The organism is Thiomicrorhabdus sp. zzn3, assembly GCF_029767755.1.
Lineage (GTDB): Bacteria > Pseudomonadota > Gammaproteobacteria > Thiomicrospirales > Thiomicrospiraceae > Thiomicrorhabdus.
In genome coordinates this window covers 57,672-115,342 of sequence record NZ_JARUQS010000003.1, presented here as the reverse complement: position 1 = coordinate 115,342, position 57,671 = coordinate 57,672, and the positions used below count along the sequence as shown (strand labels likewise).

Sequence of the window (57,671 nt, the reverse complement as noted above, 5' to 3'; positions counted from 1 at the left end):
ATGGGGTTAATACCAATGTGGTTAATGTGGCCGATATTGGAGATTCGACGGATTCTGCCAGTTATTTTGGTAATCAGAGTCCCCCCGTGTTTACGCTGCAAACTCCGCCGACAACGGATAACCCTTTGGTTCCCGAAAGTTATACGGTATGTAAGAAAGACACAAATGCCTGTGATGCGGCCACAGCCAGTCATGTTGAAGTCAGTGCTATTCCTGCCGTGATAGTGGCGTTTAATGAGAATGGCAGCGCTACAAGTCTGCTGGGGTGTAACGGTGGTGACCGCGGGGTGCGCGAGACCGAAAACTGTAACGCCGATCTGCTGTTGTGGAAAGGCCGATTTGATAATGATGAATATGATGATCAAATGGTCACCATTTCCGGTTATGAAATCAAGCAGCAAATTACGTGGGGAGACTATTCGTTAGGGCCACCACCTCCGAGTGAATACGAGGATTATGAAGTGATTATCCGCCGCGATGTGGATTCTGCCAATGATTTAAACGTGGGGACTGGAGAAGATAACTCGTTCTATATCGATACCAATGATGCCGGTGAGGGTGGGAACCTTAATGCCAATGTTCAACTGAAAGACGGTGATGACCGCTTGAAAATCGTTGGTAATATCAAAGCCGATGGTAATGCCGATATGGGCGCTGATAATGATGAGTTGATTGTATTAGGTTCTATTTTATTGCGCGGTCAGGCGACCTTGGGCGACGGTGATGACACCAGTATTATTGGCGGGGGTGTTAATGGTGAGATTGATGCCGGATTTGGTGGAGATACCGTGATTATCAAAGGGGACGTCACTTCGACTGGCCAGGTGCTTATGAATAAGGATGATGATGACTTGTATCTTTACGGTGACTTGGTTGGAGGGACATTAGATGGTGGAACCGGTACTGATACCCTTCATACACCGAAGACAGCAGCTGAATGGGCTCAAATGTTGACCGACTTCGGTGGGACGGTTACAGGGTTTGAAAACATGGATTATGAATATGTCATTCCGTCTGAGTAAAGAGTCCTTTGGAGAATCAAAGTGATTCAGATCTTGGTTGTGGATGATGATGATGCGCTCAGAGGCATGTTGGCCTTTGGGCTGGAATTTGAAGGCTATAAAATTATGGAGGCGTCTTCCAGAAAAGAGGCGCTTTCATTACTCGCTAGCCAGCCTTTTCAAGTAGTGGTTTTGGATATGGGGATGCCGCCCCATGAGCATACGCCGGACGAAGGGTTGGCCGTGCTCAAATGGCTTGAAGACAACCAACCTCAAATTAAAACTCTGGTGCTCACCGGTCAAAATGCGGAATCTACTTCTTACCTGGCGCTTAAGCAGGGTGCATTCGATTTTTTAGAAAAGCCTATTTCCAGCCGCGCTCTCTTGCAGGCGGTGCAGCGCGCCGTACTCTTTTACGAACAGGCGCAAAAGCTCAAAGAGCAGGAAGGGGTGCAAAAAGTCGAAATTGATGCAACGCTCGGAGAAGGGGTTAAATCAATTCGCAATCAAGCGGAGGAAAAGCTGCTAAAGCAGGTATTGGCCGATACCGATTTCAATGTGCACGAAACGGCAAGACGTTTGGGCATCAAGCGTGAAAATGTCTATTATCTGATTAAAAAATACCAACTTCAGCGGGACGTCTCATAAACCAAGCGCTGCACTTTCAATGAATTGATTTGGCGGGTTTTGAACAGGCCTGTTTAAATTAAGTTCGATTTCTGTCTTTCAATTGCTCTTATTGTGTAAAGGATAGCTATGGATCTGTTTGCCGACTGGATGGCATTAAGTTTTGTGACGTTTGGCTTAAGTCTTTTGGCGGTCGCTTATTATGTCCATAGGCAGGCGACCCGTTTAAGAAAAACCGTCGCGCGACTGTATGAGTTAAATCAGCAATTGGGACGTGATGCGTTGGATTTTTTTGAACAGGCCTGGCCAGTCCTGCAGCAAGCCGGCCTTTTAAGCTTAAAAGCGGATATTGATTGGTTTGGAGAACATCGCTATCAGGTGTTTGGCAAGGTGTTTGATGTTGGCAGTTGTCAGCATTTTCAAATTGATCGGGATGACATGCATTTTAAACTCACGCTCTGTTTGCCTAAATACAGTGGAGAACGTTTAAACTGGCTTGAATTGGTGGTGAATACTTACATCCAAATTTTGCAGCAAGACATAGAACATAAACATGCAGAGATTCTGGTATCGCAAAAACGTTTAGAGCGTTATCAGATGTTTGTGCAGCATGAGGTTAAAAACATTGCCCAGTTTATTCAACTGTTAAGCGAGCAGATCGCTCCCCTGGAGTCCGCTGAGGATAAATTGCGGCTGATGGAGCGTTTGCAAAAAACCTTGCCCTTAATGGCCGAGAGAGCGGCGAATGCGGTTCGTCAAATGAAACAGCCGTTGTCCGAATTTTATGCTTCCAGTGCGGTCGAGTTAAATGAGTTGATTGAAGAAGTTCTGTTTTTGTATCAGCTGCAAGCTCAGGTCGAAGGGTGGGGTCGGGTGCAGATTGCGCGTAATGTGTTGTTAGAAGTGTTTAAAAATATTTTAGGGAATTATCGCGATCACCCGGTGGGGGAATGCCCGTTAGCGATTCAGATTGAAGACCGTGGCAGTGAAGGCGCGACGGTGACCATTCGAAGCTGCCTGCAAACTCAAAATGAGGCTTTGAAGCCCGAACGCATGTTTGAACCGTTTTGGACCACCAGTGAAAGCGGCATGGGGTTGGGGCTGTTTTTAACCCGTGAGCTGTTAAAGCAGGTAGGCAGTGAAATCGAATTCCACCAGCAGGGCAATCAGGTAAGTTTTGAATTGCATTTGAATAATATTCCGGCGCTTAAATGATCCATATCAATTTGTGACCATGAAAAGAGGAGTAAAAAACTTTTACTCTTTTTTTGCCAAAAAAGCGTTGCTAAGATGAAACCACCTAAACAAAGGTGCTTCTTAACTTAAATGAGGAAAGAGTCATGAAGAATATGGAAACGCAAACTCGTTTGCAAAATCAAAAAGGTTTTACCTTGGTGGAAATCGCCATTGTACTGGTGATCATCGGGCTATTGCTGGGTGGTGTACTGAAAGGTCAGGAAATGATCAATGCAGCAAAAATTAAAAACGATACAGATACGTTAAAAGCCTTGCAGGCTTCAGCTTATGCCTATAGGGATCGAGCTGGTTTTTATCCTGGAACACTAAGATCAGCGAATCCGACCAATAACGCTTTGAATGGCATTGAAATTCAAGCTGATGTATCAGATGCCGGGTCTGCGAATACGACAGCGGATAATTTATTTTTTGGTGATTTAGCTAATGAAGGTTTTATCAAGTCACCAAATTTTGCTCCAGAAGTGGATGATGGTGGTGCCGTTTTGGTCGGTTATGGAACTGGTGCTCAAACGCCGGTCTGGGCGACGACTGATTTTACGACTGCGCCAACCCTAGAAGATAACAAAAACTATGTCTGTTTGTCTTACTCAACTGCAACAGATAATGCCGAGGCAATTGCAGTGGGTATGGATATTAAGCTGGATGATGGTGTGGCTAATACAGGTATTGTCCGTTATTCCTCAGATCCGGCAGGTGGAGCTAATATCTGTCTAGAAATCTGAACTTTATAAAAAGTTAGAAAGATTTTGAAAACCCGCCAAATGGCGGGTTTTTTGTTTTTAGGCATTTTAAAGACTCTGTGTTAGAATACGCGCCCTTGAATTTTTTGTTTTTTACAATATATTCAGCTACATAGCTTTTAATTAACGGGTGGAAATACCCGAACGGCGCGGAAACTCTATGTCTCAAGATCTGTCTTCATCATCGTCACACACTGCTTCTGACTCTTCAGGGCACCATTCCCCGTTTACCGGCGGGTTGCATGTGATCACCTACGGCTGTCAAATGAACGAGTATGACTCGGACAAAATGGCGAGCCTGCTGGAAAAAACCCACGGTTTAAAGTTGGTGGACGAGCCGGAAGAGGCGGACGTGGTGTTAATGAATACCTGTTCGGTGCGTGAAAAAGCGCAGGAAAAAGTGTTCTCCGAATTGGGGCGCTGGGTGAAGTGGAAGCAGGAAAAGCCGAACCGCGTCATTGGCGTCGGTGGTTGCGTGGCTTCACAAGAGGGCGAGGTGATCCGCCAGCGTGCCCCGGGCGTGGATGTGATTTTCGGGCCGCAAACGTTGCACCGTCTGCCGGCGATGATTGATGAAGCCTTGGCAATGCGTGGTGACGACACGATTAAAAAGAAAAAAGCGGTGATTGACATCTCCTTCCCGGAGATCGAGAAATTCGACAATCTGCCGGAGCCGGAAGTCAATGGCGTGTCGGCGATGGTGTCGGTGATGGAAGGCTGTTCCAAATACTGTACCTTCTGCGTGGTGCCGTACACCCGCGGTGAAGAGGTCAGTCGTCCGTTTGAAGATGTTATGGCCGAAATCCGCGCTTTGGCCGAGCAAGGGGTGCGTGAGGTCAACCTGCTTGGCCAGAACGTGAATGCGTACCGCGGCGAAATGGCCGACGGTGAAATCGCCGATTTGGCGGTGTTGATGCATGCGGTGCGTGCGGTGCCGGGTATCGACCGTATTCGCTTCACCACCTCGCACCCGAATGAGATGACGCAGAGCATTATTGACTGCTATGCGGAAATTCCGGAACTGGTGTCGCATTTGCATCTGCCGATTCAGTCGGGATCGGATCGCGTATTGGCGTTAATGAAGCGCAATCATATGGCAATCGAATACAAGTCAACGATTCGTAAGATCCGTGCTTTACGTCCAAACTTAAGTTTGTCCGGCGATTTTATTGTCGGTTTCCCCGGTGAAACCTGTGATGATTTCAAGGAAACCTTAAAGCTGGTTGAAGAGTTGAAGTACGACCGCTCTTTCAGCTTTATCTACAGTGCTCGCCCAGGCACGCCGGCGGCCAGTCTGCCGGATGACGAGCCGATGGAAAAGAAAAAACGCCGCTTGTACGCGTTGCAGGAGTTGTTGAACAAGCAGACCCAAGAGTTCAGCGAGCGTTTGGTCGGCACGGTGCAGCGTATTTTGGTGGAGCGTTTGTCGCGTAATGCGTTTAACGAAGTCGCAGGGCGCACCGAATGTAACCGTGTGGTCAATTTTGAGGGGTCACCGGAGTTAATCGGACAGTTTGTGGATGTCGAAATCACCGAGGCGTTTAAAAACTCCTTGCGTGGGCGATTGGTGGCGACCCCTGAGGCGGATACTCATGTTCCAATGCAGTATCATGCATTGTAAGTTTCGCATTGTAATCTGAATTTAATCGGTTCATAATCGTTAAGGAACCTCCGGCGTGCCGTTAACAATAATGAGCAATGCTGAGCGTCATTGAATTTTCATAGAAACGTTATTATTCACTGTAATAATAACGTTTTTACTTTAATGTTCTGAGAATCACATTTGTCTGTACTACATACAATCCAGTTTCATCTTTATCCAGAGGATAATGAACGTCTGCAAAACTTTTTAGGTTGGCATAACGAACACCTTGAGCAAATTGAATTGCGCATGGGGGTGGAAGTGAACAGCCGGGGGTTTCAGGTTTCAGTGACCGGGCCGGATGACCGGCCGGTGCGTGCCGAGCAGGTGATTCGCGATCTGTATGACGAAGCCGGCAGTGTGACTTTGGAGCCAGAGCATGTCCATTTAGCGTTACACAACTTGGGATTGGATGAACCTCAGACGTTGACTGTGGATCAACAGCTGATTAAAACGCGCCGTAAAGTGATTAAAACGCGGAATGCGAACCAGGCACAGTATGTGCAGTCGATCGCGGAGCATGACATTAATTTTGGTATCGGCCCAGCTGGAACGGGTAAAACCTATTTGGCCGTGGCGTGTGCGGTAGAGGCTTTGGAGAGTGAGCGCGTTCGCCGCATTATTTTGACGCGACCGGCGGTGGAAGCGGGGGAAAAACTCGGTTTTTTGCCGGGTGATCTGAGTCAGAAAGTAGACCCTTATTTACGTCCGTTGTTTGATGCCCTGTTTGAAATGCTGGGGTTTGAAACCGTAGAACGATTGATCGAAAAAAATGTCATTGAAGTCGCGCCTTTGGCGTTTATGCGTGGTCGAACCTTGAATGAAGCGTTTATCATTCTGGATGAAGCGCAAAATACCACGGTCGAGCAGATGAAAATGTTTTTGACGCGTATGGGCTTTTCGTCAACGGCGGTGATTACCGGGGATATTACCCAGTGTGATTTGCCTAAGCACCAAAAATCGGGTTTACGCCACGTGATCGAGGTGCTCGAAGGGGTGGACGACATCGGATTTACGTTTTATCAGGCCAAAGATGTGGTGCGCCACGCTTTAGTGCAAAAAATTGTCAAAGCCTATGATCAGTATGACCGCCAGCAGGCCGCTGGCAAACGTTCTGAATAAGGCTAAACTCAAGTGCTCAAATCATCCGTGCAGTCGGGAGGCGTTATGGTCGAGGTAGAATTGCAGTGGGCAGTAGATCCCCAAACGATTCCAACACAAACGCAATGTGAACAATGGGTTCAAGCCGCATTGGTGGGTGAAGCCGCCGGCGAAGCCAATGAGTTGACGATTCGTATTGTCGATGCCGAAGAAAGCCAAACGCTGAATCGTGATTACCGAGGCAAAGACAAACCCACCAACGTGCTTTCGTTTGAATTTGAAAACCCACCAGGCCTGCTCGATTTAGGCGAGGCCTTGCCTTATTTGGGGGATTTGGTCATTTGCGCTGAAGTGGTTGAAAAAGAGGCGCAAGAACAGGGAAAAACGCTCGAAGAACACTGGGCGCACATGATTGTCCATGGCACCTTGCATTTGCAAGGCTATGACCATATAGAAGATGACGAGGCCGAAGAGATGGAAGCGCTTGAAGTCGAAATTCTCGAAGGCTTGGGATACGAAAACCCTTATCGTAACGATGAAAATTGAGCCGGTCTGTTTTTGTGATTGCAGAACCGTGCGGCTTTAAAATGAATTTTTTCAATATAGGTAACAACAACTAATGAGTGACAGTAGTAGCGGCTCTTCGTGGTTAGAGCGCCTGGGTAAAATATTTTCAGGCGAACCGGAGAGCCGGGAAGATCTCTTGGAGATGATTAAAGAGGCCCAGAGTCAGGGCGTCATCGATTCCGATGCGCAGGTCATGATTGAAGGGGTTCTTAATGTGTCGGAAGCGCGTGTGCGCGACATTATGATTCCAAGGATGCAAATCGAGGTGGTGGATGCGTCCGAATCTCTGGAAGTGATTTTAGAGAATATGCTCACCACATCCCACTCACGTTATCCGGTGATCGAAGGCTCTCAAGGTGGCCGGATTGTCGGGGTGCTGTTGGCAAAAGACGTATTTCGTGCCGTGGTAAAAGGCGAGCTGACTTCTAAAGAGGAGTTAGAAGCTATTTATCGCCAACCGACGTTTGTACCGGAAAGTAAACGCCTGAATATGCTGCTGCATGATTTTAAGGCCAGCCGTAATCATATGGCATTGGTGGTAGACGAGTATGGTGAGTTGGCCGGCCTGGTCACCATTGAAGATGTGCTGGAGCAGATTGTGGGTGACATTGCTGACGAGCACGATGTGGAAGAAGACAGCACCATTCAAAAACATGTCGGTGGGGCTTTTACGGTGCAAGCCATTACTTCACTGGATGAATTCAACGCCTTTTTCCATGTTGAATTGCCAATGGAAAAAAGCGAAACCATTGGTGGGCTTTTGGCACTGGAGTTGGGGCATGTTCCTGTGGAAGGCGAAGAGATTGAACTCTACGGCCTTCACTTCAAAGTCCTAAAGGCGACGGAACGCCGTGCGGAGCTCTTCCAAGTGAAGCCGTTGGAGGCATCCAGCGAGTTAGCCGAGCTGGAGGCGGTGTAATTGAAGACGAAGGTTTTCAAAGCGCTCACTTCGCTTGTGCCCGGAAAAATGCACCTCGCCGCCCTGATTCTCGGGGCGGTGTCTGTCTTGGCGTTTGCGCCATTTGATTTTTCGCCATTGATTTTGCTGACGCTAGCGGGTCTGTTTTGGCTCTGGCTGCAATCCGAGTCGCGTTGGGACGGATTTAAGCTAGGGCTCTGGTTTGGGTTAGGCTTGTTCGGTGTTGGGGTCAGTTGGCTGTTTTCCAGTATGTATTTCTATTCCGGCGTGCATCTGGTTCTGTCGGCATTGGCGACCTTTATATTCGTTCTGTTTCTATCGCTCTATGTGGGATTGGCCGGGTTTCTGGCCCACTACTTCAAAGATGAAAACCGGACAGGCCTGATGTTGTTTGTGCTCTTCCCGGCCATCTGGGTGTTAACGGAACTGTTGCGTGGCACCCTGTTCGGCGGTTTTCCATTTTTACAAATCGGTTTAACTCATGTGGATACTTGGCTAGCGGGCTATGCACCGCTGTTGGGTGTGCTGGGCGTCAGTTGGATGGTCGCGATCAGTGCCGGATTGCTGTTATGGTTTGTTCAGCAGCGTTCATGGTTGGGGCCGAGTCTGCTGCTTTGCTTGGTTTGGTCGTTTGGTGGACTGTTGCAAAAAATTGAGTGGGTTCAGCCCGCCGGAGAGCCGATTGATGTCGCTCTGGTGCAGGGTAATGTACCTCAAGAGAAAAAATGGCAAAAGAAAGAGTTTTATCCCACCCTGGAAGCCTATGTCTCCATGACCAAGCAGAACATGGATGCCGATCTCGTGGTATGGCCGGAAACGGCGATTCCGACCTATTACGATGTGGTGGAAAAAGGGGCGTTGTATACGTTTATTAAAGACGCCAAACTGCTTAATACCGATATTTTGGTCGGGGTAATTGCCGGTTCCACCGATGAGGAAGGGCAGGATCACTATTACAATGCGCTGGTGAATCTGCGTCACCCTGAAGAGCGCTATTACAAGACACATTTGGTCCCGTTTAGTGAATTTTTTCCGTTTCATGCGCTGTTTGATTTTTTAAGCGAACTATTTGATATTCCATTTTCCAGTTTTACCGCCGGCCCCGAAAATCAACCTCCGTTGAAACTGGCAGGCCAGCCTGCCGGCTTGAGCGTCTGTTATGAGATGTCGTTTGGCGAAGAACAGGCGCGTTATTTGCCGGAAGCAAAATATCTGGTGACGGTGAGTAACGATGCCTGGTTTGCCCACACGTTTGAACCGGCACAGCAGGTTCAGGAAGTACGCATGCGAGCATTAGAGCTGGGGCGTGAAATAGCACGCAGTACCAATACCGGGCATACCATGATTGTGGATGTGAATGGACAGCTTAAGGCGCAGATTCCCCCTTATCAACAGGGGGTCTTGCGTGGTGAAATCCAGCCATACGAAGGGATGACCTTCTTTGCAAAGTGGCAACAGCAGCCGATTGTATTGATGCTGTTCGCGGTGTTCGGATTTGTTTTTGCCAAGCGTTATTTCCTGACCGGGCGTTTGGGCAAGCTCGCCAAGCAGACAGATGAATCGGAGAGGCAGGCAAACTGAGCAGGCCTGCTCAGTTTGGTTTGAGGTGTTTCGAATTGCGTTCTTGAGTCATGTCGCTCATTGTTTGTGTGGCTCAAACATCGGATGGTTTTCATCCATCGCCGCCGCCAAACGCAGTCTGAGTACGGTAATCTCCGTTGGATCGGCCAGGCTCAACGCCTTGTCGATCAGGATCTGTTCCAGCACCGGCAGATCCATTTCCAGGAACTCATCAATGCCTTTTTCCATGTCCGCCAGGTATTCGGCGGTCTGCATCAGATCCGCATGCAAATCCTCCTGAACCTGCTTGAACTCTTTTTCAGACAGTTCAGCTAAATCGTGATCCGCCTGTTGCGCTTTTTCCACCGCTTTACCGAGCAGAGACCAGGTTGCAGTTTCTGCTGCGATGGTTTTCTGTTTGGCGTAATTTAACAGTGTACGGTAAGCGTGTAACATTTTTGATTGGCTCATTATTTTTCCCTCGAAACTGTCCATATCTACTATAATACTGAACTTATTTATTAAAATTATCAAGCCGTTTGCAAACGGTTAAACATGCTTGGTTCAGTGGCGGTTTTAAGCGCGTTATTATCAGAGTAAAGCCGCTGTTAAGTCCAGGCGAAACAACAAATAGATTTTCAAATTTAAACCGACTAACCAGAAGAATCGTTTCATGTCAGAAGTTCAGTACCAACCGCAACAAATCGAAGCCGAAATTCAGGCCTATTGGGATGAAAACCAGACCTTTGTCGTTACCGAAGACAGCAGCAAAGAAAAATATTACTGTCTGTCGATGTTCCCGTATCCAAGTGGGAAGTTGCACATGGGACATGTGCGCAACTACACCATCGGTGATGTGATTTCGCGTTACCAGCGCATGCAGGGCAAAAACGTCCTGCAGCCGATGGGGTGGGATGCGTTTGGTCTGCCGGCCGAAAATGCGGCGATGCAGCACAAGGTCGCACCGGCCAAATGGACGTATGAAAACATTGATTACATGCGCAATCAGCTGAAGTCGCTTGGTTTGGGTTACGACTGGACGCGTGAAGTGGCGACGTGCCACCCGGAATACTACCGTTGGGAGCAATGGTTGTTTACCAAGCTGATGGAGAAAGGGTTGGTGTATCGCAAACTCTCTGTGGTCAACTGGGATCCGATCGATCAGACGGTGTTGGCGAACGAACAGGTCATTGACGGTAAAGGCTGGCGTTCCGGTGCGCCGGTGGAGCGTAAAGAGATTGCTCAATGGTTCCTGCGCATCACCGATTACGCCGAGGAATTGTTGCAAGATCTGGATAAGCTTGACGGTTGGCCGGAGCAGGTCAAAACCATGCAGAAAAACTGGATCGGTAAATCGACCGGCCTGCAGATTTCGTTCCCGGTGGTGGGTAAGAAAGGCCAGACTTTGGATGTGTACACCACGCGTCCGGATACGTTGATGGGGGTGACTTATGTGGCGATTGCCGCGGATCACCCCATGGCACGCAAAGCCGCGATCGAAAACGAGCCTTTAGAACGCTTCATTGAAGAGTGTTCGCACATCTCCACCGCCGAGGCGGACATGGAAACCATGGAGAAAAAAGGGGTCGATACCGGAATTCGCGTGACCCACCCGATTACCGGTGAAGCCATTCCGGTATGGGCGGCCAATTTTGTGTTGATGGGCTACGGTACCGGAGCGGTGATGTCGGTACCGGCACACGACCAGCGCGATTACGAATTTGCCAAAGCCTATGATCTGCCGATGAAGGCGGTCATTGCCCCCAGTGCGGAGGAGATGGCGGACATTTCCGAAAAAGCCTTTACCGAAAAGGGCATTTTGGTCAATTCCGGCCAGTTTGACGGTTTGAAATCCAAGCAGGCCTTGCATGAAATGGCGAAAGTGCTGGGTGAAAAGGGCTTGGGCGAAAAACAGACCAACTACCGTCTGCGCGACTGGGGGATCTCCCGTCAGCGTTACTGGGGGTGTCCGATTCCGGTGATCTATTGCCCGGCGTGCGGCGCGTTGCCGGTGCCGGAAGATCAGCTGCCGGTGCTGTTACCGGAAGATGTGGTGCCGGACGGAAGCGGGTCGCCATTGGCGAAAATGGACAGTTTTAAGAACTGTGAATGTCCGCAGTGCGGCGGTCGCGCCAAACGCGAAACCGATACCTTTGATACCTTCTTTGAATCGTCCTGGTATCACGCGCGCTATACTTCCAAAGACAATGGTGAAGCCATGCTGGACGAACGTGCCAACCACTGGCTGCCGGTGGATCAATATATCGGCGGCATCGAGCATGCGATTCTGCATCTGTTGTATGCGCGCTTCTTCCACAAGCTGATGCGCGATCAAGGATTGGTGAGCTCGGACGAACCGTTCAAAAGCCTGCTCACCCAGGGTATGGTGCTGGCGGGGAGCTGGTATCGCCAGGATGAATCCGGCAAGCAGACCTGGTATTCGCCCTTGGAGGTTGAACCGGTCACCGATGACAAAGGCAGCATCGTCGGCGGTAAGTTGAAGTCAGATGGAACCGAGGTTCAGTACGGCGGCGTGATTAAAATGTCCAAGTCGAAAAACAACGGCATTGATCCGCAGACTCTGATTGACCAGTACGGTGCGGATACCTTGCGTCTGTACGTGATGTTCGCCTCGCCGCCGGAACAGACGCTGGAGTGGTCAGACAAAGGCGTGGAAGGGGCGTCGCGCTTCTTGAACCGCGTCTGGCGCCAAGTTTACACGCACCTGGAAAACGGCGCGGTTAAGGCGGCAACCGGTTCGGAGGGGCTGGACAAAGCACAGAAAGCACTGCGTCTGAAAGTGCATGAGACCTTGCAAAAAGTGTCCGATGACATGGGGCGCCGTCAGACCTTCAATACCGCCATTGCCGCCTGTATGGAGCTGTTGAATGAGATCGCCAAGTTTGACGACCGTTCCCAAGCCGGTCGAGCCGTGATGCAGGAAGCGTTGGAAATTCTGGTGTGCATGTTGTCGCCGATTGCGCCGCATATGACGCAGAAGTTATGGGAAGCGCTCGGCAAGTCCGGCTTGGTGTTGGATGCCGAGTGGCCACAGGTTGATGAGTCGGCATTGGTGAAGTCGGAAATCGAATTGATGGTTCAGGTCAACGGTAAACTGCGCGGTAAGATCGAAGTTGCCGCCGATGCCGATCAAACGGCCATTCTCGCGGCCGCCAAAGCTGACGAAGGTGTAATCAAGTTCACCGACGGCAAGGAGATCGTAAAAGAGATTGTGGTGCCGGGGCGTTTGGTGAACCTGGTGGTAAAAGGGTAATCAAAAGATTAATCAAAGGTAATTGGCACTATGATGCGCGACCAGGCCTGTTCAGTTTTGCACACCTCTTCTCTGCGTCTTAAGACGTCAGTCTATGCGCTTGTATTGGTCTTGGCGTTGGCGCTGTTGCAGGGCTGCGGCTTTCATCTGCGCGGTTATGGAATGCAGGCTGAAGCGCAGTTTAAGAGCGTCAAGCTGACGCAGCTGGCGCAAGTTGACGGCAATATTCAACAGGCGTTCATCCGCCAGTTGCAGTCGCAGGGGGTGACCATCGCCGACTCCTTGGCGAATGCCGAGCTTGAAGTGGTGTTTGAAAAAACCGCCGTGCATCAGTCGCGTACCGCTTATACCGGCACCGGTGATGTCGCCTCCTTGTTGCTGACGTTGAAGCAGCGTTTCCGGGTCCAGGAGGTGGCGAGCGAAACCGTGTTGCTGGACACACAGGTCAGTGCCTATCGCGATCACCATATCGACAATACCGCTTTGTTGGCGTCCAACCGCGAGCTTGAAGAGATTCGACAGCAGATGGCGCAAGAGGTGGCAATGCAGGTGATCGATCGGATTAACCGCGCCTTGTTGACGCGAACACCGTCGCAACCGGCGGTCGAACCGAAATCAACCAAAAATCCAGGCGGGGAGTCTGAGTGATTTTAGCCAGCGCGTTTTTGAACCAGTTAAAACAGAATTCGGTGGAACTTAAGCCGATCTACCTGTTTTACGGTGAAGAACCGCTGTTTTTACGAGATTGCACCGACGGCCTGCGTCGCCATCTGCAGGCGCAAGGGTATCTGTTCGGCGACCGCTACGAAATTGACAGCGGCTTTGACTGGCAAAGCTTGCAGATGGAAACTCAGGCAGGTTCGCTGTTTTCCGAGCAGCGGGTGGTGATGGTGTCCATGCCCAAAGGATCCCCCGGAACGGAAGGCACCAAATTCATTCAGGCCTGGTGCAATCAAGCGGCTGCGGCCTTGCCGCCGGAAGTGATTGTGATGATTGAGTGTGAAAAGCTCGACAGTCGTCAGGTGAAATCTAAATGGGTTGCCTCCATAGAGTCAGCCGGCCTGGTGGTGCAGGGCAAACCGGTTCCGACGCAGGCTCTGCCGGGTTGGTGCCAGCAGAAAGCCGGTGAATACGGCATTCAGTTGGATAACGAAGCCGCGGCACTGCTGGCGGAACGGGTCGAGGGTAATCTGCTCGCCGCCGATCAGGAGTTGATTAAGCTGAGCCTGCTTTATCCGCAAGGCTCTGTGATCAGTGCGCAGATCATCGCCGAAAGTGTGGTGGATCAGGCGCACTATCAGCTGTTTGCATTGGCGACGGAGATGTTGCTCGGCAATCGTAAACAGGCGCAGCAGATGCTGAACCGTTTGCGTCAGGAAGGGTTGGAGGCACCGGTGATCTTATGGTTGCTCGCCAAAGAGATTCGCACCTTGGCCGAGTTGGCGCAGATGACGCAATCCATGCCGCAGGCACAGGCGTTCAAGCAGTTGCGTATCTGGTCGTCGCGCCAGAACGAAGTGCGCGCCGCTTTGCAGCGCCATAATCCACAGGCCTGGCAGGAACTGTTAAAAGAGGCGCTGCAGATCGACCGCCTGATCAAAGGGATTCAGCCGAAACTGAGTGACGAAGAAATTTGGTTGGGCTTGTCGGCACTGGTTGGCAAGGTTGCCGCTTAACATGAGATTAAATAACACATTGAAAAGATTGGGAACACACGCATGAACACCGATGTAAAAAGTTATATGCAGACGTTAGGTCAACAGGCACGCGCCGCCGCCAGAGAGTTGGTGCGCGCGAATACGGCACAGAAAAACCGTGCTCTGTTGGCGATGGCCGAAGCGATCGAAGCGTCGGCGGAACAGTTGCAAGCGGAAAACGCCAAAGATTTGGAAAACGGTAAAAATAACGGTTTAGATGCCGCCATGTTGGACCGCCTGACCCTGTCCGACAAAGTGCTGGCAGGCATGGCCGAAGGACTGCGTCAAATTGCGGCTTTACAAGACCCGGTGGGCGAGATCAGCGATATGAGCTATCGTCCGTCCGGTATTCAGGTCGGCAAGATGCGTGTGCCGCTTGGCGTAGTGGGAATCATTTACGAATCGCGCCCGAATGTGACGGTGGATGCCGCGGCGTTGTGTTTGAAATCCGGCAATGCGGCCATTCTGCGCGGCGGTTCGGAAGCGGCGCACTCCAACCGCGCGTTGGCAGAATGTATTCAACAGGGATTGAAATCGGCAGGCCTGCCGGAAGCGGCGGTTCAGGTGGTGGCGACCACCGACCGTGCCGCCGTCGGAGAGATGATCGCCATGCCGGACTATGTGGATGTGATCATTCCGCGCGGTGGAAAAGGCTTGATTGAGCGCATCAGCGCTGACGCACGCGTGCCGGTGATCAAGCACTTGGACGGCATTTGCCACGTCTATATCGATGACGACGCCGATTACGACAAGGCGATCCGCGTGGCGGTCAACGCCAAAACCCATCGCTATGGGGTGTGTAATGCCATGGAAACTCTGCTGGTGGCGGAATCGCAGGCGGAAAAGGTCTTGCCGGAACTGGCGCGCCAGTATGGCGAAAAGGGGGTTGAACTACGCGGCTGTGAAAAAACCTGTGCGATTATCGACGCGCAAGCGGCGAGTGAAGAGGATTGGGGAACCGAGTATCTGGCACCGGTACTGTCGATCCGTGTGGTGAAAGATGTGGATGCAGCGATGGACCATATTGCGCAATACAGTTCGGGGCATACCGAAGCGATCATTACCGAAAACTTTACCACTTCACGTCGTTTTTTGGCCGAGGTGGATTCCAGTTCGGTGATGGTGAACGCCTCTACGCGGTTTGCGGACGGCTTTGAATACGGCCTGGGTGCGGAAATCGGTATCAGTACCGACAAGTTCCATGCCCGCGGTCCGGTCGGCCTGGAAGGACTGACCTCGCAGAAATACATTGTGTTGGGCGACGGCACCATCCGCGAGTAACGGGAAATATCACGGCGCATGGCTCTGCAACTCATCGGCATTAACGGCGGCACCTTTGATCCGATTCATTTCGGCCATCTGCGCCCGGCGTTGGAAGTGATGGAGCGTTTGAACCTGGAGCAGGTGCGTTTTGTCCCTTGCTATCAGCCGGTGCATCGCGGTCAGCCGACGGTATCGGCACAGCAGCGCTGCGAGATGATTGAGCTGGCGATTGCGCCGCAACCGCGCTTTTGTCTGGATACGATTGAAATCGACCGTGGCGGTCCCTCCTATATGGTGGAGACCCTTGCCGAACTCAAACAGCGATTTCCGGATAAAGGGCTGGTACTGATTATGGGCAGTGATGCCTTTGCCAAGTTTCATACCTGGCATCAGTGGCAACGCATTTTAGAACTGGCCAATATTGCGGTGACGCATCGTCCGGGAGAGGCGGTACCGTTGTATTGTGAAGCGGGGCAGATTTTGAGTGCGCACCATGTTAAACGGTTTACTCAGCCAAGCGGGCAGATTGTGGATGTGCCGGTGACGCAACTGGATTTGAGTTCGACGGCGGTTCGCAGTTATCTGCAGCAAGGGTGGCCGGTGGATTATTTGATGCCGGCGAAAGTAATACGTTATATCGAGAAGCATCATCTTTATCGAGATGAGTGAAAAATATCCGTTAACAAAAGTCCAGGCCTCCTCAAAACGGAAAACCTGTCGCCTGGATTAACTCATAACAAGGAAAGAAAACGACTTTATGGAACTGGAAGAGAAACAAAATTTAATTGTCGAAACTCTGGAAGACAGCAAGGCGCGTGACATTCAGGTCATTGATGTGGCCGGCGTGAGCAGCTTTGCCGATTTGATGGTGGTGGCGACGGGTACTTCAACCACGCATGTGCGCTCAACCGGAAACGCGGTTGCTCAGGCGTTTAAAGACGCCGGGTTTCCTCCGCTAGGGGTCGAAGCCGGGCCACAGCCGGATTGGGTGTTGGTTGATTTGGGCGATGCGATTGTTCACGTCATGACCGAAGCGGCACGCGCGCATTATGCGCTGGAAAAACTGTGGGATATTAAATCCACGGCTAATTCGGAAGAGTAAGACTGCTTTCGGTATTTCGTAATAATCCCCTTCTAAAAGGTTCGTTCTGGCGGTTGGCGAAGGGCGCGTTTAAAAGGCTGCGTTGTTCGAAGCACGTTTGCGTGCAAGTTCGCAACCTTGAGCGCACAAGCCTAGCGTCATAGAACCTTTTAGCAGGGTGGCTTTTTTTGGTTACTTTTTTGGGCCACCAAAAAAGTAACAAGGGCGCTACATGTGTTTTTGAATATGAAAAAGAATATTAAGAGCGACCTTTAAAATAAGTGTGTCAGTCCGTTAATCATTTTGTATTGACGGCTTAAGCTCAGTATTAGAATTTGGAAGCCTGTTTTGATTATTCACTTTATTACCGTCGGTCAGAAGATGCCCAAGTGGGTGCAGGAAGGCTATGCCGAATACGCCAAGCGCCTGCCTAAAGCGTGCAGTTTGAACTTGATCGAACTGCCGATGGCGCAACGTGGCAAAACCAGTTCGGTTGAACAGAACAAAGCCGAAGAAGCCAAGCGGATTCTGGCGGCCGTACCTAAAGGTGCGCGCCTGGTTGTGCTGGATCAGCATGGTCAGCAGGTCACGACGGTTCAGTTGGCCGATAAAATGGAAGAGTGGCTCGGCAGTGGTCAGGACATTGCCTTGATTGTCGGCGGCCCGGATGGATTGGATGCGTCGATTTTACAGCAGGCGCAATGGAAGTGGGGCCTTTCTAAACTCACCCTGCCACATCCCATGGTGCGTATCTTGGTCGCCGAGCAGGTTTATCGGGCGTGGTCGGTGATCAACAACCACCCCTACCATCGCGAATAAAAGCGGTTTTTTATCCAATCTCTGCGTTAAGTTTTGGCTCGTGTACTCGAGTGTACACGTCGCACCAAAGTGCCTTGAACTCAAGCAAAACGTTCGATTTATGAATATGCTGACAAGTCTCGTCCCCGAAACTTGCCTTGATTTTGAATAACAAGCCTTACTTTTCAATTTGTGATCAGGCTTGCTGAAAATTGACGTTCCAAACTCTGCGAACGTTTTGATTGGAATAATGTGACGGGTAAAACTATTCTTGACCAAGGGCTTGAAATTGTGGATAATTCCGCCTTCCCGTAGAGAACAGGGTAAATCGTCATTGTCACTGTGTACGCATAGGGCAATGTTGTGTTAATTGTTAATGATTTGGAATTCCATAGGTCTACGGATCGTTAACACGTAAAAACAATTGGAGAATATACCATGGCAAATTCAGCACAAGCTGCAAAGCGCGCACGCCAAGCCGAGAAACACCGCCAGCATAACGCCGCACTGCGTTCAGCAATGCGTACCTCAATCAAGAAAGTATTGGCTGAAATCGATGGTGGCGATCAAGCGAAAGCAAACGAGTTGTTCCGTGCAGCGCAATCTAAGTTGGACGGTATGGCACGCAAGGGCATCATTACTAAAAACAAAGCTGCGCGTACTAAGAGCCGTATCAACGCTCGCATCAAAGCGATGGCTTAATTTTATTGCGATTTCGTTCCTAAACCGTATGCTTCTTTGTTGGAAAATGGACGTTTACAAATTGTAAACTCACATTTTCCGCCGCGAATCGAACAGGTTTAGAGACGAAATAGCGAATAAAATTCAGAAAAAAACCGGATTGAATTCCGGTTTTTTTGTATCTGGCGTTTAATAAAGAGTCCCACGCATGCAAAGGACTCATAAAAAAGGAAATGGAATGGCATTTTTACGTTTTATGGCGCTGTTGGAAGGCAGTTCGTTATTATTGCTGTTGTGTGTAGCAATGCCGTTGAAGTACCAATACGGTATGCCCGAAGCGGTAAGCTGGGTGGGGCGTGCGCATGGGGGATTGTTTTTGGCCTTTAATGCTGTACTGTTTTACCATGTCTTCAAAGGCCATGTTTCCGAAATGAAAGGCTTTATTGGCTTTTTAGCCTCACTGATTCCGTTTGGCACCTTTATCTATAAAGCAAAAGTGCTTAAAGACGCAACGTTTTAAGCAGGCCTGTTGCGTTTCAGACGGTCATCCGCTCTTTTAAGTCGGGCACACCAGCTGTCCGAGCTCTTCGGTGAGTTTGAGGTTCTCCGAGTAGTCCACCGGGCAATCGATTAATACGACACAATTATCTTTTATCGCCTGTTGCAATGTCGGCAGCAGCGCATCGGCCGATTCAATACGGTAGCCTTTGGCTCCGAACGCATCGGCGAGTTTGATGAAGTCCGGGTTGGTGAAGCGAATGTGGCTTTCACGTCCAAACTGATTCATCTGTTTCCATTTGATCAGGCCGTATTCAGAGTCGTTCCAGATCAGAATAATCAATGGAATGTTCAGGCGTACTGCCGTTTCCAGCTCCTGCAGGTTCATTAAAAATCCGGCGTCACCGCTGACTGCCACGGCGGTTTGAGCGGGCTTGGCAAGCTTGGCAGCAATCGCCCCGGGCAGGGCAATTCCCATCGAGGCGAAGCCGTTGGAAATAATACAGGTATTGGGCGCCAGTGTTTGATAGAGGCGAGCCACCCACATTTTATGCGCGCCGACATCGGAGATTACAATGTCTTCCGGCTGAAGCGCCGTGCGCAGGTCGTGCAGGATTTTCTGCGGTTTTAACGGAAAACTGCTGTCGTCCTGGTGCGCCGAGAGATGGGCGTCGATGTGGGACTTTAAGGATTGATAATTGGCGCTCTGGTGGCGTTTGCTGATCGCCGCAATCTGGTTGAGAGATTCACCGATATCCGCGATCAGTCCGGCTTCAACAATGTAGTGTTCGTCCACTTCAGCCGCTTGACTGTCAATGTGAATGAGTTTGCAGTCGGGGTTGTGATTCCACAGATGCGGATGGTATTCCACAATGTCGTAGCCGACACAGATCACCACGTCGGCACGGTCGATGCCGCAGGAAATATAGTCGTGCGCTTGCAAGCCGACGGTGCCGAGTGACAGTTCGTGCGCGCAGGAAAGCACGCCTTTGGCCATAAAAGTGGTGGCTACCGGAATATTGAGTTTGGAGGCAAATTCTTCCAGCGCTTCGCTAGCCTGGGAGCGCACCACGCCGTTGCCGGCGATAATAATCGGGTATTCGGCTTCGCTGATGATGTCCGCTGCCTGCTGAACTTTAAACGCATTGGGCTGCGGCGGCAGCGGACTTTGTTGTTTAAGCGGACGTTTGTCTACTTCCATGGCCGCGAGGTTTTCCGGAAAATCGATAAAACAGCAACCGGGTTTTTCGCTTTGTGCCACTTTGAATGCCTTGCGAATCACTTCCGGAATGATGTCGGGCGTCAGAATTTGCGTGCTGTATTTGGTGATCGGTTCAAACAGGTTGACCAGATCCAGTACCTGATGGCTCTCTTTATGCAGGCGGTTAGTCTCTGCTTGGCCGGCAATCGCCACGACCGGAGCGCGATCCATATTGGCGTCGGCGACGCCGGTGACCAGATTGGTGGCCCCCGGTCCCAGGGTGGACAGACAGACGCCGGCGCGGCCGGTTAAGCGTCCATAAACATCGGCCATAAAGGCGGCGCCCTGTTCATGGCGGGTAAGGATAAACTGGATCTTACTGTCCAGCAGGGCGTCCATCAGGTCGAGATTTTCTTCTCCCGGAATGCCAAAAATATACTCGACGCCTTCATTTTCCAGACAGTGAACAAACAGTTGCGCTGCTTTCATAGCCGCTCCTTTGTGATGAATGCCGAATGCTGTGCATGGTAATCATCTTGGCATATTGCAGGGGACTTGAAAAGGCGTAAATCTCTGCCGTAATCATTGCTTAATCAGCCACATAAAACGGAACAGGCCTGTTTGATTTATATGGGTCGATGAAAATAAGTTGCATTCAAGCATGCGGCCGGTCGGCTTTGGTACAATTGAGGCAATTTAAACGGCGGTAACGCCTAGAGACGTAAACGACGGAAGAAAACGGACTTGAAACGCATTATTAAAGCCACGGCTACGGTGGGCGGCATGACCATGATTTCGCGCATTTTAGGTTTTGTGCGCGATGTGATTATTGCCCGCTACTTTGGGGCAAGCATGGGCGCGGACGCGTTTTTTGTCGCGTTTAAAATTCCGAACTTTTTCCGCCGTCTGTTTGCCGAAGGTGCCTTTTCCCAGGCGTTTGTACCCGTGCTGGCGGAAGCCAAAGAGAAACGCGGGCAGCAGGCGGTCAAGCATCTGGTGAATGCAATCAGCTTCCGTCTGGGCGGGATTTTACTTCTGCTGACGGCGTTCGGGGTGTTTGGTTCTTCATTGTGGATGCTGGTGTTTGCCCCCGGTTTTTTGGATGAGCCGGAGAAATTTGCCCTTGCTTCCGACATGCTCTCCATCACCTTTCCGTATCTGATGCTGATCTCCTTGGTGGCGCTGTCGTCGGCGATTATGAATACCTATAACCGCTTTGCGGTGCCGGCCTTTACCCCGGTGTTCTTGAATCTGGTACTCATTAGCTTCGCGGTTTGGGTCTCGCCCCTGCTGGAAGTGCCGGTGATGGCATTGGCGTGGGGGGTCCTGGTGGCCGGAGTCGTGCAGTTGCTGTTTCATCTGCCGTTTTTGTACAAATTGGGGCTGTTACCTCACCCATCGCGTGAGTCCGATCCCGGGGTGGGAGAAGTCAAACGGTTAATGCTACCGGCCTTGTTTGGGGTGTCGGTGGCGCAGATTAACCTGCTGATTGACACGGTGTTGGCGTCGTTTCTGGTGACCGGTTCGGTTTCCTGGCTCTACTATTCAGATCGCTTAATGGAGTTCCCGTTAGGGGTGTTCGGGGTGGCATTGGCAACGGTGGTGTTACCAGGGCTCTCCAAAAAGGCGGCGAATGAAAACTGGCACGGGTTTCAGCAAGATTTGGATTCCGCGTTGCGTCTGGTTCTGATTATTGGGTTGCCGGCCACGTTGGGCTTGCTGTTATTGGCGCAACCGTTGATCGTTTCGCTGTTTCATTACGGCGCGTTTACCGATCACGATGTCGCTATGTCCGGCGCCAGCTTGATGGCCTATTCCTTCGGTCTGCTGGGCTTTATTCTGGTGAAAATTCTGGCACCGGCGTTTTATTCGCGTAAGGACATGAAAACGCCGGTTAAGGTGGCCGTGGTCGCGCTGGTGGTGAATACGGTGATGAATCTGATTTTGATCGGACCCTTTGCTCATGTTGGCCTGGCGGCGGCGACGACGATCTCCGCCTTTGTCAACGCCGGACTGCTTTATTGGTATTTGCGCAAGCAGCAGGTGTTTACGCCGTTGGCGGGTTGGGGCAAACTGGCCTTGCAGGTGATGCTGGCGAATACGGTTTTGGCGGCGTTTCTGCTATGGCTATCGCCAGCATTGAGTGAGTGGTTGGTTTTTGATGTCTGGCAACGTATCGGATGGTTGGCCGGGTTGGTATTTGGTGCGGTGGTTCTGTATGGCTTGGCGTTAATGGCTACCGGAATGAATCCGGTGCGTGTGCTTAAAAAAACACGCGGTTAAACCGATCAGGCCTGGTCGGTTTATTGGTGTAGTTTTTTAAATGGAGACATAAAGTTAAACAGGTGTATGGTGCTAAATTACGTTATAATTTGCGGCTTGTTTTGACCTGTTTATTTAGGGTTAACAGCCCCTTGAAAAAGAAGCGGAAGTTTTCTGAAACATGCGTTTGATTCGTGGCTTGCACAATTTGGAATCGATCAAGACACGGCTGGCGCAAGGTTGTGTGTTGACCATTGGTAATTTCGATGGTGTGCATATGGGGCACCAGCAGATTCTTAATGCCGTGGTCTCTCAAGCGCATGATCGTGGCCTGCCGAGCATGGTGATGCTGTTTGAGCCTCTGCCAATTGAGTTTTTTGCCCCGCAAAAGGCACCGGTGAGGTTGATGAACTTGCGTGAAAAACTGCAGGCGTTGCAGCATACGGAGATCGATTATGTGCTTTGTATGCGCTTTGACCGTGAGTTTGCCGAGTTGACCGCCGAGCAGTTTGTGAATGACATTTTGCTGGGTAAATTGAGTGTCAAACACTTGGTGGTCGGGGACGATTTCCGCTTTGGTAAACAGCGCTTGGGCAATTACGCCTATCTGCAGCAGCAGGGGAAATGGAAAGGGTTTAGTGTGAGTGATCGCCCCACATTCACTGTGGCTGGAGCGCGCGTCAGCAGCACGCGGATTCGTGCCGCCTTGGCCAAACCCGATTTGCAGGAGGCCGAGGCCTTATTGGGGGCGCCTTTTACCTTTAATGGCCGCGTGATTCATGGGCAGAAATTAGGACGCCAGATTGGGTTTCCAACCCTGAACCTGAATCCCAAAAGATTGCAGATGCCGGTCAGTGGCGTGTTTGCGGTGACAGTGGATGGCATAGCCGAAAATCCGTGGCCGGGAGTGGCCAATGTTGGAGTGAGGCCGACGGTGAATGGCCATCGGCCATCGATCGAAGTGCATTTGTTTGATTGGCATGGCGATCTCTACGGGCGGCATGTGGATGTGCGCTTGGAACACTATATTCGCCCTGAAATGAAATTTGACGGCCTGCCCAGTTTGATTAAACAGATTGAAAAAGACGCCGAAGAGGCGAGAACGTATTTTAAAACGCATTGAAACAGACTTTGCATTCAATGTGGAGGTAGTGTCAAAATTGTCCTACCTGCTGAAAGATGATTTAACCGTTTTGAATTTTCACTGCGCGCATAAGACGCGTTGAACAGTGAACCGAGAGAGTGAATGTGAGCGAAAGCATGACAGACTATAAATCGACCTTGAATCTTCCCGAAACCGACTTTCCAATGCGCGGTAATTTGCCGAATCGTGAACCTAAGCAGGTGGACGAGTGGCAGCAGCAGTCGCTGTACGAAACCGTGCGTGAACACATGGCCGGGCGTCCGAAATTCATTTTGCACGACGGGCCTCCGTATGCCAACGGTCACATTCACATCGGTCATGCGGTGAATAAGGTGCTCAAGGATATGATCGTCAAATCCAAAGGTTTGAGCGGGTTTGATGCGCCGTTTGTGCCGGGCTGGGACTGTCACGGTTTGCCGATTGAACTGAATGTTGAGAAGAAAAAAGGCAAGGTTGGGCAGAAGATCAATGCGACCGATTTCAGACAGGCCTGTCGAGATTACGCTCAGAAGCAAGTTGATGGACAGATGGCCGATTTTCAGCGTTTGGGGGTAATGGCCGATTGGAAAAATCCGTATCTGACCAAAGATTTTACATTTGAAGCCAATGAAATTCGCGCGCTGGCGAAGATCATTGAAAACGGCCACTTGATCAAAGGCACCAAGCCGGTCTATTGGTCAGTGGGGGGACGCTCAGCCTTGGCGGAAGCGGAAGTGGAATACGAAAACAAACGTTCCAAGTCGATTGATGTGCGTTTCAAAGTCGTCGACGAAGAGGCCTTCTTCCAGCGTTGTCATCATGTGGAAGATCATACCGGTGAAGGCCCACTATCGGTGGTGATCTGGACGACCACGCCTTGGACCTTGCCGGCCAACCAAGCGGTATCGATCAACCCTGAGCTGGAATACGCCGTGGTGCAGGTTGACGGTGAGCACGGTCCCGAGCGTCTCTTTTTGGCGGAAGCGATGATTAAAGATTCCATGGACAAGTGGGGCTTTGAACATTATCGCGTGATCGCCTACGGGCGCGGAGATCAGTTTGATCTGATCCGCTTGCAGCATCCGTTTTATGATCGCATTGTGCCGTTGATTCTGGGAGATCACGTTACCACCGAAGCCGGTACCGGCTGCGTACACACCGCGCCGGGTCACGGGGTGGAGGATTTCCAGGTTGGTTTGAAGTACGACCTGGAAGTGGATTGTCCGGTGGACGGCGCGGGTAACTATGTGGCCGGAACCCCGCTGTTTGAAGGTGAAAATGTCTTAAAAGTGGACGATCATGTGATCGAAGTGCTTAAGGAGCATAAAGCGCTGGTGCACATCGAAGTGATCGAGCACAGCTATCCGCACTGCTGGCGTACCAAAACGCCGTTGATCTTCCGTGCCACGCCACAGTGGTTCATCTCCATGACTGAAGGGGGGTTGCGCCAAAAAGCACTGGATGAAATCAAGCAGGTACAGTGGATTCCTGAGTGGGGGCAAAACCGCATCGAAGGCATGGTTGACGGACGTCCGGATTGGTGTATCTCGCGTCAGCGTTTCTGGGGGGTGCCGATCACGATTTTCGTTCATAAGGTAACCGGTGAGATGCATCCGCGAACCGTTGAATTGATGGAAGAGGTTGCGAAACGGGTCGAACAGAATTCGATCGACGCGTGGTACGACCTGGATCCGAAGAGCCTATTGGGTGACGAGGCTGACGACTACGAACAGGTCACCGACATTCTGGATGTCTGGTTCGATTCGGGGATTTCGCACTATACGGTATTGGATCAGCGCGACGAGTTGCATTCACCGGCGGATCTGTATCTGGAAGGTTCCGACCAGCACCGCGGCTGGTTCCAGTCTTCGCTGTTGACCGCACTGGCCACCGGTGACAAGGCGCCGTACAAGCAGGTATTGACTCACGGCTTCACCGTCGATAAAGACGGTAAGAAGATGTCCAAATCCAAAGGTAATGTGGTCTCTCCGCAAGAGATTGCCAACAAGTATGGTGCCGACATTTTGCGTCTCTGGATTGCGCAAGCGGATTACCGTTATGAGATGACGGTGTCCGACGAAATCATCAGCCGTACCGCGGACGCCTACCGCCGTATCCGTAACACCGCGCGTTTCCTGTTGGCTAATATCAACGGCTTTAATCCAGCCACCGATGCGGTGACCTATGATGACTTGTTGCCATTGGATAAATGGGCGATCGGCCATGCCGCTAAATTGCAGAAAGAGATTGTCGAATCCTATGAATCCTATAATTTCCACGCAATTTCACAGGCGGTGACCCATTTCTGTTCGGTGGAGCTGGGCTCATTCTATCTGGATGTGATCAAAGACCGCCAGTACACCTGCCAAGCGGATGGTCTGCCTCGTCGTTCGGCGCAGACGGCCTTGTACCATATTGTGGAAGCCTTAACCCGTTGGATGGCACCGATTCTGAGCTTTACCGCCGAAGAAATCTGGAAGGCCTTGCCGGGCGAGCGTACGCCTACTGTGTTTATGGCGGAATGGCATCAAGGCTTAACCGAGTTGGATGAATCAACACAGATGAATTCGGCATACTGGGCGCAGATGATGGAAGTGCGTTCGGCGGTGTCTAAACAGTTGGAGCAGCTGCGTAATGACAAGGTGATTAAAGGCTCACTGACCGCCGAAGTGACCTTGTATTGTGAAGACGGTTTGCTGGATGCGATTGCCGCGTTGGAAGATGAATTGCGTTTTGTTCTGATTACTTCTTATGCCGTTGTGAAACCGTTGAGCGAAAAATCCGACCAGGCGGTGGAATCGGAAATGGCTGGTCTGTGGATTGAGGCCGGTGCGACGGAAAAACCGAAGTGTGCTCGCTGCTGGCATCACCGTGAAGAGGTCGGGCAGAATGCCGAGCACCCAGAGTTGTGCCAGCGTTGCGTTGACAACGTGGCCGGTGACGGTGAAACCCGCCATTACGCATAGAACCGAAATGATGAAAGAAACAAATTCAACCGCGATCAAAACGCTGTGGCTGGCGTTGCTGGTGATTGTTATCGACCAGCTGACGAAAGTGTGGGCCGTCAGTGTACTGGCATTGGGTGAACCGGTGGCGGTGCTGCCACACCTGAACTGGACACTGGCTTATAACCACGGTGCGGCGTTTAGCTTCCTGGCCGATATGGGCGGGTGGCAGCGTTGGTTCTTTACCGCTCTGGCAGTGGGAGTCAGTGCTATTCTTTGGTTTTGGCTGAAGAAGTTGCCGAATCGAATCAATACGGAAACCGTGGGCATCAATCTGGTTTTGGGCGGTGCCATCGGTAACGTGATCGACCGGGTCTTGGAAGGCCGCGTGACCGATTTTATCGATTTCTATATCGGGCTGTGGCATTACGCGACTTTTAATGTTGCGGACATTGCCATCAGCATCGGAGCAGGCCTGCTTATTTTAAGTGAATTGATTCTCAAGCCGCGAGCGGAAAAAAGGCAGAAAAAGTCAGCTGAAAACGCGTAAGCTCAAGCGGACCTTTTTGTTTTAAAACCAGCCAAAAGCGACTTGAGGCTGGTTTTTTTATTTTGGAGCCTGGTTACCCTGCTAATGGGGTTTTACTTTGCATGTGTTTGCGGTCTGTTAGAATTTAAGTCAATCACTTGTCTCTATTCGGAGTTCGTTTGATGAACCCACTAGAATGGTCACTGCCTGTTTTATCTCTTTTGTTTGCCTGCGTTGCAGCGGTCATCGCGTGGTTTGGGATCAAGATGACGCATACAGCTCGTGACTTGGCTCACGAAACCGGAATTGGCGAAGCGCTTATGGGGGCCTTGTTTATTGGTGCTTCGACGTCTCTATCCGGTATTACCACCTCCGTTTCCGCGGCCGCTTCCGGTTATCCTGAACTGGCGGTGAGTAATGGCTTAGGGGGAATTGCTGCACAAACAACTTTTCTGGCGATCGCCGATATTGCCTACCGCCGAGCCAACCTGGAACATGCCGCGGCTTCTGCGGAAAATCTGTTTATGTCGGCATTTTTAATCACTCTGCTCGGTATTCATGTGCTAGCGATGGCCATACCTGAATTTACCTGGTTTACGATTCATCCGGCGACGCTGATGCTGTTCGGCGTGTACATTTTTGGTATTCAGCTTCTGGCAAAAACGCATGAAATGCCTATGTGGTTACCGAGAAAAACCCGGGATACCCCTAAAGAACCTGCAGAGCATAAAAATAAAGGTAAAAAACATTTACTAAGGTTGTGGCTGCGATTTATCGGCTATTCAGCGATTGTGGCCGGATCAGGATGGGCGTTAGCCGAGCTGGCCGTCCCTTTGATCGATAAATCCGGTCTGTCGCATGGTATTGTCGGTGGCGTGTTTACCGCGGTGTCGACTTCCATTCCGGAGCTGGTCGTGGCGGTGACCGCAGTGCGAATGGGGGCATTGAATTTGGCGGTGGGGGATATTATCGGCGGCAATGCGTTTGATACCCTGTTTATCTCCGTTTCCGATATTGCCTATACCTCCGGCTCGATCTATTCGGCTATTTCCAGTACAGAAGTTTTCTGGCTGTCCATCTCTTTGGTGATGACCGGTATTCTGTTGATGGGATTGATTTACCGGCAGCGTCACGGCCCGGGTAATATTGGTCTGGAAAGTGTGGCGCTCTTGCTGATCTATGTTGTCAGTGTGACGTTTTTAACGGTCGATAGCTTAACTGCATGAAGATTCAACGTGTTCGGTGATGACTGCAAACATTAACGAATGCTTATTCACACACTAACAAATCGTTATTATCTGTTTTTAGGCGGCCTATATAATGGGCGCTCATATAAAGAAAGGTAAGGGTAAAACGGTGAGCCAAGCAAACGCTTATGTTTTTGAGGTAAATGCTAAAAATTTCAATGACCTGGTGTTGATGAACTCCTATAAACTTCCGGTTGTGGTCGAGTTTATGGGGGTGTACTCCGGGCCGTGTATTGCACTGGAAAACTCGCTGACTGAGTTAGCTCATGAGTTCGCAGGGCAGTTTATTTTTGCTAAAGTCGATATTGATGAACAGCCCGAACTCACTGAACAGTACGCTGTGACGAATCTTCCTACGCTAAAAGTGTTTAAAGATACCGAAGTGGTGCGCACGGAAGAAGGGCTGATGCAACTGGATGAGTTAACGGCCATGTTGAGAGATTTTGGTGTCTACCGTGAATCGGACGACATGCGTGAGCAGGCGCGAGAGAAACATCTGGCCGGAGATATTGCGGGAGCGATTACCCTGTTGACCGAGGCGATTCAAAAAGATCCGAGCAATACGCGAGTGGCGATGGATATGGTGCAGGTCATGCTGGATATTGGCGAGTTAGAACAGGCAAAATCGCTGTTTAACCGATTGCCGGATAAAGACAAAGAGAGCGAAACCGGTCGAGCCTTGATCGGTAATATTACCTTTAAGGAGTTAGCCAATAACACGGATGGCAAAACGGCATTACTCGCCAGATTGGATCAGGATCCACTGGATTTTGATGCTTACTTTGACTTGGCGATCTGTTTGGTTTCCGAATACGATTATGCTGGCGCGTTGGAAAGCCTGTTTGCGATTTTCGATCAGAACCCCGAGTACAAGGAAGGGGCTGCACGCGAAATGATTGTCAGCGTGGTGAATATGTTGGCGCCAAACGATCCGGAGATGGCACAGCGCTATCGCCAACGATTGGGGAATGCGGTCGCCTAAGCCTAATTGGAGGGAAAAAACGCGCTAGCCCTAGGGTTGTTTTTTCCTACCGGTGATCATGGCTTGAATGAGATTTTCTCCGTGTAACAGACTGGATACAAGCACGCCTGCGAGGTGAACGATCACCAGGAAGAGGGTAAAGTTAGCAAAAAATTCATGCACCTCTTCCCAGAATTCGTCACCATCATGCTCATGCCTTTCTGCATCATGCGCTTCATCGTCATCCGCAAAAGCATTGGAGATAAAGGATTGCTGGCGGTTTAACTCTGTGCTGGTGGCTAAAGGACCATAGCCTTTGGAACCATAGGCCTCTAAACCACTCCACGATGTTAGACTCAGGGAAATCAGCAAAGCGAAGATCATCCAGCCACCGAGCGGGTTATGCCCAATGTAATGCTTAGGGTGGAACTTTAATAAAGAAAGTGTGTATTCTTTGGTCTTATCAAGACCATAAATGAAGTTGTTAAAGCGGGCATAACGCGTTCCGATGATTCCCCAGATCGCTCGAAAAGCGATCAAGCCTATAATGGCATAACCCGAATAGACATGCAGGGTACTGTCATCATCGCCGGTGAAATAAGAGAAGAAGAATAAGCTTGCCAAAGACCAGTGAAAAATGCGAACAGCCAAGTCCCATACTTTTACTTCAGATGTTTCGGAAGTCATGGCAATTCCTTTCAAAGAGGATTGAATCTGACGCTGTTCTCCCTATTTCTATAGGTTACCAGTAGCGTACCCGACCGGTATCTACATGAACAAAGTTAGATTTCGGATAAAAGCCCACGCCCCCCACTTGTTCTTTCATAGCGATTTTTCTGAGGTTTTGAAGTTCAAAACCAGGCAAGCGGATGTCAATCGCTTTACCTTCCATATGTAGACTTTTTTTCGCCACGCCATTCGTGGTTCGGTTGAGCATGGCGTTGGTTTTGGGAGAACGGTAGCCGGAGATCACGTGAAACGGCTGTTTTTTCCCACTATGTTGGTGAATTCGGTGCAGCAGGTCGAAAAGCTCGCTGTCAATTACATGCATCTCATTGGTTCGGTGATCACGTAACAGATGGTTCAATTCCTGCAAAGCTTCGGCATGGTAGATGCCTTCTTCCCAGTAGGTGGTGCGAATGGATTCGCCGGTATGTAGGTTATAAAGTGAAATTGAACGGTGACGTTCTTCAATCGAGTTCGCAAAGACGGATGTTGGTGTCATGGTCGCCGCCATGGTTCCCGCCGCTCCGAGTTTCAGGAAGCTTCTGCGATTCATTGTTGAAGGTGGATTCCAGGACATTTTCATATTTTCACCCTTTGTACGTTCACTTTTAACATAGTCATCTTAACGCGGTTTTTCAAGTTTATTTAAGAGTGACAGCAGCTTATCATCGTATTGATAAATGTCTTTGTGAAGATGGAGTTCGCCGTTTTTATCTGCCCAAGCCGTTTGATAGGTAAGGAAAACGGGCACAGGCTGTGTGAGCCAAATGACCTCACGTTGCCCAGTTACGATTCGCTCACTCAGGTTTGGTAGGCTGATCTCAGCGTCTTCGTAGTCTAAGATTTGATGGGCAAGCTGATAGGGTTTTTCTGCGCGGATACACCCTGAACTGTACATCAGTGATCTGTATTTAAAAAGATGCTGAGCCGACGTGTCATGAATGTAGATATCCTCACTGTTCGGGAACATAAACTTGATGGTGCCCAGTGGATTAAGTTCCCCCGGCTCTTGGCGGAATTTGTAGGCCAGCACGCTTTTTTGCGTTTGCGATTGCCAATCCACTGAATCCGGATTTAATAAATGGCGTTCATCTGCATCCGTCTGCCGAAAGAGAGAGATTTTATTTCGCTTTAAATATTCAGGATCCTTTTTAAGTTTCGGGAGAATGTCTTCAACCAAAATGGTTTTGGGAATGCGCCAATAGGGGTTAAGTACGAGATAGCGCATGCTGTCTTCCATCATCGGTGTGGGGCGTTTTTCTTGGCCGACGACCACTTTCATATTTAAATCCGGACGGTTTTTCTGTACTAACTTCAGGCAATAGCCCGGAATGTTCACCATTACATAGCGTTCAGGCAATGCGTGATACCAGCGCCAGCGTTCAAGGTTGATTTTGATCAGAGCGATTTTCTGCTCGATACTTTCAGCTAGAGCGTTTCGGGTGCGTTTGCCGACAATGCCGTCCACCGTCAAATGGTGACGCCGTTGGAAATGTTTAATCGCCTTTTCCAGTTCCAAGTCATCTTCGGGGGAGAGTTCCCAGCACCAACTCTCTATGGCTTCGTTAGATGCCGTAGAGGAGTCTTGGCATTCTTCAGGGGGTGTACTCGGATAGTCGCCCGTAATCATTAAGCGTTGGCGTACCTGATTCAAGTCTTGATAACTTTCCGGTTCCGTATTCCAGCCTCCTTGTTCTGCGAGGTTGCGGTAATGTGTCAGCGCTTTTTTGAGGTTTTGATAATAGGGATGGCGCGCTATGAGCTGGTTTAGGGTATCTTGGATATTAGCCTGTTGCAGAGCCGTGTTTAGGATGGAAGACAGATTTAGCGACTTTTTGCCGTTTTCATAGTAAATCGAGTTGGCTTCACTCTCGTAAGCAAAGCCATAAAAAAGATCATGCGCCAGAGACATGAACGCTTGGTTTAATTGTGCTGCGTTATCGGGCGTTAAGGTGTCAGCGTCTTTTAAAGCTTCTATTTGAATTCTATGATAGCGGGGATTGTCTGGATTGAGGCCTTCCTCATCGGCATGCTCGATGGCTTGCAGAAGTTGTTCCACCATTTTTGGTTGCCACGCAGAAGATGCTTGAGAAGCCACCGTCTCAACTTTTGATGGCATCTGCGCTGATGCAACCTGGACCGATAGCGTGCAGGCAAAAATAAAGGTGTTGAGCAGCCATTTCATGGCAGCCTCCGTAGTCAAACGCGAATAGCGTTTTGATGGCTCTTTCATTAATTATAACAAAGGCCGTATTACGCTATGTTTGCATTGTTAAATGGATGCCGCCGAATTGATAGTGGTTCAGTGTCCGTTAAACCTGCAGCATGGTTTTAAAAGTATCTACAGAGGCCTGATAGTTTTTCGCTTCGGTAATCGCGGTGACGACGGCGATACTGTTGACGCCGGTGGCGATCACTTCGGCGGCATTGTCGTGGGTGATACCACCAATCGCCACAATCGGAAGTGTGGCGTCGTTTCTTAATTTCAGGATCTGGTGTAAATTGTCTACTCCTTGGATTTGCCCACTCATATCTTTGGTGCGTGTTGGGAAGATTGCGCCGATCGCCAGGTAACTGGGGTTGACCTGTTGCGCGAGCATAAACTCGTAAGCGCCGTGCGTGCTGATACCCAGACGAAGGCCGGATTGCTGAAGGTACTTAAGCTCTTCTGCCGACAAGGATTGTAGGTCTTCCTGCCCCAGGTGGACACCATAAGCGCCGTACTCGATTGCCAGTTGCCAGTAATCATTGATAAACAGGCGGCATTGCGGGTGGTGTTTGGCTAACGCCACTGCCTGTTGAATGGAATCGCGCAATTCCGTTTCAGTTTGGTTTTTCAAACGCAATTGGATGATTTTTAACCCTAAAGGCATCAGTTTTGCCAGCCATTCGACGGAGTTAACTACCGGGTAGAGGCCTAGCTGCTCTATGCCTAGAGTTGGAAACCCCTGTTCTGCAATGGCGTTTAATGCCGGATTGAGAATAACCTGTGGATAAAACTGTTTTTCTACCGGCCAGCTGGGTTGTATGAGCGCGCCGTAATAGTCAGGTTCTTGCGGGCAGAGTGCAAACGCTTTGTTCATAAAGGCTTGGGCCTGAATAAAGGCATCGCGGGGTAAATACCCTTGCGCCATGAAGCAGGCCAGAGCGGTGGATAAGGTGCAGCCGCTGCCGTGCCCGTAGCCGGTTTGAGCTTTTGGAGAGCTTAAGAAGAAAGACTGTTCTTTCCAGAAAAGTTTGTCGGTGACCGTGTGTTCGGAGTCGCCGTGGCCGCCACTGATGAGGAGGGCTGGGCAACCTTTTTCTAGTATTGCCGAGGCCCATTCTGACGGCTTTGCGGTTTCACTGAAATCGTTGGCCAGCCCCGCGGCTTCACAATGGTTAGGGGTAATGACGTCGACTAATTGAATCAACTCTTCATACATCAGACTGGCTAGAGATTCGGCCATCAGGCTTTGGCCGACACTGGCTTTCATCACCGGATCGCATACCACGATCAATTCCGGAAGCTGCTGCCTTAGTGTTTGCAGGGTTTGCGTGAGCCAGTCCAGCTGGGCATTATTCGCAAGCAGACCGATTTTGATTGCAATCGGCGGTTTGTCTTCGAGTAACACTTCCAGCTGTCGCTGCAAAACCGACACCGGCGTCGGATTGATACTGAGCAGACACTGCGAATTTTGTACCGTGTTGGCGGTGATCAGCGTGCAGACTTCCATGCCGAGTGCATGGCCGGTTTTGATGTCTGCTTGAATCCCGGCACCGCCGCTGCAATCCGAACCGGCTATGGTCCATAGAATAGGGCGCTTTGTTTCATTGATCATCGTGTTATCCGTAATTGATTTGATGCCAGAAAGGCTGGTCCAGGGTGGGGGTGCTCGGGATTGCGGTAGATCGTTCGTTCATCGGACCGGCTTCATGCGCCAAACGTCCTGCCTCAATCGCTTTGGCGAAGGCCTGCGCCATCTTCACCGGTTCGTGGGCGTGGGCGACGGCCGTGTTCAGCAGAATCGCATCCACGCCCATCTCCATCGCCTGAATCGCGTGCGACGGTTTGCCAATCCCGGAATCGACAATCAGGGTAATCTCCGGGAAGCGGTCGCGGATGGCCTGCAAAGCATAAGGGTTCAACAGTCCTTTGCCGGTGCCAATCGGCGATCCCCACGGCATAATGACTTTGCACCCCAGTTCGACCAGGTGACGTGCGATCACCAGGTCATCCGTGCAATAGGGAAGGACCTTAAAACCGTCGTTTAACAGAATTTCGGTAGCTTTGACCAGTTCAATAGGATCGGGCTGCAGATTGTAATCGTCGCCGACCAGTTCGAGTTTGATCCAGTCGGTTTGGAACAATTCGCGACTCATTTTCGCCATATTGACCGCTTCTTGGGTTGAATGGCAACCGGCGGTGTTCGGCAGCAGATGCAGCCCAAGTGATTGGATCATCTCCCAAAACGAGGCACCACCATTGGCTTGCGGGTTTTGGCGACTGAGGGATAAGGTGACTACCTGCGCGCCGGAGTGCCTGATCGAGTCCTGCATCACTTGTGGTGACGGGTAGAGGGCGCTGCCGATCAGTAAACGGCTGTTAAGCTCGGTGCCGTAGATATTTAAAGGTTTTGTGTTCGACATGTTCGTTTCCTAATTAACTCTGGTCACCCGCCCTGAATGGCGGAAATGATTTCGATGCGGTCATTCTCCTGCACGGCAGTGCTGGCATGTTCGGAGGCCGGGATAAAGTTCTGGTTCAACAAAAGGGCAAACGGAGGTAGTGCTCCGAATGCCGTGACTGCGTCCAGCAAAGTGCTGTTTTGCGGCACGTCGATTGGGTTGTCGTTGATATGGAGGGTGATGTTCATATTGTTTTCTAACTTAGACAGATACGAAGCACTTTTACAAGTTTGCACGGCATTTCGGAATAAGCCCCTCTAAAACGTTTAGCAGGGTGGCCTTTTTTCGGTTACTTTTTTGGCCACGCAAAAAAGTAACCGAAAAAAATTTAAATTTTAAAAACGCTTTTAAAGCGTCCTTAAGGATATGCACATAAAACTTCTAAAATTTCGGGCCTTGGCTAATTAATCCTTAATTAAAGTTTTTCGATTAAGTTCGGATAGTTAGGCAGGTCTTCGGCTTTACCGTTGACCAGCGCAACGCATTGCTCGACTATCACCGGTGCCAGCAGGTAGCCGTGGCGAAACAGGCCGTTGATTTGGATCAGATGATCTTTCACCCAAATCCTTGGTTCGTTGTCCGCTAAAGCCGGGCGCAAACCGGAGGCAAACTGGATAATTTCCGCTTCGGCGAATCCTTTATGCACGCTGAAACAGGCCGACAGCAGTTCCAAAGCGGAACGCACCGTCGGTTGGCGCGTGTCCTCCGATTCGATCTGGGTTGCGCCGACCACAAAATGGTGGTTTTCTTTGGGCGCAATATAGAGCGGATAACGCGGATGCATTAAACGCACAGGCCTGTTCAAAGTGACATCGGGCGCGTACAGGCGCAAGACTTCGCCGCGAACTCCGCGTAAACGCTGGCCGGCCGGAATCTGCGCTTTGGCGCCCAGACCCCGACAGTCGATAATGCGATCGAAATCGTATGGCTTTGCATTAGACCAGACCCGATCCTCGCGGATTTCTGCCGGTGTGTGTGCATGCCAGATCACGCCGCGTGCATTGAGTGTGCTCGCCAAAGCCGCCAACAGCTGGCGGTTGTCGAGCTGACCTTCGTGCGGCAGAAAGAGCCGGTGTTTGAACGGCTTGGATTGCGCCGCCAACTCTGGTTCCAGTTCGGCCAGACGCGCCGCATTGATGCGCACAAAGTCTTCGCCCTCATCGCCTTTGAGATGACGTGCAAAATCCACAAGGTGAGCCGAGTCCTGTTCAAAGGCCAAAATCAGCGACCCGGCCTGCTGAAAAAACACCGGCTCATCGAGTTGCGCCAACAGTTCCGGCCACAGTTGCAAACTGCGCTGGCCCATCTGCATGAGTGTCGGCGAAGTTTCTACCGATTCGGCGACAGGAGCGAGCATGGCCGCGGCCAGATAGGCCGGACTCTGCGTTGCCGCTTGTTCATCGCTGTCAAACAGGGTGACTTCATAATCGGAGCTTAATTGCAGTGCCATCAGACGGCCGATCAGTCCGGCCCCTAAAATGCCGATGCGTAAATGGCTCATCTCAAGCTTCTTTCTGATAGATTTCGCTACCGGCATCAATGAACTCTTGCGACTTCTGTTTCATGCCTGCTTTGATCTCTTCCAGAGTGATCTCGGTGATTTGGCCTGTTTGCGCGGCCGCTTCCTGTTCGGCGGCGTAGTCGCGCACCTCCTGGGAAATCTTCATCGAGCAGAATTTCGGTCCGCACATGGAGCAGAAGTGCGCCACCTTGCCGGATTCCTGCGGAATCGTGTCATCGTGATATTCGCGTGCACGTTCCGGATCCAATCCCAGATTGAACTGGTCGACCCAGCGGAATTCAAAACGTGCTTTCGACAGGGCGTTGTCGCGGATTTGTGCGCCCGGGTGGCCTTTGGCTAAGTCACCGGCGTGAGCGGCGATTTTGTAAGCCATCAAACCTTCCTTGACGTCGTCTTTGTTCGGCAGCCCCAAGTGCTCTTTCGGCGTCACATAGCACAACATGGCGCACCCGTACCAGCCGATATTGGCGGCACCGATGCCGGAGGTGATGTGGTCGTAACCCGGTGCAATGTCGGTGGTCAAAGGCCCCAACGTATAGAAAGGCGCTTCGCCGCATTCACGTAATTGCTTGTCGACGTTTTCCTTGATCATATGCAACGGAATGTGTCCCGGGCCTTCGATAATCACCTGGACGTCGTGTTTCCAGGCGATTTGCGTCAGTTCGCCCAGCGTTTCCAGTTCGGAAAATTGCGCTTCGTCGTTGGCGTCGGCAATCGAACCCGGACGCAGACCGTCGCCCAGGGAGAAGCTGACATCATAGGCTTTCATGATTTCGCAGATTTCCTCGAAGTGGGTGTAGAGGAAGTTTTCCTGATGGTGTGCCAGACACCATTTGGCCATAATCGAGCCGCCGCGTGAGACGATACCGGTAACACGTTTGGCGGTCATCGGGATATAACGCAACAGTACGCCGGCGTGGATGGTGAAGTAGTCCACGCCTTGCTCGGCCTGTTCGATCAGGGTGTCGCGGAAGATTTCCCAGGTCAGGTCTTCGGCGATGCCGTTGACTTTTTCCAACGCCTGATAGATCGGTACGGTGCCGATCGGTACCGGCGAGTTGCGCAGAATCCATTCGCGGGTTTCGTGGATATTGCGCCCGGTGGAGAGATCCATCACCGTATCCGCGCCCCATTTTGTCGCCCACACCAGTTTTTCGACCTCTTCGGCAATGGACGAACCAACTGAAGAGTTACCGATGTTGGCATTGACCTTAATCAGGAAATTACGGCCGATGATCATCGGTTCCGATTCTGGATGGTTGATGTTGCAAGGGATCACCGCTCGGCCACGGGCCACCTCGTCGCGCACGAATTCCGGAGTGATGTCCTGTGGAATGCTGGCGCCGAAGGATTCGCCGGGATGCTGCTGCTTGATCATTTCGCTGCGCACTTCGGCACGCTTCATATTTTCGCGAATAGCGATATATTCCATCTCCGGGGTAATGATGCCTTGGCGTGCATAGTGCATCTGGGTGACGTTGTTGCCTGCTTTAGCGCGGCGTACCGGCGGAAGATTTTCGAAACGAATATGATCCAACCCTTGGTTGGCCAGGCGCTCCTGAGTGAATTTGGACGTCACCGAATCCAGAATTTCGGTGTCGCCGCGTGCTTCGATCCACTTGGCGCGCAATCTTGGCAGGCCTGTATAGACGTCGATTTTGACATTCGGGTCGGTGTAGGGGCCGGAGGTATCGTAAACGCAGACCGGTTCGTTTTTTTCCATGAGCGGATTGTCTTCGGGGCCGGAAATATAGGTGTCGCTCAAGGTGATTTCGCGCATCCCGACTTTGATTGGGTGAATTGCACCGTCAACATAGACTTTTTGTGAATTGGGGAAAGATTGTCCGGAGACGTTCTGGATAAACGCTTCCGCTTCCGCACGGCGTTCACGGCGACTCTTGGATAGTTTTAGGGATTGGGTGATATGGGTTGGTTGACTCATAGCTTTGCCTTTTCAAAAAATTGAATTAAGGCGAAGCGCAATAGACTTTCGTAGAGAAAGAGCGGTTGCTATGGATCGAATAAAAACCGAACAGGCCTGTTCCGTTTTTCAATGATGCGAGACAAAGAAAAACGTAAAAAGGTAAACCCGGTTTTAGCAGTCTCTGCATTTTGCAGTACTTTCTCTAGATAAGAAAAGCACGTATCCATTCACAACAGTTCTGATTGTTCCCTTCGCTGGTATTATCCAGATCAGGTTCTACGGATCCCGCTTTCGCGATCTCAGCCTCGTCTAGGCACTCCGACAATGTGAATTAAGGCGCTTAGTATAGCGGCGGTTTTGGTATTTGCCAAATGGTTTGCGCAAAAGGACAACCTATAGGATAGGGAGGCGTAAAGAAAAAAGAGGGGGTTAATCGCTTTGCTGGTCGCGGTTAGCTTTCACAATTCGTAGATGTTGCAGGCGCAGGGTCATCTTGGCCAGCTGGCACTGCAGTTTCCAGAACAGCCACGCGGAGGAGTCTTTTTGGGGTTCCGGCAGTATTGCGTGCTTTTGAGCAGGCCTGCTTGTTTTTTCGTCCATATTTTTTGCACTCCCTTAACCTTCTGCCATTGCAGGTGGCGATGCGTTTTTCTTTTCCACTTTGAGCAGGGTATTAAGCATGTGCATAGACGGGTAGCCGTCTGCTGGCAGTTTTTGATCTACCTGAAATTCACGCAAAGCGCTACGAGTTCGGCTGCCGGCAATGCCATCGACCGGACCGGCGTCATAGCCAAGCGCGTTCAGCCGTTCCTGAATGGTTTTCATCTGCGTTTTGCTTAAGGCTTCATCGTCGTCGGGACGCTCTTTGGATAATTCCGAACGACCGATAATACGATCCGCCAGATGCCCGACCGCCAGGGCATAATTATTCGAGTTGTTCCAGCGTTTGATGACGCGGAAATTATCAAATACCAGGAAAGCCGGACCGCGGTAGTCGCTTGGCAGCAGCAGACGCGCCTGCATGTCTTCAATTGGCAGCGGGCGGCCATCGGCCAGTTTTAACCCCATTTTTGCCCACTCGGACAACGGTCGAGCGGTGCGGTTATCGGCCAAGGCGTAATCGAAACCGTTCGGCAGAGCCACTTCGCGCCCCCAGTTTTCCAGTTTCTGCCAACCGAGTTCGGCGAGGAAATGTCCAGCGGAGAAGAAAACATCTTCCAAGCTATTCCACAGATCTTTTTTACCGTCGCCGTCCCCGTCAACGGCGTAACGGTTGTAGTTGGAGGGCATAAATTGGCACTGTCCCATGGCGCCAGCCCAAGAGCCTTTCATCTGTCCGACTTTAACGTGTCCCTGGTCGAGAATCTTCAGTGCTTCAATCAATTCTTTGCTGAAAAATTCACTGCGTCGCGGATCAAACGCCAGCGTCGCCAGGGATTCAATGATCGGGATATTACCGGTATAGCCGCCGAAATTGGTTTCCATTCCCCAAAAAGCCACCAGATAACGGCCGGGAACGCCATATTTCCGTGTCACTTTGTCAAGCAGGGCGCGGTGCTTTTGATAGAGGTGTTTGCCTTTGACGATGCGCCATTGGGTGACGGTGGCATCAAAGTACTGCCAGAAAGTGCGGGTAAATTCAGGTTGGCGGCGATCCAGTTCGAGCACTTTTTGGTTGAGGGTGACGTTTTTAAAGGCGCTGTCCAGGGTATTTTGGGAGATGCCTTGCTCTACGGCCTGCTGTTTGAATTGCTGTATCCAGGCCTGAAAATCGGCGTCATTAGACGCTTGGGCGTTCAACGATAATGTTGAGATCAGCCACAGTGAGCACCATTTTAAAAACTGCAGTCCGCGTGTCATAAGTCTATTACCACTGCGTTGTAGTGAATTCAATTACTGCCTATTCTACCGAAACTTGGAAGAGAAAGTCAGTTGGCCAATCATGAAAAACAGTAAAATGAGCACTTAATAGAGTGTAATAAAACGTATAGGCAGCGGACTCGCGTTGCGATTGCTGAAATGGATAGGGCTATGTTGAAGTGTTTTGCCACCGCACCGGGTGGGTTGAGTGAACTGTTGCGTGAAGAGTTAATGAGTTTTGGCGCGCAAAGTGTCAAGGCGCAACCGCGTGGCGTGAGTTTTGAAGGATCACTGGAAGTGGCCTATCGCGCTTGTTTATGGTCTCGTCTGGCTAACCGCATTTATGTTACCGTGCTGGAAACCAAACTGGATAACCAGGAAGCGCTGACACCGACGATTGCTCGTGTAGACTGGAAGCGTCATATGGACGCCGACGGTAGCTTTGCGGTTTCCTTTTCCGGAAAAGGACTCGGCATTGAACACAGCCACTATGGCGCCCTGAAAATCAAAGACGGCATTGTCGATTATTTTCGCGAGACTTTTCAGCAGCGTCCTCAGGTCGATACGTTCGATCCAGACCTGCGCGTCCATGGCCACATTAACCGCAATCAACTGACCCTGAGTATTGACCTGACCGGACACAGTCTGCATCAGCGCGGTTACCGCGAAGGCCAGCAGGTAAAGGCACCTTTGAAGGAAAACGTCGCCGCGGCGCTATTGATGCGCGCCGGTTGGCCGGAAATCGCCAAGCAGGGCGGCACTCTCTACGATCCGATGTGCGGTTCCGGAACCTTTATGGTGGAAGCGGCGATGATGGCGTCGGATTTGGCGCCCGGTTTGGACAAGGCCAATCAGATGGCGTTTCTGACCTGGAAGCAGCACGATGAAGTTTTATGGCAACGTTTATTGGACGAAGCGGAACAGCGCGAAGCCGAAGGACTACGCAACCTGCCGGAAATTTACGGTTCGGACGCGTCGCACAAGTCGCTGGATATTGCCTACGAAGCGATTGCCAACGCCGGCTATGACGACGCCATCGAGATCAAACAGATGACGGTGGAACAGGGGCGCCGGTGGGGAGACTGGAAACCGGGCTTGGTCATCTCCAACCCGCCATACGGCGAACGTTTGGGGGAGGTCGAAGAGGTCAAAGCGCTGTATGTGGAGCTGGGCAATTACCTGAAAAACGAGTTTGACGGCTGGCAGGCGGCGATTCTGACCTGTAATGCCGAGCTGGGCATGTATTTGGGGCTGAAAGCTAAGCGTAGCCACAGTTTCTTCAACGGTGCGCTGGAATGTAAACTGTTGCGCTTCGATATCGTCAAGGAGTTCCACCGTCAGCCGGCGATCAAGGGCGGTTTGCACTTGGCACAGGAAATTCACAACACCATGCCGGAACTGGCGGAGAGCGAAGGCGCGCAGATGTTTGCCAACCGGGTGCGCAAGAACTTGAAGGGCTTGCGCAAGTGGGCTCAAAAAGAAGAGGTGTTCGCCTACCGCGTCTATGATGCGGACATGCCGGAATACGCGCTGGCGATTGATTTTTATCAGACGTTGGACGACGGCAATTGGCTGGTGGTGAATGAGTATGCGCCACCGAAGTCGGTCGATCGCCAGAAAGCGCGTAAGCGCCTGTATGAAGCGATGGCGGCCTTGCCACTGGTATTTCATGTACCCGTTGAGCAGATTGTCTTCAAGGTGCGCGAGCGCCAGAAAGGCGCCTCTCAGTATGAACGCCTGGACGAGAGCAAACAATTTTTTACCATTATGGAAAACGGCGTGCGTCTGCGCGTTAACTTTACCGATTACCTGGATACAGGCCTGTTTTTAGATCACCGTGACGTCCGCGCTTATGTGGCGAAACAGGCACGCGGCAAGCGTTTGGTCAACCTGTTCTGTTATACGGCCAGTGCCACCGCGCAAGCGGCGGCGCAGGGTGCACGTACCAGTCTGAGCGTCGATATGTCCAAGACCTATCTGTGGTGGGCCAAACACAATCTGATGGCCAACCGTTTGGACGAAGACAAGCACAAACTTTTGCAGGCCAATGTGCTGGAATGGCTGGACACGGCGGCAAAAAGCCAGAAAGGGCAGGTGGATGTGGTCTTTTTGGACCCGCCATCTTTTTCCACCTCCAAGCGCATGGAAGGGACGCTTGATATTCAGCGCGATCACGTTGATCTGATCAGCAAGACCCTGTTATTGCTGAAACCGGGTGGGGAGCTGATATTTTCGAATAACCTGCGTAAATTCAAACTCGATAAAACCGCTTTGGAACAGGCGTTTCCGGGGATTCGCATTACCGATATCACCCAGAAAACCATGCCTAAGGATTTTGAACGTAATGCCAAAATCCATCAGGCTTGGTCCATCATCATGCCCTAACCGAGACGTTGAAGATCGTAATCATTTTCACGCCTTCTCTTGAGGCAGAATAACTTGTCGCTGTGAAAGGTAAGGTATCCTTAGCCGCTTGCAATAATTTGATGATTTGACGGAAATTGGATCGATGGAACAGAAAATACAGTTTGATGAAGCTTTGATTAAGCGCTACAACCAGACCGGGCCGCGTTATACCTCCTATCCGACGGCTCTTCAGTTTGACGAATCGTTCGGTTTGGCGGATTATGAAGCGGCCGCAGCACGCAGTAACGAATCAGGGCGCGGTTTGTCATTGTATTTTCATATCCCGTTCTGCGACACGGTGTGCTTTTTCTGCGCCTGTAACAAAGTGTGGACGCGGGACCGTTCTAAAACCACGCCTTACTTGGAGCGCTTGTTCAAAGAGATCGAAATGCAGTCCAAGCTGTTCGATCCGAATCGCAATGTGGAACAGTTGCACTGGGGCGGCGGCACGCCGACGTTTATCAATAATGATGAAATGCGCCAGTTGATGGATAAGACACGCCAGCATTTCAACCTGTATGACGACGATTCCGGCGAATACTCTATCGAAATCGACCCGCGCGAAGCCAATCGCGAATCGGTCAAGCTACTGCGTGAGCTTGGCTTTAACCGCATGAGCTTGGGAGTGCAGGATTTCGACGAAAAGGTGCAAAAAGCGGTTAATCGTATCCAGAGTCAGGCGGAAACTTTTGAGGTGTTGGAAGGCGCGCGCGAGGCGGGCTTTCTGTCGGTCAATGTCGACCTGATTTACGGGCTGCCGTTCCAGACCGAGGCGGGCTTTATTAAAACACTGGACCGGGTGCTGGAAGCCGAACCGGATCGATTTTCGATCTTCAACTATGCGCACATGCCAAGCCTGTTCCCGACACAGAAAAAAATGAATGAGGCGGATATGCCGTCGGCAGATGAAAAACTGGCGATTCTGCATGCCGCGACCGAACGCCTGCTGGAAGCGGGCTATGTCTATATCGGCATGGATCACTTTGCCAAACCGGACGACGAACTGGCGGTGGCGCAGCGCAATGAAACCCTGTACCGCAATTTTCAAGGCTATTCCACCCATGCGGATTGCGATCTGGTCGGCATGGGCGCGACCTCGATCTCATTGATCAACAATACCTATGCGCAAAATCGCAAGAGTTTGCAGGAATACTACGAGGCGATCGATGCCGGCCATTTGGCGGTGTTTAGAGGTGTACAGCTCACCGAAGATGACGAACTGCGCCGTGACGTCATTACCCGTTTGATCAGCCACTTCCATCTGAATTTTGCCAAATTGGACCGGCAGTGGAATATCCGCTTTGCGGAGTATTTTGCCAAGGAACTGCAGAACCTGAAACCGATGGTGGAAGACGGATTGATCACCCTGACGGACGAGGATATTTATGTCACCGCTAAGGGGCGTCTGCTGATACGCAATATTTGCATGGTGTTTGATGCCTATTTGAAGGCGGGCACCGAAAACCGCTTCTCCAAAGTCATTTAAAACTTTTTAATCCATTTCCAAACTGAACAGGCCTGGTGAGATCGTTCCAACCGGGTCTGTTCAGTTTTTGATGTCTGTTCAGCGGCTAACGATCGTCATCCGGTGAAGGAAACCAGCGATCGGTTTTTCCAGTGAGCAGATAGACGCTCAGTCCAATCCACTCTTTGACTGCCGGCTCCAGCGATTTCAGGTGGTCAAACAGGTCAAAATCCCAATGGCGGTATTCAGAACTATTGGAACGGTAGTCGACCGGATAGGGGATGACATTGATTTCGAGATTGCGGGCAATCCCTACGGCACGCGGCATATGATACGCCGACGTCACCAGCAGGTAACGACCGTCTCCTTTTGGTAGCAGTGGCAGGGTGTTAATAAAGTTCTCATAGGTGTTGCGAGAGTCGGACTCCAGAATCAATCGATTTGGGGCAATGCCCACCGTTGTCAGCAGTTCGCTTGCCAAATCGCTCTCCTTGGCGCTGTTTTGCAATTGCACCGAACCGCTGCCGCCGGTGAAAATGACGGGTACCTTGGGGTATCGCTTGGCCAATTTTGCGGCGCCAATATAACGATCCCCAGCCAAGCCAAGCTCCGCCGACTGCCAGCTTAACGAACGCTGCAAGTCCTCTCCACCGCCTAACACCAGAATGCCGTCAACCGATTCCGGAAGTTCCTCGGGTTGACTGAAACGTTCTTCGAGCGGTCGGATCAGATAATCCCCAAACGGAAAAGCCATAACTAGAAAAGAGAGCAGTGCTGTCGGCAGAAGAATGCGTTTGGCGGCAGTCCGATAATCGAACAGCAGGTAAAGCGTTCCCACAATAAACAAGATCAGCAAGAGGTTGCCGGGACTGAGTAGGGTCCAAGCGATTTTGGAAAACACAAAAAACAGATCATTCATGGAATCGGGCTCCGCTAGGCAAACAGGAAATAAGTAGAATCGTTGCTGATTACGTAAATTAAGTCTCTATTTAAGTAAAAACTTTGACCTGCGTCAATTTCTGCAACAAATGTGCAAATTTCCCTTGAAAGCCTCGCCTCCGTCCTTATATTTAAGCTAATTAAAGATTTATTGGGAGAGCGGCATGATCGACAAATTTACGACTCAGTTTCAGTCAGTTTTACAAAAAGCACAGTCTCTGGCACTGGGGCAGGATAACCAGTTTATTGAACCGGTGCATATTCTGTCCGTTCTGCTCGAGGAGCAGGCCTCTTTGCTGCAGCTGGCACAAGTGAATGTCAGTCGTTTACGTGAAGCGGTGCAAACTAAATTAGCAGGCCTGCCTAAAGTGAGCGGGGCGGCTGGCGACGTGCAACTGTCGCAAAAGTCGGCCCAGGTACTGAATTTAATGGATAAGGCCGCGCAGCAACGCGGTGATGCTTATATTGCCAGTGAACTGTTCTTTGTGGCGGCGCTGGATGCAAATGATACTGTAGCCGATCTGTTAAAACAGGCGGGAGCGAAGAAACAAACACTGGAAGAAGCGATTCAAAAAGTACGCGGGGGTGAAAATGTCATGAATCAGAATGCCGAAGAGACGCGCCAGGCGCTGCAAAAATATACGATTGATCTGACTGAACGGGCCGAATCCGGCAAGTTGGATCCCGTGATCGGGCGTGACGATGAGATTCGCCGTGCGATTCAGGTCTTGCAGCGCCGTACCAAAAACAACCCCGTTTTGATCGGTGAACCGGGTGTCGGTAAAACCGCTATTGTGGAAGGGTTGGCGCAGCGTATTGTCAACGGTGAAGTGCCCGAAGGACTGCGCAACAAAAGGGTGTTGTCACTGGACTTAGGTTCATTGCTCGCCGGTGCCAAATACCGCGGGGAGTTTGAGGAGCGTTTGAAAGCCGTGTTGAATGACCTGGCTAAGAATGAAGGGCAGATCATTCTGTTTATCGATGAAATTCATACCATGGTGGGTGCCGGGAAATCGGATGGGGCAATGGATGCGGGTAATATGCTCAAGCCGGCCCTGGCTCGTGGCGAGCTGCACTGCTTAGGCGCCACCACTTTGGATGAGTATCGTGAATACATCGAAAAAGACGCCGCTCTGGAACGACGTTTCCAGAAAGTATTGGTGGACGAACCGACTGAAGAGGATACAGTGGCCATTCTGCGGGGGTTAAAAGAGCGTTACGAGGTGCATCACGGGGTCGAGATTACCGATCCGGCGATTGTCGCCGCGGTGCAGTTGTCGCAGCGTTACATTACCGACCGTCAATTGCCGGACAAGGCGATTGATTTGATTGATGAAGCCGCGTCTCGTATTCGTATGGAAATCGATTCCAAACCGGAAGAGATGGACCGCTTGGATCGCCGTTTGATTCAGCTCAAGATCGAACGCGAAGCGTTGAAAAAAGAGAAGGATGCGGCCTCTAAAAAACGTCTAGAAGACTTGCAGGCGCAGATTGATGAGCTGGAAAAAGAGTACGCCGACCTCGAAGAGATCTGGAAAAAAGACAAGGCCTCTTTGCAGGGAACGCAGCAATACAAGGAAGCGCTCGATCAGGCGCGTATTGAAATGGAAGCCGCGCGCCGTGAGGGTGACCTAGCGAAGATGTCGGAGCTGCAATATGGCACCATTCCGGATCTTGAAGCCAAAATCAAGGCGGCTGAACAGGCGGAGTCGGAAGACGGCCAGCTGCATCTGCTGCGTAACAAGGTGTCGGATGAAGAGATTGCCGAAGTGGTGGCGCGCTGGACCGGGATTCCAGTATCGCGCATGCTCGAAGGCGAGCGTGAAAAACTGCTGCGTATGGAAGAGGCGTTGCAGAAACGCGTCGTGGGCCAAAAAGAAGCGGTTGGCGCCGTTTCGGATGCGATTCGCCGTTCGCGTGCCGGTCTGGCCGATCCGAACCGCCCGAATGGTTCGTTCCTGTTCCTGGGGCCTACAGGAGTGGGTAAAACCGAGCTGACCAAAGCGTTGGCGGACTTCCTGTTTGATACCGAAGAGGCGATTGTGCGTCTGGATATGTCCGAATTTATGGAGAAGCACTCCGTGGCGCGTCTAATCGGTGCGCCTCCAGGTTATGTGGGGTACGAACAAGGGGGGTATCTGACCGAAGCGGTACGCCGCAAACCCTATTCGGTGATTCTGCTGGATGAGGTGGAAAAGGCGCATCCGGATGTGTTCAACATTCTATTACAGGTATTGGATGACGGACGCTTGACGGACGGTCAGGGACGTACGGTGGACTTTAAGAATACGGTGATTGTCATGACTTCCAACCTGGGATCGCAGATTATCCAGGAGAAGTCGGGTGAAGAAAACTACGAAGCGATGAAAGCGGATGTCATGGAGGTGGTTGGCGGCCATTTCCGTCCCGAATTCATTAACCGTATCGATGAAATCGTGGTCTTTCATCCGTTGGGTCGTGAACAGATTCGTGCGATTACCGGCATTCAGCTACAGAACCTGCGCAAACGTCTGGCAGCCAACGACATGCAGTTGGCGGTCAGCGATGAGGCGCTGGATCTATTGGGTGAAGCCGGGTTTGACCCTGTTTATGGCGCGCGTCCGCTGAAACGAGCGATTCAGCAGCGTATTGAGAACCCATTGGCACAACGACTTCTTAAAGGTGAGTTTGCGCCAGGCTCAACGATTCATATCGTTCTGCAAAATGGGGATATCGCCTTTTCTTGAACATTGCTCAGTGGAATGACACTGAATAAATAATTTGATCTGTCTTCGCCCTCTTTGGATGATTTCAAAGAGGGCGTTTTTGTGTCCGGAAAACAGACAGCTGCGAAGTTTGAGCTACTGTGATAGGAATGTTCGCTGGACTGGTGAAGGGAATGATTAAAGTTACTTGACGCCATCCAGTTTTTTAATTTCATCATAGGCCTTGGCAACGGCCTCTTTGGCTTTTTTTTCCATCTCTTCATGCTCATTCCCATAGGAGTAAAATGACATGTCAATGGCGTGACGGATATAGCGCGGGGGGATCATATTGAGTGCAACGCAGGCAACATCGGCCAATTGATCGGCATCCAGTTCTCGTCTTTGATACTTTTCCGATATTTCATTGAACACCAGACGTTCGTAGTAATTGTGTACCGATTCAAATTCCAGCTCTGTCATGAGGGGGTTCACTCTCTTATATTGTTGTAATAGGATTGTCGCTTTCTGAATATACCTAAATTCCATCTAAAAAAAAAGCGCTTAAGGTGCAGACCTTAAGCGCTTTTGCATGGCAAATAGGTAGCAGAGGTTAACTTTGCTCGCGGCTCACTGCACGGTGACCGATATCGGTACGGTAGTAAACTTCATCCCAAGAAATGGCCTGAACACCTTCATAAGCGCGTTTTTGTGCCGCGGTGACAGTGTCGCCCAGTGCGGTGACACACAGTACGCGTCCACCGGAGGTGACGACTTCTCCTTGCGCGTTGAGTTTGGTTCCGGCATGGAATACTTTCAGGTCATCGGCATTGGCGCTATCGAGCCCGGAAATCACGTCGCCCTTGCGGTAATCGTCAGGATAACCGCCAGCGGCCATGACGACACCCAAGGCCGCACGTTGATCCCATTCGGCACTGACCGTGTCAAGTTTGCCGTCGATTGCCGCCAGGCACAGTTCTACAAGATCAGACTGCAAGCGCATCATAATCGGCTGCGTTTCTGGATCCCCAAAGCGGCAGTTGAATTCCAATACTTTTGGCGAGCCGTCGGCTGCGATCATCAAACCGGCATATAAAAAGCCCGTGTAAGGAAGGCCGTCTTTCGCCATGCCTTCAATTGTCGGGATAATCACCTCTTGCATGGCACGTTCGTGAATTTCTGGCGTCACTACCGGGGCAGGGGTGTAAGCGCCCATGCCGCCAGTGTTTGGTCCGGTATCACCGTTGTTGCGTGCTTTGTGATCTTGAGAAGTCGCCATGGGCAGTATGTTTTTACCATCTGCCATCACAATAAAGCTGGCTTCTTCACCGACTAGGAACTCTTCAATGACCACGCGGGCACCGGCATCACCGAATTTGTTGCCGGCCAACATGTCTTTCACCGCCGCAATCGCTTGTTCGTTGCTATCGGCGAGGATAACGCCTTTACCGGCGGCCAAGCCATCGGCTTTGACCACAATCGGCGCGCCCATTTTTTCGATATAGTCAATCGCCGGATCGATTTCGGTAAATACGCCGTAAGCGGCCGTCGGAATATGGTGCTTAGCTAGGAAGTCCTTGGAAAACGCTTTGGAACCTTCCAATTGAGCGGCGCCGGCCGTTGGGCCGAAACATTTCAGTCCCGCTTCTTTAAAAGCGTCTACCACACCAAGCACCAAGGGGACTTCCGGCCCGACAATCGCCAGTTCAATCGCGTTGTCTTGTGCAAATTTGACCAGGCCTGCTAAGTCTTCAACCGCGATGTCCACGTTTTCCAGATTCGGTTCCAAGGCGGTTCCGGCATTTCCCGGCGCAACAAATACCTTAGATACCTTTGGCGACTGTGCCGCTTTCCATGACAGAGCGTGCTCACGCCCACCGCTACCAATAACTAATACATTCATACAAACAATCTCTTTTTAAATTGGTTTAAAAATGTGCGCTTTGCTCAAGGTCAAGGCGGTTAAACGAACCGAAGCGTACTCAAAGTACGTGAGCATCGGAAGCGGATTAACCCGTGCCGAGATTGAGCAAATAAGCCATTTTTAGTGGCGGAAGTGGCGCATTCCGGTAAACACCATCGCAATGCCGTGTTCGTCTGCGGCATCAATCACTTCCTGATCGCGCATAGAACCGCCAGGATGAATGACCGCAGTAATTCCGGCTTCAGCCGCTGCGTCAATACCGTCACGGAACGGGAAGAAAGCATCGGACGCCATCACAGAACCGGGCACTTCCAGACCTTCGTCGGCCGCTTTAATGCCGGCAATTTTTGCGGAATAAACACGGCTCATTTGACCAGCACCCACACCGATGGTCATACCGTTTTTAACATAGACAATGGCGTTGGATTTAACAAACTTGGCTACTTTCCAGGCAAACATCAGGTCGGCCATCTCTTTTTCGGTTGGCGCGCGTTTGCTTACGACTTTCAGGTCGGCTTCAGTGACCATGCCTAGGTCACGATCCTGAACCAGCAAGCCGCCGACCACGCGTTTGAAGTCAAAGGCTTTTTGTGGCTCGCCCAATTCACCACAGGCCAACAGACGGACGTTCTGCTTGGCGGCCACCGCGGCTTTGGCCTCTTCAGAAACGGTTGGCGCAATAATCACTTCCACAAACTGACGTTCAACGATCGCTTTGGCGGTTTCTCCGTCCAGTTCGCGGTTAAAGGCAATGATGCCACCAAACGCTGAGGTTGGATCGGTTTGGTAGGCGCGGTCATAAGCTTCAAATTGGCTGGCGCCTACTGCCACTCCGCAAGGATTTGCGTGCTTGACGATGACGCAGGCCGTTTCGTCAAAGGTTTTGACCAGTTCCAGAGCCGCGTCGGTGTCGGCAATGTTGTTAAACGACAGTTCTTTCCCTTGGAACTGTTCCGCCGTTGAGATCGACGCTTCGCTTGGGTTGCGTTCAGTGTAGAAAGCCGCGGATTGATGCGGGTTTTCACCGTAACGCATCGACTGCTTTTTCACAAATTGTGTGTTGAAAGTGCGCGGGAAGGTGTCGTTTTCATCTTGCGAGAACAGGGTTCCGAAGTAGTTGGAGATTGCACCGTCGTAGCGAGCCGTCTGTTCAAAGGTTTTGATCGCCAAATCAAAACGGGTCGCATGGGATAGCTGAGCATTGTTGGCCTGCATCTCTTCCAGGACGCGGCTGTAGTCGGCAGGATCGGTCACAACCGCCACATCGTTGTGGTTCTTGGCCGCAGAACGCAGCATGGTCGGTCCGCCGATATCGATGTTTTCAATCGCGTCTTCCAGGGTACAGCCCGCTTTGGCAACCGTAGCTTCAAATGGGTAAAGGTTAACAACCACCATGTCGATTGGATCGATACCGTGCTGTGCCATGACGTCGTCATCTTTGCCGCGACGTCCCAACAAACCACCGTGAATTTTTGGGTGCAGAGTTTTAACACGGCCGTCCATCATTTCCGGGAAGCCGGTATATTCCGATACTTCGGTCACAGGCAGTCCGGCTTCGGACAGAACTTTATAGGTTCCGCCTGTAGAAAGAATGGCAACATCCATGGCCGCCAAAGATTGGGCGAACTCAAGAATGCCGGTTTTATCCGATACGCTGATCAGGGCGCGACGAACAGGTTTCATCATGGTTGTTTTCTCCAAAACAGTAAAAGCAAAGTTGAGAACAACTCCTGTCGGCCAATGGCCGTCAACAGGAGCTGAAAATTCTATATTAAGTCGTACTTTTGCATCTTCTTGCGCAGGGTATTGCGGTTAATGCCAAGAATTTGTGCGCTCTGGGATTGGTTGCGGTCGGTTTTCGCCAGCACAAATTCAATCAGGGGTTTTTCCACCTGTTGAATGACCATTTCGTAAAGGTCACTAGGCGTCTCTTCCTGAAGGGTATCAAAGTAGTGTTCCAGGGTGAGCGTTACTTGTTTACTGAGCGAGTGCTGTGGCATTGTTTGTGTCGTACTTTAATTTGCAGCGGCTGAAGTTGTCACGGCCGCAAAGTGGTTTATCTTATTCATGTGAAAGAGAGCGGCGAAGGGTTAGTTCATTGCTTTGCCGGCACTTTCAAAATATTGCTCAATCAACCTGAGTTGTTCTTCTGGTTGGTCGAGTCGGTTAAAGGCTTTGCGTAACGTAGGGCCGTTGTTAAGATGCTGACTGTACCATCCGATGTGTTTGCGTGCGATTCGGACGCCCAGTGTTTCCCCGTACAATTGATGCAAGCCGTGAAGGTGGCTTTTCATGGTGGCATAAAAGACGTCTTCCGAAGGCGGAGCTAACCGCTTCCCGGTTACAAGGTAATGATTTATTTCACGAAATATCCACGGATAGCCTTGCGAGGCACGTCCGATCATTATGCCATCAGCCGCGGTATATTCTAATACAAATTGAGCCTTTTCGGGGGTGTTAATGTCGCCATTTGCAATCACCGGGATGGAAACGGCTTGTTTCACGGCGCGGATGGTGTCGTATTCCGCCTGGCCATTAAATTTATCTGCGCGGGTACGACCATGAATGGTCACGGCTTGCAGTCCATGTTCCTCCGCAAGCAGGGCTATGTCCAAGGCGTTACGTTGATTGTTATCCAAACCGGTGCGAATTTTGACCGTCACCGGAACGTCTACCGCATCGACTAACGCGGAAAAAATATTAGCCACCGTTTGTGGTTGCCCCATTAACGCAGAGCCGGCAGCGACACTGCATACTTTCTTGGCCGGGCATCCCATATTCAAATCAATAATCTGCGCCCCATGTTCTACCTGCCAGCGTGCGGCGTCAGCCAGTTCTTGGGGATCGGTGCCTAAAAGCTGCACCGCTCTTGGTTCCGGGTCATTCGGATCGGCACGGCGGGTGGAGGACTTTTTCGATTCCCAGAGCTGTTTTTGCGATGCCACCATTTCCGCCAGGGTGTAATCCGCCCCATTTTCTCGACATAGACGACGATAGACGGCATCGGTGATGCCGGCCATCGGAGCAAGGACGAGATTATGTTTAAATTGATAAGGGCCGATTTGCAGCATAGTGTCAACCGATAAAAGTCATATTATTTTCATCAGGCCTGGTTAAAAAGGTTTTAAACCAGGGCAGATTTGGTGCCTGCCAACAAAGCCCATTCTTCCTTGGTTTGCAGCGTATTCAATTCAAAGCCCAGAGTTCGGTAGTGGGCTTGCAGTTCTGCGGCTTGGGTTTCCAAGAGTCCTGAAAGCACCAGTGTGCCGCCCGGTTTGACTAAACGTTCGAATTCCGGCGCCAGCTCTTTCAACGGACCAGCCAGAATATTTGCAACCAACAGATCGGCCGGTTCGGAGTTAAAATCCTGGACGAGCGAAAAGGCGATGTCAGCCTGGTTGCGTTGGGCATTTTGCTCACTGGCGATAATCGCCTGAGGGTCAATGTCGGTGCCCATGACACGGCGAGCCCCAAGTTTTTGCGCCGCCAACGCGAGAATCCCGGAACCACAGCCGTAGTCAATGACATTAAGGTCGATCGGGGCGTGCCGGTCCAGCCAGGTCAAGCAGAGTGACGTGGTCGGGTGGGTGCCGGTGCCAAATGCCATGCCCGGGTCTAACATCAGGTTGACGGCGTCCGCTTGCGGCGCTTCGCACCAGCTCGGCACAATCCATAGGCGTTCGCCGAACTGCATCGGCTGGAACTGATCCATCCAGGCGCGAATCCAGTCCTTGTCTTCCAGCTGCTCTACCTTATATTGTTCGCTTGAAACTTGGGGCACCAGGCCGGTTAGGTTTTCAATCACTTGTTTGGCATCGGTTTCGGCATCAAATAATCCGATGACTTTGGTTTTGGCCCAGATCGGTGTGGTACCAAGCTCCGGTTCGAAAATCGGTTGATCTTTGGCATCTTCAAACGTCACCGAGCAGGCGCCGATTTCCATGAAAGCGTCGGAAAGCGGTTCTGCAAGAGCTTCTTCTACTACAGTATTGATTTGGATCCAGGCCATATTCACTCCTTGCAAAAGGCTTTGGCTGTTTGCCGCCTTTTGCCATTAAATTCGATTTGCCAATCGATTGGCTAAAAGCAAAAAACCCCTTGCGGTGACCGCAAGAGGTTTTAAAAGTGTTTATTGAGTTTATGGTATTGGTTAATACCAAAACTCAATGATTCCGGTCTGAATTACACTAAGTGTTCCAGACGGTGCTCCAGGTAGTGGATGTTCATGCCACCTTCACAGAAGCCGTGGTCGTTCATGATTTCACGCTGCAGGTGGATGTTGGTATCGATTCCTTTGATCACCATTTCCTGCAGGGCGACGTCCATACGTGCAATCGCAGTATCACGATCATTACCGTAGGTAATCAACTTGCCGATCATGGAGTCGTAATGCGGCGGAATCTCATAGCCGGTGTAGATGTGCGAGTCCCAACGCACCCCTAAACCACCTGGCAAATGCAGGCGCTCAAGCTTCCCTGGAGAAGGCATGAAGTTGCGCGCTGGGTTTTCAGCGTTGATACGGCACTCCATGGCGTGGCCGCGAATCACGACATCTTCTTGTTTAATGTTTAGCGGTTGACCCATGGCAATTTCGATCTGCGCTTTCACCAGGTCAATGCCGGTGACCATTTCGGTAACAGGGTGCTCAACTTGCAGACGGGTGTTCATTTCGATGAAATAAAAATGGCCGTCTTCGTACAGGAACTCGAAGGTTCCGGCGCCACGGTAGTTGATTTCCAGGCAAGCATTGACACATGCCGCACCGATTTGGGCACGCTGTTCAGCGGTGATGCCTGGCGCGGGGGCTTCTTCTACCACTTTTTGGTGGCGACGTTGCATCGAACAGTCACGCTCACCTAAGTGAATGGCGTTACCTTGGCCGTCAGACAGCACTTGAATTTCGATATGGCGGGGGTTCTCGAGGAACTTTTCCATATACACTTCGGAGTTACCGAAGAAACTGCCCGCTTCCGATTTTGTCAGTTGAATCGATTTTAGCAGGTTGGCTTCGGTATGCACTACACGCATACCGCGTCCGCCGCCACCGCCGGCCGCTTTAATGATCACCGGATAGCCGATTTCACGCGCAATGCGCATGTTTTCTTCGGCATCGTCACCTAACGGACCGCCTGAACCGGGAACAGTCGGAACGCCGGCGGCTTTCATCGCACGGATGGCTGAGACTTTGTCACCCATAATGCGGATGGTGTCGGCTTTAGGGCCGATGAAGGTGAACCCACTTTCTTCAACACGCTCGGCAAAATCGGCGTTTTCAGATAAAAAACCATAGCCCGGGTGAATCGCTTCGGCGTCCGTTACTTCCGCGGCCGCAATAATTGCAGGAACGTTCAGATAACTTTCCGAAGACGGAGCCGGACCGATACAGACAGATTCGTCTGCCAATAAAACATGTTTTAGGTCAGCGTCAGCGGTAGAATGCACGGCCACGGTTTTAATGCCCATTTCTTTACAGGCGCGCAGTACGCGCAGAGCAATTTCACCACGGTTTGCAATTAGAATTTTTTCAATCATGCTCAACTACCCTTATTCAATCACGAAAAGCGGTTGACCAAATTGAACCGGTTCTCCGTTGACGCCAAGAATTTGTTTGATGGTTCCTGCTTTATCCGCTTCGATCGGGTTCATGATTTTCATCGCTTCGATAATGCACAGGGTGTCGCCTACAGCCACTTGATCGCCCACCTTAACAAATGCATCTGCATCTGGAGATGGCGCTGAGTAGAACGTTCCCACCATCGGCGAGGTCACCTGGTGACCACTGATTTCTGCCGGTGCTTCCGCTGCCGCAGTAGGCGCCGCTTGAGCGGCCGCAGCCGGTGCTTCAAATTGAACAGGGGCTGCGGCTGGCGCAGGGGCCGCCATCATGATCGGCTCTTTGCTGCGGGTGATGCGAATGTTGTGCTCACCTTCTTTAATTTCAATTTCAGCGATGTCTGACTGTTCCACAATTTCAATCAGTTTACGAATCGAGCGAATATCCATGTGACTTCCTTTGATTATGCGCCTTGTTTGTTTTGTTATCAGGCTTTGGGGTTGAATGTTTAAAACTATTTGCTGTTATTTGATTCTTTCGACAGCCGCTTGCAGGGCCAACTCATAGCCCTTGGCACCCAGGCCTGCGATAACGCCTTCAGCCAGATCAGAAAAGTAAGAGTGGCTGCGGAAGGGTTCGCGTTTATGAATGTTTGACAGATGCACTTCAATAAACGGGATGGCGACTGTGGCCAGTGCGTCACGAATGGCGACACTGGTGTGAGTGAATGCGGCCGGGTTGATAATAATAAATTCGGTACCATCATCCATGGCTTGATGAATGCGTTGTACAATTTCGTGTTCCGCATTGCTTTGAAAACTCAGGAGGCGAACGCTGAATTCATCTGCGAGCAATTCCAAGTCTTCAATGATATCGCCCAATGTCTGGCGACCGTAAATTTCCGGTTCGCGTCTACCGAGCATATTGAGATTTGGCCCGTTTATCACCAGAATGCTTGCCATGATTTTATCCAATCGTGATTCACTCAAAGAAAGATTGAATGGATTATAACGTAACTACTGCTATAACTCTATGAATAACACGGTTAAATCGCTGTAAAAGTCTAAAAAAAATACATGAAATGCCGCGTTCTGCTATGAACTTAATGAAACGATTGAGTTTGCTAATGGTGAGATAAGGTTTAGGGGGAAATAGGTGAACAGGCCTGCTGAGTTTGGCAGGCCTGGTTATGCTGATTTATTTTAAAGCTTGTTGAATGTTTTGATTAAAGCTCTCTGCGTCTTTAAATCCGACCACTCGCTGTGCTTTTTGTTCTTCGCCTTGTGCGTTGAAGAACAGAATAGCCGGTGGTCCAATGATGCCGAACTGTTTCATCAAGGCCTTATCCGTTTCGTCATTGGCCGTGACATCCGCCTGCAGCAGCGTGACGCCTTTTAATGAAGCCTGTACCTTCTTATCGGTAAAAGTCAGGGCTTCCATCTCTTTACAGCTCACGCACCAGTCGGCGTAGAAATCGAGCATAACTGGCTGACCTTTACTGAGTTCGGTCTGAAGGTCTTCCACGGTTTTAATGCTTTTAAACTCAAGGTGAGTGGCTTCAACCTGACCTGAACCACCTCCTTGGAAGACTTTTAGAGGCTGGAACAGGGATTGGCTACCGCCAAGCAGGCCGACTAGAATCATTGCACCATAAAGTGCCAACGCCAAGCCGAGTCCTTTAAACAGTTTGAACCAGCCTGATTTGTCGGCCACACTTTCAAACGCGCCCATATAGACCGCAGAAATGATAAACAACAGTGCCCATGCCAGTAGAGTGACTTCCGCAGGCAGAATGCGCTCAGCCATCCAGATGGCCACACCAATGAGCATGACACCGAATACCGCTTTGACGCTTTCCATCCAGCCACCGGCACGCGGCAGCAGTTTTCCAGCGGAGGTGCCGAGTAACAATAATGGCAGTCCCATCCCCATGCTCATGGCGAACAGTGCGGTTCCGCCGAGCAGGGCATCCCCGGTTTGGCCGATGTAAATCAATGCACCAGCCAGTGGCGGTGCCACGCAAGGGCCGACGATCAGGGCGGACAAAAAGCCCATGACCGCGACACCGGTGAGAGTGCCGCCTTGTTGCTTATTGGACAGGTTGGTGAGTTTGGATTGCAGGCTGCTCGGCAGTTGCAGTTCGTAGAAGCCGAACATCGACAGTGCCAACAGAATAAAGATGACGCTGAACGTTCCAAGAATCCATGGGTTTTGGAAAGCGGCTTGCAGGTTTTCACCAAAGACACCCGCTAAGACACCCGCGACTGTGTAGGTCACCGACATCGCCAGCACATAGACCAGCGACATGACAAAAGCTCGGCGGGTGGTCAGTTGTTCGCCCTGACCGACAATGATGCTCGACAGAATCGGAATCATCGGGAAGACGCAAGGGGTAAAGGCCAGAAGCAGACCAAAGACAAAGAAAGTCGCAATCACAATCCACACGCTGCTGTTTTTCAGGGTGTCGGCAATCTGATCGGTTTCGGATTGCGCCGGTTGTCCCACAACGGCCGCTGGTGAGGTGTCGATCACAGAAATTTGATCGGCTTGAATCTCAATGGTTTTGCGCATCGGTGGGTAGCAAACACCGGCGGAGGCGGAGCACCCCTGGAATTCAAATTCGATAGTGGCTTGCTTATTAATCTCTGTAACCGGCTGGATTGCTTCAAGTTGACCGTGATAGACCGCGGTTTTGCCAAACAGAGGATCGTCAATGGTCTCTGCTGCCGGTAATTGCAACTCACCTAAGGTTGCTTCACCGTTGACGACTTTGGTTTTGATCTTGTCTTGGTAGAGGTGATAGTCGTCGGCAATTGCCCAGCGCGCGACGATTTGACCATTTTCAATGCTTGAAGAGAAGCGGAATGCATCTTCTGCATCCAGCAGTTCGGGTTCACTGTTGTTGGCGGTGAGAATGTCATTCAGCGCATTCAATGAACCGAAACCGTTTCCGCTGTCGGTTGAGGCGGCAGCCGGTGCCGGAAGGTCAACAGGGAGTGTGCGGGTTTGCGGAGGATAGCAAACCCCG

The 57,671-nt window shown here is 50.9% G+C and carries 50 protein-coding genes and 1 riboswitch (2 of these 51 cut by a window edge); of the genes, 27 read left to right on the top strand and 23 right to left on the bottom strand.

Annotated elements, in window-relative coordinates:
* The 9 genes from QCB44_RS10370 to lnt form a co-directional block, all read left to right on the top strand.
* On the top strand, window positions 1–1,022 hold the 3' portion of the coding sequence (locus QCB44_RS10370) for a type II secretion system protein (RefSeq protein ID WP_279409887.1). 349 nt of this gene lie to the left of the window's left edge; 1,022 of the gene's 1,371 nt are visible here — the last part of the coding sequence; the start codon falls outside the window, past its left edge; the stop codon is at window positions 1,020–1,022.
* A 21-nt stretch (window positions 1,023–1,043) separates the two neighbouring features.
* Entirely contained in the window at window positions 1,044–1,649 is a 606-nt protein-coding gene (locus QCB44_RS10365; RefSeq protein ID WP_279409886.1) for a response regulator, read from the top strand.
* A 108-nt stretch (window positions 1,650–1,757) separates the two neighbouring features.
* The gene (locus QCB44_RS10360; protein ID WP_279409885.1) at window positions 1,758–2,843 is read left to right on the top strand and encodes an ATP-binding protein; all 1,086 of its coding nucleotides are present in this window, start codon (window positions 1,758–1,760) and stop codon (window positions 2,841–2,843) included.
* Between the two features lie 125 nt (window positions 2,844–2,968).
* Window positions 2,969–3,607, top strand: a complete 639-nt coding sequence (locus QCB44_RS10355) for a prepilin-type N-terminal cleavage/methylation domain-containing protein (RefSeq protein ID WP_279409884.1) — start codon at window positions 2,969–2,971, stop codon at window positions 3,605–3,607.
* 178 nt (window positions 3,608–3,785) lie between these two features.
* A complete protein-coding gene (miaB, locus tag QCB44_RS10350) occupies window positions 3,786–5,246 on the top strand; it encodes a tRNA (N6-isopentenyl adenosine(37)-C2)-methylthiotransferase MiaB (RefSeq protein WP_279409883.1) in 1,461 nt (486 codons plus the stop codon).
* Window positions 5,247–5,408: 162 nt separating this feature from the next.
* The gene (locus QCB44_RS10345; protein WP_279409882.1) at window positions 5,409–6,389 is read left to right on the top strand and encodes a PhoH family protein; all 981 of its coding nucleotides are present in this window, start codon (window positions 5,409–5,411) and stop codon (window positions 6,387–6,389) included.
* 45 nt (window positions 6,390–6,434) lie between these two features.
* Window positions 6,435–6,914, top strand: a complete 480-nt coding sequence (gene ybeY, locus QCB44_RS10340; RefSeq protein WP_279409881.1) for an rRNA maturation RNase YbeY — start codon at window positions 6,435–6,437, stop codon at window positions 6,912–6,914.
* Window positions 6,915–6,987: 73 nt separating this feature from the next.
* On the top strand, window positions 6,988–7,854 hold the full coding sequence (locus QCB44_RS10335) for a transporter associated domain-containing protein (RefSeq protein ID WP_279409880.1): 867 nt from the start codon (window positions 6,988–6,990) through the stop codon (window positions 7,852–7,854).
* The gene (gene lnt, locus QCB44_RS10330; protein ID WP_279409879.1) at window positions 7,855–9,435 is read left to right on the top strand and encodes an apolipoprotein N-acyltransferase; all 1,581 of its coding nucleotides are present in this window, start codon (window positions 7,855–7,857) and stop codon (window positions 9,433–9,435) included.
* Window positions 9,436–9,492: 57 nt separating this feature from the next.
* Here lnt and QCB44_RS10325 read toward each other — a convergent pair whose 3' ends face one another.
* A complete protein-coding gene (locus QCB44_RS10325; protein WP_279409878.1) occupies window positions 9,493–9,885 on the bottom strand; it encodes a hypothetical protein in 393 nt (130 codons plus the stop codon).
* Window positions 9,886–10,087: 202 nt separating this feature from the next.
* On the opposite strand from QCB44_RS10325, the gene leuS reads away from it, so the two are divergent.
* From leuS to QCB44_RS10280, 9 genes are all read left to right on the top strand, one after another.
* Entirely contained in the window at window positions 10,088–12,688 is a 2,601-nt protein-coding gene (gene leuS, locus QCB44_RS10320) for a leucine--tRNA ligase (protein WP_279409877.1), read from the top strand.
* 30 nt (window positions 12,689–12,718) lie between these two features.
* Window positions 12,719–13,336, top strand: a complete 618-nt coding sequence (gene lptE, locus QCB44_RS10315; RefSeq protein WP_279409876.1) for an LPS assembly lipoprotein LptE — start codon at window positions 12,719–12,721, stop codon at window positions 13,334–13,336.
* A complete protein-coding gene (holA, locus tag QCB44_RS10310; protein ID WP_279409875.1) occupies window positions 13,333–14,364 on the top strand; it encodes a DNA polymerase III subunit delta in 1,032 nt (343 codons plus the stop codon). Before lptE ends, holA begins: the two co-directional genes overlap by 4 nt.
* Before the next feature lie 42 nt (window positions 14,365–14,406).
* Complete coding sequence (locus QCB44_RS10305) at window positions 14,407–15,666, top strand: glutamate-5-semialdehyde dehydrogenase (RefSeq protein ID WP_279409874.1); 1,260 nt, start codon at window positions 14,407–14,409, stop codon at window positions 15,664–15,666.
* 18 nt (window positions 15,667–15,684) lie between these two features.
* Entirely contained in the window at window positions 15,685–16,317 is a 633-nt protein-coding gene (gene nadD, locus QCB44_RS10300; protein ID WP_279409873.1) for a nicotinate-nucleotide adenylyltransferase, read from the top strand.
* An 88-nt stretch (window positions 16,318–16,405) separates the two neighbouring features.
* Window positions 16,406–16,750: a ribosome silencing factor gene (gene rsfS, locus QCB44_RS10295; protein ID WP_279409872.1), complete on the top strand. Its 345-nt coding sequence runs from the start codon at window positions 16,406–16,408 to the stop codon at window positions 16,748–16,750.
* 327 nt (window positions 16,751–17,077) lie between these two features.
* On the top strand, window positions 17,078–17,548 hold the full coding sequence (gene rlmH, locus QCB44_RS10290) for a 23S rRNA (pseudouridine(1915)-N(3))-methyltransferase RlmH (RefSeq protein WP_279409871.1): 471 nt from the start codon (window positions 17,078–17,080) through the stop codon (window positions 17,546–17,548).
* A 417-nt stretch (window positions 17,549–17,965) separates the two neighbouring features.
* Window positions 17,966–18,229, top strand: a complete 264-nt coding sequence (gene rpsT / locus QCB44_RS10285) for a 30S ribosomal protein S20 (protein ID WP_279409870.1) — start codon at window positions 17,966–17,968, stop codon at window positions 18,227–18,229.
* Between the two features lie 217 nt (window positions 18,230–18,446).
* Entirely contained in the window at window positions 18,447–18,728 is a 282-nt protein-coding gene (locus tag QCB44_RS10280; RefSeq protein ID WP_279409869.1) for a DUF3817 domain-containing protein, read from the top strand.
* A gap of 36 nt (window positions 18,729–18,764) precedes the next feature.
* Here the strand turns inward: QCB44_RS10280 and QCB44_RS10275 are convergent, their stop codons facing one another.
* The gene (locus tag QCB44_RS10275; protein ID WP_279409868.1) at window positions 18,765–20,396 is read right to left on the bottom strand and encodes an acetolactate synthase large subunit; all 1,632 of its coding nucleotides are present in this window, start codon (window positions 20,394–20,396) and stop codon (window positions 18,765–18,767) included.
* 255 nt (window positions 20,397–20,651) lie between these two features.
* On the opposite strand from QCB44_RS10275, the gene murJ reads away from it, so the two are divergent.
* The 6 genes from murJ (at window position 20,652) to QCB44_RS10245 (ending at window position 28,995) form a co-directional block, all read left to right on the top strand.
* A complete protein-coding gene (gene murJ / locus QCB44_RS10270; RefSeq protein WP_279409867.1) occupies window positions 20,652–22,190 on the top strand; it encodes a murein biosynthesis integral membrane protein MurJ in 1,539 nt (512 codons plus the stop codon).
* A gap of 160 nt (window positions 22,191–22,350) precedes the next feature.
* On the top strand, window positions 22,351–23,292 hold the full coding sequence (gene ribF, locus QCB44_RS10265; protein ID WP_279409866.1) for a bifunctional riboflavin kinase/FAD synthetase: 942 nt from the start codon (window positions 22,351–22,353) through the stop codon (window positions 23,290–23,292).
* A 137-nt stretch (window positions 23,293–23,429) separates the two neighbouring features.
* Entirely contained in the window at window positions 23,430–26,258 is a 2,829-nt protein-coding gene (ileS, locus tag QCB44_RS10260) for an isoleucine--tRNA ligase (protein WP_279409865.1), read from the top strand.
* Between the two features lie 10 nt (window positions 26,259–26,268).
* Window positions 26,269–26,787 carry a signal peptidase II gene (gene lspA / locus QCB44_RS10255; RefSeq protein WP_279409975.1) on the top strand — a complete coding sequence of 173 codons (519 nt, stop codon included), beginning with the start codon at window positions 26,269–26,271 and terminating at the stop codon, window positions 26,785–26,787.
* A gap of 161 nt (window positions 26,788–26,948) precedes the next feature.
* Window positions 26,949–27,992: a sodium:calcium antiporter gene (locus QCB44_RS10250; RefSeq protein WP_279409864.1), complete on the top strand. Its 1,044-nt coding sequence runs from the start codon at window positions 26,949–26,951 to the stop codon at window positions 27,990–27,992.
* A gap of 130 nt (window positions 27,993–28,122) precedes the next feature.
* Window positions 28,123–28,995 (top strand): tetratricopeptide repeat protein, encoded by an 873-nt coding sequence (locus QCB44_RS10245; RefSeq protein WP_279409863.1) that lies wholly within the window; start codon window positions 28,123–28,125, stop codon window positions 28,993–28,995.
* Window positions 28,996–29,025: 30 nt separating this feature from the next.
* On the opposite strand, the gene QCB44_RS10240 is transcribed toward QCB44_RS10245, so the two are convergent.
* The 10 genes from QCB44_RS10240 to QCB44_RS10195 form a co-directional block, all read right to left on the bottom strand.
* The gene (locus QCB44_RS10240; protein ID WP_279409862.1) at window positions 29,026–29,661 is read right to left on the bottom strand and encodes a cytochrome b/b6 domain-containing protein; all 636 of its coding nucleotides are present in this window, start codon (window positions 29,659–29,661) and stop codon (window positions 29,026–29,028) included.
* 55 nt (window positions 29,662–29,716) lie between these two features.
* Window positions 29,717–30,283 carry a YcbK family protein gene (locus QCB44_RS10235; protein WP_279409861.1) on the bottom strand — a complete coding sequence of 189 codons (567 nt, stop codon included), beginning with the start codon at window positions 30,281–30,283 and terminating at the stop codon, window positions 29,717–29,719.
* A gap of 39 nt (window positions 30,284–30,322) precedes the next feature.
* Window positions 30,323–31,885, bottom strand: a complete 1,563-nt coding sequence (locus QCB44_RS10230) for a L,D-transpeptidase family protein (protein WP_279409860.1) — start codon at window positions 31,883–31,885, stop codon at window positions 30,323–30,325.
* Window positions 31,886–32,012: 127 nt separating this feature from the next.
* Window positions 32,013–33,521, bottom strand: a complete 1,509-nt coding sequence (thiE, locus tag QCB44_RS10225; protein WP_279409859.1) for a thiamine phosphate synthase — start codon at window positions 33,519–33,521, stop codon at window positions 32,013–32,015.
* A gap of 4 nt (window positions 33,522–33,525) precedes the next feature.
* On the bottom strand, window positions 33,526–34,329 hold the full coding sequence (locus QCB44_RS10220) for a thiazole synthase (protein ID WP_279409858.1): 804 nt from the start codon (window positions 34,327–34,329) through the stop codon (window positions 33,526–33,528).
* 23 nt (window positions 34,330–34,352) lie between these two features.
* Window positions 34,353–34,556, bottom strand: a complete 204-nt coding sequence (thiS, locus tag QCB44_RS10215) for a sulfur carrier protein ThiS (RefSeq protein ID WP_279409857.1) — start codon at window positions 34,554–34,556, stop codon at window positions 34,353–34,355.
* A gap of 227 nt (window positions 34,557–34,783) precedes the next feature.
* Complete coding sequence (gene thiO / locus QCB44_RS10210; RefSeq protein ID WP_279409856.1) at window positions 34,784–35,869, bottom strand: glycine oxidase ThiO; 1,086 nt, start codon at window positions 35,867–35,869, stop codon at window positions 34,784–34,786.
* Window position 35,870: 1 nt separating this feature from the next.
* Window positions 35,871–37,832, bottom strand: coding sequence for a phosphomethylpyrimidine synthase ThiC (gene thiC / locus QCB44_RS10205; protein ID WP_279409855.1), 1,962 nt, complete (start codon window positions 37,830–37,832; stop codon window positions 35,871–35,873).
* A 211-nt stretch (window positions 37,833–38,043) separates the two neighbouring features.
* Window positions 38,044–38,145: riboswitch (TPP riboswitch) on the bottom strand.
* A 98-nt stretch (window positions 38,146–38,243) separates the two neighbouring features.
* Window positions 38,244–38,414 carry a hypothetical protein gene (locus tag QCB44_RS10200; RefSeq protein ID WP_279409854.1) on the bottom strand — a complete coding sequence of 57 codons (171 nt, stop codon included), beginning with the start codon at window positions 38,412–38,414 and terminating at the stop codon, window positions 38,244–38,246.
* A 15-nt stretch (window positions 38,415–38,429) separates the two neighbouring features.
* A complete protein-coding gene (locus tag QCB44_RS10195; RefSeq protein WP_279409853.1) occupies window positions 38,430–39,674 on the bottom strand; it encodes a lytic murein transglycosylase in 1,245 nt (414 codons plus the stop codon).
* A 171-nt stretch (window positions 39,675–39,845) separates the two neighbouring features.
* Here QCB44_RS10195 and rlmKL point away from each other — a divergent pair, with 171 nt between their 5' ends.
* Together rlmKL and hemN are read left to right on the top strand one after the other, a co-directional pair.
* Entirely contained in the window at window positions 39,846–42,059 is a 2,214-nt protein-coding gene (gene rlmKL / locus QCB44_RS10190; protein ID WP_279409852.1) for a bifunctional 23S rRNA (guanine(2069)-N(7))-methyltransferase RlmK/23S rRNA (guanine(2445)-N(2))-methyltransferase RlmL, read from the top strand.
* A 124-nt stretch (window positions 42,060–42,183) separates the two neighbouring features.
* On the top strand, window positions 42,184–43,566 hold the full coding sequence (hemN, locus tag QCB44_RS10185) for an oxygen-independent coproporphyrinogen III oxidase (protein ID WP_279409851.1): 1,383 nt from the start codon (window positions 42,184–42,186) through the stop codon (window positions 43,564–43,566).
* 85 nt (window positions 43,567–43,651) lie between these two features.
* Here hemN and QCB44_RS10180 read toward each other — a convergent pair whose 3' ends face one another.
* Entirely contained in the window at window positions 43,652–44,464 is an 813-nt protein-coding gene (locus tag QCB44_RS10180) for a YdcF family protein (protein WP_279409850.1), read from the bottom strand.
* Between the two features lie 184 nt (window positions 44,465–44,648).
* On the opposite strand from QCB44_RS10180, the gene clpB reads away from it, so the two are divergent.
* Window positions 44,649–47,210 (top strand): ATP-dependent chaperone ClpB, encoded by a 2,562-nt coding sequence (clpB, locus tag QCB44_RS10175; RefSeq protein WP_279409849.1) that lies wholly within the window; start codon window positions 44,649–44,651, stop codon window positions 47,208–47,210.
* Window positions 47,211–47,372: 162 nt separating this feature from the next.
* Here the strand turns inward: clpB and QCB44_RS10170 are convergent, their stop codons facing one another.
* The 10 genes from QCB44_RS10170 to QCB44_RS10125 form a co-directional block, all read right to left on the bottom strand.
* Window positions 47,373–47,648: a late competence development ComFB family protein gene (locus QCB44_RS10170; RefSeq protein ID WP_279409848.1), complete on the bottom strand. Its 276-nt coding sequence runs from the start codon at window positions 47,646–47,648 to the stop codon at window positions 47,373–47,375.
* A gap of 130 nt (window positions 47,649–47,778) precedes the next feature.
* Window positions 47,779–49,068, bottom strand: a complete 1,290-nt coding sequence (gene purD / locus QCB44_RS10165; protein ID WP_279409847.1) for a phosphoribosylamine--glycine ligase — start codon at window positions 49,066–49,068, stop codon at window positions 47,779–47,781.
* Window positions 49,069–49,209: 141 nt separating this feature from the next.
* Window positions 49,210–50,772, bottom strand: coding sequence for a bifunctional phosphoribosylaminoimidazolecarboxamide formyltransferase/IMP cyclohydrolase (gene purH, locus QCB44_RS10160; RefSeq protein ID WP_279409974.1), 1,563 nt, complete (start codon window positions 50,770–50,772; stop codon window positions 49,210–49,212).
* Window positions 50,773–50,855: 83 nt separating this feature from the next.
* Window positions 50,856–51,089 (bottom strand): helix-turn-helix domain-containing protein, encoded by a 234-nt coding sequence (locus QCB44_RS10155; protein ID WP_279409846.1) that lies wholly within the window; start codon window positions 51,087–51,089, stop codon window positions 50,856–50,858.
* Window positions 51,090–51,179: 90 nt separating this feature from the next.
* Window positions 51,180–52,160 (bottom strand): tRNA dihydrouridine synthase DusB, encoded by a 981-nt coding sequence (gene dusB, locus QCB44_RS10150; RefSeq protein ID WP_279409845.1) that lies wholly within the window; start codon window positions 52,158–52,160, stop codon window positions 51,180–51,182.
* Between the two features lie 53 nt (window positions 52,161–52,213).
* The gene (gene prmA, locus QCB44_RS10145; RefSeq protein WP_279409844.1) at window positions 52,214–53,098 is read right to left on the bottom strand and encodes a 50S ribosomal protein L11 methyltransferase; all 885 of its coding nucleotides are present in this window, start codon (window positions 53,096–53,098) and stop codon (window positions 52,214–52,216) included.
* A 173-nt stretch (window positions 53,099–53,271) separates the two neighbouring features.
* Window positions 53,272–54,621 (bottom strand): acetyl-CoA carboxylase biotin carboxylase subunit, encoded by a 1,350-nt coding sequence (gene accC, locus QCB44_RS10140; protein ID WP_279409843.1) that lies wholly within the window; start codon window positions 54,619–54,621, stop codon window positions 53,272–53,274.
* Window positions 54,622–54,633: 12 nt separating this feature from the next.
* Window positions 54,634–55,092: an acetyl-CoA carboxylase biotin carboxyl carrier protein gene (gene accB / locus QCB44_RS10135; RefSeq protein WP_279409842.1), complete on the bottom strand. Its 459-nt coding sequence runs from the start codon at window positions 55,090–55,092 to the stop codon at window positions 54,634–54,636.
* A gap of 75 nt (window positions 55,093–55,167) precedes the next feature.
* Window positions 55,168–55,605 (bottom strand): type II 3-dehydroquinate dehydratase, encoded by a 438-nt coding sequence (aroQ, locus tag QCB44_RS10130; RefSeq protein WP_279409841.1) that lies wholly within the window; start codon window positions 55,603–55,605, stop codon window positions 55,168–55,170.
* A 235-nt stretch (window positions 55,606–55,840) separates the two neighbouring features.
* Window positions 55,841–57,671 carry the 3' portion of a protein-disulfide reductase DsbD gene (locus QCB44_RS10125; protein ID WP_279409840.1) on the bottom strand. 380 nt of this gene lie beyond the right edge of the window, so the window shows 1,831 of its 2,211 coding nt (coding positions 381–2,211); its start codon lies beyond the right edge, outside the window — the gene reads right to left on this strand; the stop codon is at window positions 55,841–55,843.

Excerpts from the sequence above, each read along its gene's own strand:
- rlmKL (WP_279409852.1), top strand. The coding sequence starts at position 39,846 with ATGTTGAAGTGTTTTGCCACCGCACCGGGTGGGTTGAGTGAACTGTTG.
- QCB44_RS10355 (WP_279409884.1), top strand. The coding sequence starts at position 2,969 with ATGAAGAATATGGAAACGCAAACTCGTTTGCAAAATCAAAAAGGTTTT.
- leuS (WP_279409877.1), top strand. The coding sequence starts at position 10,088 with ATGTCAGAAGTTCAGTACCAACCGCAACAAATCGAAGCCGAAATTCAG.
- QCB44_RS10155 (WP_279409846.1), bottom strand. The coding sequence starts at position 51,089 with ATGCCACAGCACTCGCTCAGTAAACAAGTAACGCTCACCCTGGAACAC.
- lspA (WP_279409975.1), top strand. The coding sequence starts at position 26,269 with ATGAAAGAAACAAATTCAACCGCGATCAAAACGCTGTGGCTGGCGTTG.
- miaB (WP_279409883.1), top strand. The coding sequence starts at position 3,786 with ATGTCTCAAGATCTGTCTTCATCATCGTCACACACTGCTTCTGACTCT.
- rsfS (WP_279409872.1), top strand. The coding sequence starts at position 16,406 with ATGGAACTGGAAGAGAAACAAAATTTAATTGTCGAAACTCTGGAAGAC.
- prmA (WP_279409844.1), bottom strand. The coding sequence starts at position 53,098 with ATGGCCTGGATCCAAATCAATACTGTAGTAGAAGAAGCTCTTGCAGAA.
- accB (WP_279409842.1), bottom strand. The coding sequence starts at position 55,092 with ATGGATATTCGCTCGATTCGTAAACTGATTGAAATTGTGGAACAGTCA.
- rpsT (WP_279409870.1), top strand. The coding sequence starts at position 17,966 with ATGGCAAATTCAGCACAAGCTGCAAAGCGCGCACGCCAAGCCGAGAAA.
- QCB44_RS10195 (WP_279409853.1), bottom strand. The coding sequence starts at position 39,674 with ATGACACGCGGACTGCAGTTTTTAAAATGGTGCTCACTGTGGCTGATC.
- QCB44_RS10240 (WP_279409862.1), bottom strand. The coding sequence starts at position 29,661 with ATGACTTCCGAAACATCTGAAGTAAAAGTATGGGACTTGGCTGTTCGC.
- clpB (WP_279409849.1), top strand. The coding sequence starts at position 44,649 with ATGATCGACAAATTTACGACTCAGTTTCAGTCAGTTTTACAAAAAGCA.
- QCB44_RS10220 (WP_279409858.1), bottom strand. The coding sequence starts at position 34,329 with ATGTCGAACACAAAACCTTTAAATATCTACGGCACCGAGCTTAACAGC.
- QCB44_RS10180 (WP_279409850.1), bottom strand. The coding sequence starts at position 44,464 with ATGAATGATCTGTTTTTTGTGTTTTCCAAAATCGCTTGGACCCTACTC.
- QCB44_RS10230 (WP_279409860.1), bottom strand. The coding sequence starts at position 31,885 with ATGAAATGGCTGCTCAACACCTTTATTTTTGCCTGCACGCTATCGGTC.
- accC (WP_279409843.1), bottom strand. The coding sequence starts at position 54,621 with ATGATTGAAAAAATTCTAATTGCAAACCGTGGTGAAATTGCTCTGCGC.
- aroQ (WP_279409841.1), bottom strand. The coding sequence starts at position 55,605 with ATGGCAAGCATTCTGGTGATAAACGGGCCAAATCTCAATATGCTCGGT.
- QCB44_RS10335 (WP_279409880.1), top strand. The coding sequence starts at position 6,988 with ATGAGTGACAGTAGTAGCGGCTCTTCGTGGTTAGAGCGCCTGGGTAAA.
- QCB44_RS10235 (WP_279409861.1), bottom strand. The coding sequence starts at position 30,283 with ATGAAAATGTCCTGGAATCCACCTTCAACAATGAATCGCAGAAGCTTC.
- thiO (WP_279409856.1), bottom strand. The coding sequence starts at position 35,869 with ATGAGCCATTTACGCATCGGCATTTTAGGGGCCGGACTGATCGGCCGT.
- QCB44_RS10325 (WP_279409878.1), bottom strand. The coding sequence starts at position 9,885 with ATGAGCCAATCAAAAATGTTACACGCTTACCGTACACTGTTAAATTAC.
- QCB44_RS10200 (WP_279409854.1), bottom strand. The coding sequence starts at position 38,414 with ATGGACGAAAAAACAAGCAGGCCTGCTCAAAAGCACGCAATACTGCCG.
- ribF (WP_279409866.1), top strand. The coding sequence starts at position 22,351 with ATGCGTTTGATTCGTGGCTTGCACAATTTGGAATCGATCAAGACACGG.
- nadD (WP_279409873.1), top strand. The coding sequence starts at position 15,685 with ATGGCTCTGCAACTCATCGGCATTAACGGCGGCACCTTTGATCCGATT.
- QCB44_RS10275 (WP_279409868.1), bottom strand. The coding sequence starts at position 20,396 with ATGAAAGCAGCGCAACTGTTTGTTCACTGTCTGGAAAATGAAGGCGTC.
- lptE (WP_279409876.1), top strand. The coding sequence starts at position 12,719 with ATGATGCGCGACCAGGCCTGTTCAGTTTTGCACACCTCTTCTCTGCGT.
- ileS (WP_279409865.1), top strand. The coding sequence starts at position 23,430 with ATGACAGACTATAAATCGACCTTGAATCTTCCCGAAACCGACTTTCCA.
- thiE (WP_279409859.1), bottom strand. The coding sequence starts at position 33,521 with ATGATCAATGAAACAAAGCGCCCTATTCTATGGACCATAGCCGGTTCG.
- QCB44_RS10280 (WP_279409869.1), top strand. The coding sequence starts at position 18,447 with ATGGCATTTTTACGTTTTATGGCGCTGTTGGAAGGCAGTTCGTTATTA.
- dusB (WP_279409845.1), bottom strand. The coding sequence starts at position 52,160 with ATGCTGCAAATCGGCCCTTATCAATTTAAACATAATCTCGTCCTTGCT.
- QCB44_RS10360 (WP_279409885.1), top strand. The coding sequence starts at position 1,758 with ATGGATCTGTTTGCCGACTGGATGGCATTAAGTTTTGTGACGTTTGGC.
- hemN (WP_279409851.1), top strand. The coding sequence starts at position 42,184 with ATGGAACAGAAAATACAGTTTGATGAAGCTTTGATTAAGCGCTACAAC.
- thiC (WP_279409855.1), bottom strand. The coding sequence starts at position 37,832 with ATGAGTCAACCAACCCATATCACCCAATCCCTAAAACTATCCAAGAGT.
- ybeY (WP_279409881.1), top strand. The coding sequence starts at position 6,435 with ATGGTCGAGGTAGAATTGCAGTGGGCAGTAGATCCCCAAACGATTCCA.
- QCB44_RS10250 (WP_279409864.1), top strand. The coding sequence starts at position 26,949 with ATGAACCCACTAGAATGGTCACTGCCTGTTTTATCTCTTTTGTTTGCC.
- purH (WP_279409974.1), bottom strand. The coding sequence starts at position 50,772 with ATGAAACCTGTTCGTCGCGCCCTGATCAGCGTATCGGATAAAACCGGC.
- QCB44_RS10170 (WP_279409848.1), bottom strand. The coding sequence starts at position 47,648 with ATGACAGAGCTGGAATTTGAATCGGTACACAATTACTACGAACGTCTG.
- thiS (WP_279409857.1), bottom strand. The coding sequence starts at position 34,556 with ATGAACATCACCCTCCATATCAACGACAACCCAATCGACGTGCCGCAA.
- purD (WP_279409847.1), bottom strand. The coding sequence starts at position 49,068 with ATGAATGTATTAGTTATTGGTAGCGGTGGGCGTGAGCACGCTCTGTCA.
- QCB44_RS10305 (WP_279409874.1), top strand. The coding sequence starts at position 14,407 with ATGAACACCGATGTAAAAAGTTATATGCAGACGTTAGGTCAACAGGCA.